General features: G+C 60.4%; 53 protein-coding genes and 1 pseudogene (1 of these 54 running past the window's edge). 24 read left to right on the top strand and 30 right to left on the bottom strand.

Annotated features, from left to right (window positions below; all coding sequences use genetic code 11):
* The 3 genes from AC1DYF_RS26560 to AC1DYF_RS26550 all read right to left on the bottom strand — a co-directional run.
* Nucleotides 1-693, bottom strand: partial view of an aldo/keto reductase gene (locus AC1DYF_RS26560; RefSeq protein WP_477880071.1) — the 5' portion only. 300 nt of this gene lie to the left of the window's left edge; 693 of the gene's 993 nt are visible here — the first part of the coding sequence; its start codon is at nucleotides 691-693; its stop codon lies beyond the left edge, outside the window.
* A 217-nt stretch (nucleotides 694-910) separates the two neighbouring features.
* A complete protein-coding gene (locus tag AC1DYF_RS26555) occupies nucleotides 911-1129 on the bottom strand; it encodes a hypothetical protein (RefSeq protein ID WP_477880069.1) in 219 nt (72 codons plus the stop codon).
* 228 nt (nucleotides 1130-1357) lie between these two features.
* On the bottom strand, nucleotides 1358-1762 hold the full coding sequence (locus AC1DYF_RS26550) for a hypothetical protein (protein WP_477880067.1): 405 nt from the start codon (nucleotides 1760-1762) through the stop codon (nucleotides 1358-1360).
* Nucleotides 1763-2046: 284 nt separating this feature from the next.
* Between AC1DYF_RS26550 and AC1DYF_RS26545 the strand changes: the two genes are divergently transcribed.
* The 6 genes from AC1DYF_RS26545 (at nucleotide 2047) to AC1DYF_RS26520 (ending at nucleotide 8905) form a co-directional block, all read left to right on the top strand.
* Complete coding sequence (locus AC1DYF_RS26545) at nucleotides 2047-3645, top strand: ABC transporter substrate-binding protein (protein ID WP_477880066.1); 1599 nt, start codon at nucleotides 2047-2049, stop codon at nucleotides 3643-3645.
* A 114-nt stretch (nucleotides 3646-3759) separates the two neighbouring features.
* Entirely contained in the window at nucleotides 3760-4764 is a 1005-nt protein-coding gene (locus tag AC1DYF_RS26540; protein ID WP_477880064.1) for an ABC transporter permease subunit, read from the top strand.
* A gap of 7 nt (nucleotides 4765-4771) precedes the next feature.
* Nucleotides 4772-5665 (top strand): ABC transporter permease subunit, encoded by an 894-nt coding sequence (locus AC1DYF_RS26535; RefSeq protein WP_477880062.1) that lies wholly within the window; start codon nucleotides 4772-4774, stop codon nucleotides 5663-5665.
* 2 nt (nucleotides 5666-5667) lie between these two features.
* On the top strand, nucleotides 5668-6669 hold the full coding sequence (locus tag AC1DYF_RS26530; RefSeq protein ID WP_477880117.1) for an ABC transporter ATP-binding protein: 1002 nt from the start codon (nucleotides 5668-5670) through the stop codon (nucleotides 6667-6669).
* Nucleotides 6666-7613, top strand: a complete 948-nt coding sequence (locus AC1DYF_RS26525) for a dipeptide ABC transporter ATP-binding protein (protein WP_477880060.1) — start codon at nucleotides 6666-6668, stop codon at nucleotides 7611-7613. The genes AC1DYF_RS26530 and AC1DYF_RS26525 overlap by 4 nt, the downstream gene beginning before the upstream one ends.
* Nucleotides 7614-7747: 134 nt before the next feature.
* Nucleotides 7748-8905 (top strand): cytochrome-c peroxidase, encoded by a 1158-nt coding sequence (locus tag AC1DYF_RS26520; protein WP_477880058.1) that lies wholly within the window; start codon nucleotides 7748-7750, stop codon nucleotides 8903-8905.
* A gap of 6 nt (nucleotides 8906-8911) precedes the next feature.
* On the opposite strand, the gene AC1DYF_RS26515 is transcribed toward AC1DYF_RS26520, so the two are convergent.
* Nucleotides 8912-9184 carry a helix-turn-helix domain-containing protein gene (locus AC1DYF_RS26515; protein ID WP_477880115.1) on the bottom strand — a complete coding sequence of 91 codons (273 nt, stop codon included), beginning with the start codon at nucleotides 9182-9184 and terminating at the stop codon, nucleotides 8912-8914.
* A gap of 47 nt (nucleotides 9185-9231) precedes the next feature.
* Complete coding sequence (locus AC1DYF_RS26510; protein WP_477880056.1) at nucleotides 9232-9582, bottom strand: type II toxin-antitoxin system RelE/ParE family toxin; 351 nt, start codon at nucleotides 9580-9582, stop codon at nucleotides 9232-9234.
* Nucleotides 9583-9784: 202 nt separating this feature from the next.
* Between AC1DYF_RS26510 and AC1DYF_RS26505 the strand changes: the two genes are divergently transcribed.
* The 5 genes from AC1DYF_RS26505 to AC1DYF_RS26485 all read left to right on the top strand — a co-directional run bounded on the left by AC1DYF_RS26505 (nucleotide 9785) and on the right by AC1DYF_RS26485 (nucleotide 13465).
* Nucleotides 9785-10561: an SDR family NAD(P)-dependent oxidoreductase gene (locus AC1DYF_RS26505; RefSeq protein WP_477880055.1), complete on the top strand. Its 777-nt coding sequence runs from the start codon at nucleotides 9785-9787 to the stop codon at nucleotides 10559-10561.
* Between the two features lie 270 nt (nucleotides 10562-10831).
* Nucleotides 10832-11122 carry a nucleotidyltransferase family protein gene (locus AC1DYF_RS26500; RefSeq protein ID WP_477880053.1) on the top strand — a complete coding sequence of 97 codons (291 nt, stop codon included), beginning with the start codon at nucleotides 10832-10834 and terminating at the stop codon, nucleotides 11120-11122.
* A complete protein-coding gene (locus AC1DYF_RS26495) occupies nucleotides 11119-11487 on the top strand; it encodes a HepT-like ribonuclease domain-containing protein (protein ID WP_477880051.1) in 369 nt (122 codons plus the stop codon). The genes AC1DYF_RS26500 and AC1DYF_RS26495 overlap by 4 nt, the downstream gene beginning before the upstream one ends.
* 83 nt (nucleotides 11488-11570) lie before the next feature.
* A complete protein-coding gene (locus AC1DYF_RS26490) occupies nucleotides 11571-12578 on the top strand; it encodes an asparaginase (RefSeq protein ID WP_477880049.1) in 1008 nt (335 codons plus the stop codon).
* A gap of 161 nt (nucleotides 12579-12739) precedes the next feature.
* On the top strand, nucleotides 12740-13465 hold the full coding sequence (locus tag AC1DYF_RS26485; RefSeq protein WP_477880047.1) for a hypothetical protein: 726 nt from the start codon (nucleotides 12740-12742) through the stop codon (nucleotides 13463-13465).
* A 61-nt stretch (nucleotides 13466-13526) separates the two neighbouring features.
* Here AC1DYF_RS26485 and rpsU read toward each other — a convergent pair whose 3' ends face one another.
* The 5 genes from rpsU to AC1DYF_RS26460 all read right to left on the bottom strand — a co-directional run bounded on the left by rpsU (nucleotide 13527) and on the right by AC1DYF_RS26460 (nucleotide 18067).
* Entirely contained in the window at nucleotides 13527-13769 is a 243-nt protein-coding gene (rpsU, locus tag AC1DYF_RS26480; protein ID WP_477880046.1) for a 30S ribosomal protein S21, read from the bottom strand.
* Between the two features lie 361 nt (nucleotides 13770-14130).
* Entirely contained in the window at nucleotides 14131-15171 is a 1041-nt protein-coding gene (locus AC1DYF_RS26475; RefSeq protein ID WP_477880044.1) for a sulfate/molybdate ABC transporter ATP-binding protein, read from the bottom strand.
* A 12-nt stretch (nucleotides 15172-15183) separates the two neighbouring features.
* Entirely contained in the window at nucleotides 15184-16053 is an 870-nt protein-coding gene (gene cysW / locus AC1DYF_RS26470) for a sulfate ABC transporter permease subunit CysW (protein WP_477880042.1), read from the bottom strand.
* The gene (cysT, locus tag AC1DYF_RS26465; RefSeq protein ID WP_477880040.1) at nucleotides 16040-16894 is read right to left on the bottom strand and encodes a sulfate ABC transporter permease subunit CysT; all 855 of its coding nucleotides are present in this window, start codon (nucleotides 16892-16894) and stop codon (nucleotides 16040-16042) included. The genes cysW and cysT overlap by 14 nt, the downstream gene beginning before the upstream one ends.
* A 144-nt stretch (nucleotides 16895-17038) precedes the next feature.
* Nucleotides 17039-18067 carry a sulfate ABC transporter substrate-binding protein gene (locus AC1DYF_RS26460; RefSeq protein ID WP_477880038.1) on the bottom strand — a complete coding sequence of 343 codons (1029 nt, stop codon included), beginning with the start codon at nucleotides 18065-18067 and terminating at the stop codon, nucleotides 17039-17041.
* A gap of 423 nt (nucleotides 18068-18490) precedes the next feature.
* Between AC1DYF_RS26460 and AC1DYF_RS26455 the strand changes: the two genes are divergently transcribed.
* The 4 genes from AC1DYF_RS26455 (at nucleotide 18491) to AC1DYF_RS26440 (ending at nucleotide 24275) form a co-directional block, all read left to right on the top strand.
* A complete protein-coding gene (locus AC1DYF_RS26455; protein WP_477880037.1) occupies nucleotides 18491-19240 on the top strand; it encodes a phosphoadenylyl-sulfate reductase in 750 nt (249 codons plus the stop codon).
* Nucleotides 19241-19401: 161 nt separating this feature from the next.
* On the top strand, nucleotides 19402-20355 hold the full coding sequence (gene cysD, locus AC1DYF_RS26450; RefSeq protein WP_477880035.1) for a sulfate adenylyltransferase subunit CysD: 954 nt from the start codon (nucleotides 19402-19404) through the stop codon (nucleotides 20353-20355).
* Nucleotide 20356: 1 nt separating this feature from the next.
* Complete coding sequence (gene cysN, locus AC1DYF_RS26445; protein WP_477880033.1) at nucleotides 20357-21832, top strand: sulfate adenylyltransferase subunit CysN; 1476 nt, start codon at nucleotides 20357-20359, stop codon at nucleotides 21830-21832.
* Between the two features lie 283 nt (nucleotides 21833-22115).
* Entirely contained in the window at nucleotides 22116-24275 is a 2160-nt protein-coding gene (locus AC1DYF_RS26440; protein WP_477880032.1) for a S8 family serine peptidase, read from the top strand.
* A gap of 99 nt (nucleotides 24276-24374) precedes the next feature.
* On the opposite strand, the gene AC1DYF_RS26435 is transcribed toward AC1DYF_RS26440, so the two are convergent.
* A complete protein-coding gene (locus AC1DYF_RS26435; protein WP_477880030.1) occupies nucleotides 24375-25724 on the bottom strand; it encodes an HlyD family type I secretion periplasmic adaptor subunit in 1350 nt (449 codons plus the stop codon).
* Complete coding sequence (locus AC1DYF_RS26430; RefSeq protein ID WP_477880028.1) at nucleotides 25721-27769, bottom strand: type I secretion system permease/ATPase; 2049 nt, start codon at nucleotides 27767-27769, stop codon at nucleotides 25721-25723. Before AC1DYF_RS26430 ends, AC1DYF_RS26435 begins: the two co-directional genes overlap by 4 nt.
* 528 nt (nucleotides 27770-28297) lie before the next feature.
* Here AC1DYF_RS26430 and AC1DYF_RS26425 point away from each other — a divergent pair.
* The 3 genes from AC1DYF_RS26425 (at nucleotide 28298) to AC1DYF_RS26415 (ending at nucleotide 29688) form a co-directional block, all read left to right on the top strand.
* Entirely contained in the window at nucleotides 28298-28588 is a 291-nt protein-coding gene (locus AC1DYF_RS26425) for a hypothetical protein (protein WP_477880026.1), read from the top strand.
* A gap of 24 nt (nucleotides 28589-28612) precedes the next feature.
* Nucleotides 28613-28861, top strand: coding sequence for a hypothetical protein (locus AC1DYF_RS26420; protein ID WP_477880024.1), 249 nt, complete (start codon nucleotides 28613-28615; stop codon nucleotides 28859-28861).
* 446 nt (nucleotides 28862-29307) lie between these two features.
* Nucleotides 29308-29688, top strand: coding sequence for a response regulator (locus AC1DYF_RS26415; protein ID WP_477880022.1), 381 nt, complete (start codon nucleotides 29308-29310; stop codon nucleotides 29686-29688).
* A gap of 5 nt (nucleotides 29689-29693) precedes the next feature.
* Here the strand turns inward: AC1DYF_RS26415 and AC1DYF_RS26410 are convergent, their stop codons facing one another.
* The 3 genes from AC1DYF_RS26410 to AC1DYF_RS26400 form a co-directional block, all read right to left on the bottom strand.
* Nucleotides 29694-31406 (bottom strand): sensor histidine kinase, encoded by a 1713-nt coding sequence (locus AC1DYF_RS26410; protein WP_477880020.1) that lies wholly within the window; start codon nucleotides 31404-31406, stop codon nucleotides 29694-29696.
* Between the two features lie 269 nt (nucleotides 31407-31675).
* Nucleotides 31676-32101, bottom strand: coding sequence for an HD domain-containing protein (locus AC1DYF_RS26405; protein ID WP_477880019.1), 426 nt, complete (start codon nucleotides 32099-32101; stop codon nucleotides 31676-31678).
* The gene (locus AC1DYF_RS26400; RefSeq protein WP_477880017.1) at nucleotides 32091-33380 is read right to left on the bottom strand and encodes a DUF763 domain-containing protein; all 1290 of its coding nucleotides are present in this window, start codon (nucleotides 33378-33380) and stop codon (nucleotides 32091-32093) included. The genes AC1DYF_RS26405 and AC1DYF_RS26400 overlap by 11 nt, the downstream gene beginning before the upstream one ends.
* Before the next feature lie 241 nt (nucleotides 33381-33621).
* On the opposite strand from AC1DYF_RS26400, the gene AC1DYF_RS26395 reads away from it, so the two are divergent.
* On the top strand, nucleotides 33622-33858 hold the full coding sequence (locus AC1DYF_RS26395) for a DUF6894 family protein (RefSeq protein WP_477880015.1): 237 nt from the start codon (nucleotides 33622-33624) through the stop codon (nucleotides 33856-33858).
* A gap of 25 nt (nucleotides 33859-33883) precedes the next feature.
* Here the strand turns inward: AC1DYF_RS26395 and AC1DYF_RS26390 are convergent, their stop codons facing one another.
* Nucleotides 33884-34588, bottom strand: coding sequence for a Crp/Fnr family transcriptional regulator (locus AC1DYF_RS26390; protein WP_477880013.1), 705 nt, complete (start codon nucleotides 34586-34588; stop codon nucleotides 33884-33886).
* Between the two features lie 186 nt (nucleotides 34589-34774).
* On the opposite strand from AC1DYF_RS26390, the gene AC1DYF_RS26385 reads away from it, so the two are divergent.
* From AC1DYF_RS26385 to fba, 3 genes and pseudogenes are all read left to right on the top strand, one after another.
* Complete coding sequence (locus AC1DYF_RS26385) at nucleotides 34775-35122, top strand: response regulator (RefSeq protein ID WP_477880012.1); 348 nt, start codon at nucleotides 34775-34777, stop codon at nucleotides 35120-35122.
* A 65-nt stretch (nucleotides 35123-35187) separates the two neighbouring features.
* Nucleotides 35188-36496 (top strand): annotated as a pseudogene (locus AC1DYF_RS26380) (Nramp family divalent metal transporter).
* A gap of 277 nt (nucleotides 36497-36773) precedes the next feature.
* Nucleotides 36774-37838 (top strand): class II fructose-bisphosphate aldolase, encoded by a 1065-nt coding sequence (gene fba, locus AC1DYF_RS26375; RefSeq protein WP_477880011.1) that lies wholly within the window; start codon nucleotides 36774-36776, stop codon nucleotides 37836-37838.
* 229 nt (nucleotides 37839-38067) lie between these two features.
* Here the strand turns inward: fba and AC1DYF_RS26370 are convergent, their stop codons facing one another.
* From AC1DYF_RS26370 to AC1DYF_RS26345, 6 genes are all read right to left on the bottom strand, one after another.
* Entirely contained in the window at nucleotides 38068-38256 is a 189-nt protein-coding gene (locus AC1DYF_RS26370; RefSeq protein ID WP_477880009.1) for a DUF3008 family protein, read from the bottom strand.
* Between the two features lie 17 nt (nucleotides 38257-38273).
* A complete protein-coding gene (locus AC1DYF_RS26365; protein ID WP_477880008.1) occupies nucleotides 38274-38738 on the bottom strand; it encodes a YbhB/YbcL family Raf kinase inhibitor-like protein in 465 nt (154 codons plus the stop codon).
* Nucleotides 38739-38862: 124 nt separating this feature from the next.
* A complete protein-coding gene (locus AC1DYF_RS26360; protein ID WP_477880006.1) occupies nucleotides 38863-39003 on the bottom strand; it encodes a hypothetical protein in 141 nt (46 codons plus the stop codon).
* Between the two features lie 49 nt (nucleotides 39004-39052).
* Nucleotides 39053-39739 carry a BON domain-containing protein gene (locus AC1DYF_RS26355; protein ID WP_477880004.1) on the bottom strand — a complete coding sequence of 229 codons (687 nt, stop codon included), beginning with the start codon at nucleotides 39737-39739 and terminating at the stop codon, nucleotides 39053-39055.
* A 96-nt stretch (nucleotides 39740-39835) separates the two neighbouring features.
* Nucleotides 39836-40717: an aldo/keto reductase gene (locus AC1DYF_RS26350; protein WP_477880002.1), complete on the bottom strand. Its 882-nt coding sequence runs from the start codon at nucleotides 40715-40717 to the stop codon at nucleotides 39836-39838.
* 253 nt (nucleotides 40718-40970) lie between these two features.
* Nucleotides 40971-41492: a hypothetical protein gene (locus tag AC1DYF_RS26345; protein ID WP_477880000.1), complete on the bottom strand. Its 522-nt coding sequence runs from the start codon at nucleotides 41490-41492 to the stop codon at nucleotides 40971-40973.
* Nucleotides 41493-41696: 204 nt separating this feature from the next.
* On the opposite strand from AC1DYF_RS26345, the gene AC1DYF_RS26340 reads away from it, so the two are divergent.
* Nucleotides 41697-43601, top strand: a complete 1905-nt coding sequence (locus tag AC1DYF_RS26340; RefSeq protein WP_477879998.1) for a potassium transporter Kup — start codon at nucleotides 41697-41699, stop codon at nucleotides 43599-43601.
* Between the two features lie 130 nt (nucleotides 43602-43731).
* Nucleotides 43732-44505 carry a pyrroline-5-carboxylate reductase gene (locus tag AC1DYF_RS26335; protein ID WP_477879996.1) on the top strand — a complete coding sequence of 258 codons (774 nt, stop codon included), beginning with the start codon at nucleotides 43732-43734 and terminating at the stop codon, nucleotides 44503-44505.
* On the opposite strand, the gene AC1DYF_RS26330 is transcribed toward AC1DYF_RS26335, so the two are convergent.
* The 8 genes from AC1DYF_RS26330 to bcsA all read right to left on the bottom strand — a co-directional run bounded on the left by AC1DYF_RS26330 (nucleotide 44502) and on the right by bcsA (nucleotide 55509).
* A complete protein-coding gene (locus AC1DYF_RS26330; RefSeq protein WP_477879994.1) occupies nucleotides 44502-45257 on the bottom strand; it encodes a phosphodiester glycosidase family protein in 756 nt (251 codons plus the stop codon). The genes AC1DYF_RS26335 and AC1DYF_RS26330 overlap by 4 nt on opposite strands.
* Nucleotides 45254-45652, bottom strand: coding sequence for a hypothetical protein (locus AC1DYF_RS26325; RefSeq protein ID WP_477879992.1), 399 nt, complete (start codon nucleotides 45650-45652; stop codon nucleotides 45254-45256). Before AC1DYF_RS26325 ends, AC1DYF_RS26330 begins: the two co-directional genes overlap by 4 nt.
* A gap of 153 nt (nucleotides 45653-45805) precedes the next feature.
* On the bottom strand, nucleotides 45806-46987 hold the full coding sequence (locus AC1DYF_RS26320) for a calcium-binding protein (protein ID WP_477879990.1): 1182 nt from the start codon (nucleotides 46985-46987) through the stop codon (nucleotides 45806-45808).
* Between the two features lie 41 nt (nucleotides 46988-47028).
* On the bottom strand, nucleotides 47029-47808 hold the full coding sequence (locus tag AC1DYF_RS26315) for a GH12 family glycosyl hydrolase domain-containing protein (protein ID WP_477879989.1): 780 nt from the start codon (nucleotides 47806-47808) through the stop codon (nucleotides 47029-47031).
* Between the two features lie 134 nt (nucleotides 47809-47942).
* Nucleotides 47943-49835: a hypothetical protein gene (locus AC1DYF_RS26310; protein WP_477879987.1), complete on the bottom strand. Its 1893-nt coding sequence runs from the start codon at nucleotides 49833-49835 to the stop codon at nucleotides 47943-47945.
* Complete coding sequence (locus AC1DYF_RS26305; protein WP_477879985.1) at nucleotides 49814-50908, bottom strand: family 8 glycosyl hydrolase; 1095 nt, start codon at nucleotides 50906-50908, stop codon at nucleotides 49814-49816. The genes AC1DYF_RS26310 and AC1DYF_RS26305 overlap by 22 nt, the downstream gene beginning before the upstream one ends.
* Entirely contained in the window at nucleotides 50901-53270 is a 2370-nt protein-coding gene (locus AC1DYF_RS26300; RefSeq protein ID WP_477879983.1) for a cellulose biosynthesis cyclic di-GMP-binding regulatory protein BcsB, read from the bottom strand. The genes AC1DYF_RS26305 and AC1DYF_RS26300 overlap by 8 nt, the downstream gene beginning before the upstream one ends.
* A gap of 28 nt (nucleotides 53271-53298) precedes the next feature.
* Nucleotides 53299-55509 carry a UDP-forming cellulose synthase catalytic subunit gene (gene bcsA / locus AC1DYF_RS26295; RefSeq protein WP_477879981.1) on the bottom strand — a complete coding sequence of 737 codons (2211 nt, stop codon included), beginning with the start codon at nucleotides 55507-55509 and terminating at the stop codon, nucleotides 53299-53301.
* Nucleotides 55510-56246: the final 737 nt, after the last annotated feature.

The raw sequence follows: 56246 nt of genomic DNA, 5'->3' as shown, positions 1-56246 counted from the left end.
ATCATTGCGGCGATAATCGCCTTCGGGATAGTCCTCCGCGCGCTGCACCGCACCGGTCAGGAAGCCGCGGCCAAGCGGGCTGAAAGGCACGAGCCCGATACCGAGTTCGCGCAGCACCGGGATCACGTCCGCTTCGAGATTGCGCTCCCATAGCGAATATTCGCTCTGCAGCGCCGAGACCGGCTGCACCGCATGCGCCCGGCGGATATTGGCGATGCCGGCCTCCGACAGGCCGAAATAGCGGGCCTTGCCCGCACGGATCAGATCGGCAACCGTACCGGCGACGTCTTCCATTGGCACGGCCGGATCGACGCGATGCTGATAAATCAGGTCGATGTGATCGGTCTGCAGCCGCTTGAGCGAGCCATCGACAGCCCGGCGGATGTTTTCCGGGCGGCTGTCGCGTTCGGCGAGCTTTTGCTTGCCGTTTTCGATCCTGAAGCCGAATTTTGTCGCGATCGTCACCTGGTCGCGGCGGCCCTTGAGCGCCCGCCCGAGCAAATCCTCGTTGGTGTGCGGCCCATAGACTTCTGCCGTATCAAGGAAAGTGCAGCCGAGTTCGATGGCGCGATGCAGCGTGGCGATCGATTCCGCCTCGTCTGCCGGACCATAGGACTGGCTCATGCCCATGCAGCCCAGGCCGATCGCCGATACTTCCAAGCCCTGTGTGCCAAGTTTGCGTTTGCCCAGCATGTTGAAGCCTCTTCGTCACTATTTGAAATCTGCGTGGCCGACCGCGTTCTCTCGCGACCGCCGCATGCGAAACCTAGCGCTGCCCGGCGCCGATCGAAATACCCGATACTTCGGATTTCTTGCGCAATCGTCCAAAACGCGCATGAGCGAAGAATTATTTAAACTTAAAGTATTGGAATATAAAAATCTTTCTACGAGGAAGTTGCGTTCCCCGGCCTCAGGCGGCCTTGTAGCTTTCCAGTGCCGCAACCATCTGATCGGGCTCCCGGACGCCGTGGCGATAGAGCTGAATCAGTGAGCGGGCCAGCTTGCGGGCTTCGGTGTCATCGCCATAGAGCGACAATTGCACGCTTAGGATAGTGAATGCGGTCTGCAGCGCTTCGAGATCGCGTGGACTGAAGACCCCGATATCCTGACTTTCCAGCAAATACCTCATGTATCCTCCCAGATACCGCCCGGCCTCTTCGGGCCAAGCCATGCCAGTCCTCAAATGCGGACCGTGCTTCCTGTGTACCACACAACGAAGCGCTTCGCAGCACTTTCATGTCGCAATCAAGATGAATTGAGAAGCTGGCTTTTCTAAGCCGCTTTCGAAGGGAGGGGCATTTGGTCGCGCCGGGCCCGCTCGGAAGCAGGCCACCGGCGCGTGCATTTTATCTGCTGCTTACTTTGCCGCGTCCAGCGTCTGCTGGCACCAACTGGGGCCGCCGTCGGGGCCGGGCTTGTCGACAGAGGCGTCGATCGACTTGATCATATAGTCGGAGCCGACGATGAGTTTGACCTGGCAGACGAGATAGTCGGTATGGGCCCGCGCGACCAGCTTGCGGTTCTTGCCTTCGCCCTTGTACTGCGCTGGCGTGCGGTGATGACTGTAGCCGCCGCGCCAGACATAGGTCGTCGTCGAGCCGCTCTCCTCGTCGGAAACCGGCGGACCATAGGCGGCGAAGAACTTGCCGGCATTGGTGCCGACCCAGCGCTTGGAGAGCGGATCGCCAGAAAGCGACGCGGTGGTGGTGCAGCCAGCGACGGTCATGGCCAGGCCGGCGATCAGGAGACTACGGAAATTCATGCCTTCAATATTCCTCAGGAGGGACCGGTTACGCCGGTTTCGACGCGGGTTTGGGAGAACGCTGAAAACCGCCATAGCCAACCTCTCAACAAAACGAAATGGGATTTTCCGCTATCCACGCGGATTTTGCGCGAGGTTGTCTTAATTGTTACAGACGGGGCTCCACTTTTGACCGGATGGAAAATAATTCCTCCAATTCCTATTGCTTTTTGGAATGAAATATCATCCATTCAGGCACAACCGGGCCGGTAAGAAGCCGGTGCGGAGGAAATAAGGGGAAATCCATGAAGAAGCTTTTTACCCTACTCGCAGCCACTGCCATCGTCTCGACCTTCGCCTTCGGCGCGTCCGCAAAAACGCTGGTTTTCTGCTCCGAAGGTTCACCCGAAGGGTTCGATCCCGGCCTCTACACATCGGGCACTACGTTCGATGCCTCCTCGAAGACGGTCTACAATCGCCTCGTCGAATTCAAGCGCGGCACGACTGAAGTCGTCCCCGGCCTTGCCGAGAAATGGGAAGTCTCCGACGACGGCCTGACCTACACGTTCCACCTGCGCAAGGGCGTCAAGTTCCAGGCCACCGATTTCTTCACGCCGACGCGTGACTTCAATGCCGACGACGTGATCTTCACTTTCGAGCGCCAGAGCGACAAGAAGAATCCCTTCTTCACCTATATCAGCGATGCCCAGTACGGCTACTTCAACGACATGTCGATGCCGTCGCTGACCAAGTCCTGGGAGAAGGTCGACGATTACACGGTGAAGCTCAATCTCACCGCCCCGAACGCGCCGATGATCGCCAACCTGGCGATGGATTTCGCCTCGATCGTGTCGAAGGAATATGCCGACAAGCTCCTGGCCGACAAGACGCCGGAAAAACTGAACCAGCAGCCGCTCGGCACCGGTCCCTTCGCTTTCGTCGCCTATCAGCAGGACGCGATGATCCGCTATAAGGCCAATCCGAACTATTGGGACGGCGGCAAGCCGGCGATCGACGATCTGGTCTTCGCCATCACGCCCGATCCGGCCGTGCGTCTGCAGCGCCTGAAAGCAGGCGAATGCCAGATCGCGCCCTATCCGAATCCGGCTGATATCCCGGCGATGAAGGCTGACAAGAGCCTGACCGTGATGGAGCAGCCCGGCCTCAATGTCGGCTATCTCGCCTACAACACGACCCAGCCGCCTTTCGACAAGGCTGAGGTGCGCAAGGCGCTCAACCAGGCGATCAACAAGCAGGCAATCCTCGACGCCGTCTATCCCGGCATCGGCCAGATCGCCAAGAACCCGATCCCGCCGACCATGTGGGCCTATAACCAGGACACGGTGGACGACAAGTATGATCCGGCTGCTGCCAAGGCGGCTCTGGACAAGGCGGGCGTCAAGGACCTTCACATGAAGGTTTGGGCGATGCCGGTTTCGCGTCCTTATAACCCGAACGCGCACCGCATGGCCGAACTGATCCAGGCCGATTTCGCCAAGGTGGGCGTCACGGTCGAGGTCGTCTCCTACGACTGGACGCAATACCTGAAGCTCGCGGGCGACCCGAAGCATGACGGTGCGGTGCTGGCCGGCTGGACCGGTGACAACGGCGACCCGGACAACTTCCTCGCAGTCCTGCTCGGCTGCGGCGCCGTCGGCTCCAACAACAAGGCGGCCTGGTGCGACAAGGACTTCGACGCCCTGACCAAGAAGGCTTCCGAGATCAGCGACCAGGCCGAGCGCAAGAAGCTCTACGTCCAGGCGCAGGACATCTTCAAGAAGGAAGCGCCCTGGGCCACGATAGCCCACTCGCTGGTGACCATGCCCATGTCGACCAAGGTCAAGGGCTATCTGATGGATCCGCTGGGATCGCATCGGTTTGATGGCGTCGACATCGCAGAATAGGACAAACCTTTCGCTTGCAGGCGCCGCCGTGATCCGTCACGGTGGCGCTTGTCTGCATTTCGCCACCGCGTCTGTTCCGACAGGCCCACGTGAGCGTCCAGCCAGGAAAGTCCTATGATTGGATTTCTGCTCAGACGAATTGTCGTGCTGATCCCGACCTTCATCGGAGTCACACTCGTCTCGTTTTTCTTCATCCGCTTGCTTCCCGGCGATCCGATCACTGCCATGGCGGGCGAACATGGCGTGTCGCCGGAGCGTTATGCGGTACTGGCCCACCAATTCGGCTTCGACCGGCCGATCTACATGCAATATCTCGACTATTTCTGGGCCATCGTACATGGGGATCTCGGCCATTCGATCGTCACCAAGCGGCAGGTGATGGACGAATTCCTGTCGCTGTTTCCTGCGACACTGGAACTGTCGCTCTGTGCCATCATCCTCTCTGTCTGTCTCGGCGTCCCGGTCGGCGTGATTGCTGCACTCAAACGCGGCAGCTGGCTTGACCAGACGCTGATGGGCGCCGCGCTGGTGGGCTATTCCATGCCGATCTTCTGGTGGGGCCTGCTGCTGATCATCTTCTTCTCGGGCTATCTCGGCTGGACTCCGGTGTCCGGCAGAATATCCTTCATGTATTTCTTCCCGTCGGTGACCGGCTTCATGCTCATCGACAGTTTGGTCTCCGGCCAATCTGGTGCCTTTGGCTCTGCCATAACCCACCTGATCCTGCCGACCATCGTGCTGGCAACCATTCCGCTTGCGGTCATTGCCCGTCAGACGCGCTCGGCCATGCTCGAAGTGCTGGGCGATGATTATGTCCGGACCGCCCGCGCCAAAGGCCTCTCGCCTTTCCGCGTCGTCGGCTTGCATGCGCTCAGAAACGCGATGATCCCTGTTGTCACCACGATCGGCCTGCAGATCGGTGTTTTGCTCACCGGCGCGATTTTGACCGAGACGATCTTCTCCTGGCCAGGCATCGGCAAATGGATGGTCGACGCGGTGTTCAAGCGCGACTATCCGGTGGTGCAGGGCGGTCTGGTGATGATCGCCGGCATTATCATGGTGGTGAACCTGATTGTCGACGTGCTCTATGGCTTTCTCAATCCTCGTATCGGAAGGTAGGCGAGCAATGGCAAATTCCGAGACCGTACGCTCCGCTCCGCCTTCGGCATTGGCGGAATTCTGGTTCTACTTTTCACGCAACAAGGGCTCTGTCATCGGCTTGGTCGTCTTCGTGTTGATCCTGCTGATGGCGATCTGCGCGCCGCTATTGGCGCCGCACGCGCCGCAGGATCAGAACCAGGGCCTGCTCCTGCTACCGCCGGTCTGGATGGAGGGGAGCCGTGACACTTTCCTGCTCGGTACCGACGCCGTCGGCCGGGACATCCTGTCACGGCTTATTTACGGTGCGCGCTTCTCACTGTTCATCGGCCTCGTGGTGGTGACGTTTTCGGTGCTTGTCGGCGTCCTCGTCGGTCTGATCTCCGGTTATTTCGGCGGCCGCGTCGACACTGCAATCATGCGTGTGATGGACGTGATCCTTGCCTTTCCGTCCCTGCTCCTGGCGCTGGTTCTCGTCGCCATCCTCGGCACCGGCCTGACCAACGCCATGATCGCGATCTCGCTCGTCAACCAGCCGCATTTCGTCCGGCTGACGCGCGCGGCGGTGTTGACCGAACGCGGCAAGGACTATGTCGTCGGCTCGCGCGTCGCCGGTGCGGGCATGTTCCGGCTGATGTTCATCACCATCCTGCCGAACTGTCTCGCCCCGCTGATCGTGCAGGCGACGCTCGCCTTCTCATCGGCGATCCTCGACGCGGCGGCACTCGGCTTTCTCGGCATGGGCGCCCAGCCGCCGACACCGGAATGGGGCACGATGCTTGCCGAAGCCCGCGAATTCATCCAGCGCGCCTGGTGGGTGGTGACGTTTCCGGGACTCGCGATCCTGATCACCGTGCTTGCCATTAACCTGATGGGCGACGGCCTGCGTGATGCGCTTGATCCGAAACTGAAGAGGTCGTGACCATGCCTCTGCTTGAAATCCGCAATCTCACCGTCGAGTTCGAAACCACGTCCGGCCTGTTCCGCGCCGTCGATGGCGTGTCGCTGACCTGCGACCAGGGCGAAATCCTCGCCATTGTCGGCGAGTCCGGTTCCGGCAAATCCGTCGCCATGCTGGCGTTGATGGGCCTCTTGCCCTGGACCGCCAGGATCACTGCCGATGTCATGCGCTTCGACGGCAAGGACCTGATGACGCTCTCCAGCAGTGCGCGCCGCAAGATCATCGGCAAGGACATGGCGATGATCTTCCAGGAGCCGATGACCTCGCTCAATCCCTGCTTCACTGTCGGCTATCAAATCGACGAGGCGCTGAAGACCCATCTTGGTCTCACTGCCGGGGAACGCAAGCGGCGCTCGATCGAACTGCTGCGCAAGGTCGGCATCCCGGCGCCCGAAAGCCGTCTCCGGAATTTTCCGCACCAGATGTCGGGCGGTATGAGCCAGCGCGTGATGATCGCCATGGCGCTCGCCTGCAATCCGAAGCTGCTGATCGCCGACGAGCCGACTACGGCGCTCGACGTCACCATCCAGGCACAGATCCTTGACCTGCTCATCCGCCTGCAGAAGGAAGAGGGCATGGCGTTGGTACTGATCACCCACGATATGGGCGTGGTTGCCGAAACGGCAGAGCGCGTTCAGGTGCAATATGCCGGCCAGAAGGTTGAGGAACAGGCGGTGATCCCGCTGTTCACCGACCCGCATCATCCGTACACGGCAGCTCTTCTGGCGGCTTTGCCGGAACGCGCCGTGGCGGGCGGCCGCCTGCCGTCCATCGCCGGCGTCGTGCCTGGCCATCACGACCGGCCGACCGGCTGCCTGTTTTCACCGCGCTGCCGTTTCGCCACCGATCTCTGTCGCCAGACTGTCGAGCGGCAGGGAGCGGAATTCGGCTCCGCGCTCTGCAACTACCCGCTATCGCATGGTCAGCCGACGGGCCATCCCAGCCGCGTAGGAGAATTGGCATGAATGAGATCATCCGCGGCAAGGACCTCAAACGCTTCTACGATGTCGGCGGCGGCGTGTTCTCCAAGCCTGCAACGGTCAAGGCTCTCAACGGCCTGAGCTTCTCGCTCGAAGCGGGCAAGACGCTGGCCGTCGTCGGCGAATCCGGCTGCGGCAAGTCGACCCTTGCCCGTCTCGTCACCATGATCGAATACCCCACCGAAGGCGAACTGACGATCGATGGCGTGGTCGCCAGTCCCGGCGTGCACGAACTGCGCGCCACGGTGCAGATCGTCTTCCAGAATCCTTACGGCTCGCTCAATCCGCGCCAGAAGATCGGCACGATCCTGGAAGAGCCGCTGAAGATCAATACCAAGCTCACCGCTGCCGAACGCCGTGAGCAGGCGCTCGATATGATGCGCAAGGTTGGCCTCCGCCCGGAACACTACGACCGCTACCCGCATATGTTCTCCGGTGGCCAGCGGCAGCGTATCGCCATTGCCCGCGCCTTGATGCTGAGGCCGAAAGTGCTGGTGCTCGACGAGCCGGTTTCGGCGCTCGACCTCTCCATCCAGGCGCAGGTGTTGAACCTGCTGATGGACCTGCAGAAGGAAATGGGCCTCGCCTATCTCTTCATCTCGCACGGGCTGTCGGTGGTGCGCCATATCGCCAATGACGTCCTGGTCATGTATCTCGGCAAGCCGGTGGAAACCGGACCAGTCGCAGATGTCTATGCCCATCCGCGACATCCCTACACGGCAGCCCTGCTATCGGCCACGCCGATCGCCGATCCGACGCACAAGAAGAACCGCATCGAGCTCAAGGGCGAACTGCCGTCGCCGCTCAATCCACCCTCCGGCTGTCCGTTCAACCCACGCTGCGCCTATGCCACCGACATCTGCCGGCAAAGCTTTCCCGAAGAGACGGCGGTGGGGGCGCATCGCTTCCATTGCTACCATCCGCTCTGAGCGGATGCGCATCGTTGTCGCAGGCACTAAAAAACTGGAGCGCAATACTCAGCTTCGTGTATAAGGCGCAAAACTGGACTGTGATGGACATGTTTCCATTGCGGCCGCCATTCACGCCCGAGTTCTGATCCACCATGCGTCCTGCTATTCTTGTTCCCGGCTTCCTGGCCCTGTCGCTCGCGCTGCTCGGCGGTGCGACGCTCGCGCAATCCGATAAGTTTGCGACCAAGGAGGCATTGGGCGAGGCGCTGTTCCATGACAAGAACCTGTCGAAGAACCGCACCGAAGCCTGTTCGACCTGCCACATGCCGGATATCGGTTTTTCCGATCACCACAACACTGCCGGCGATGCGGTGTCGCGCGGTGATGACGGCAAGTCTTTCGGCGACCGCAATGCGCCGACGGCGACCTATGCCGCTCTGAGCCCGCCTTTCCACAAGGACGCCAGCGGCATCTATCTCGGTGGCCAGTTCTGGGATGGCCGGGCTGCGACGTTGGAGGATCAGGCGGGCGGACCGCCGCTCAACCCGGTCGAGATGGGCATGCCGGACGAAAAGTCCGTCGCCGCGCGGATTGCCGAGAATGCGGATTATGTGAAGGCCTTCACGGCGCTGTTCGGTGCCGATGCGATGCAGGACCCAGAGAAGACATTCCGGTTCGCCACCGAGGCGATCGCCGCCTTCGAGCGCACCAAGTCGTTCTCGCCTTTCGATGCCAAATATGACCGCTATCTGCGCGGCGAGGCGAAGCTGACCGACCAGGAGGAACTCGGCCGGACGTTGTTCTTCTCCACCCAGTTCGCCAGCTGCAGCCTCTGCCACGATCTCAAGGGCAATGATGGCACCTACGAGACCTCGACCTTCACCTCGCACAAATATTTCAACATCGGCGTGCCCGCCAATCTCGACGCGCGCAGGATGAACGGCTCAAGACCCGGCTATGTCGACATCGGCCTCTCCGCCAATCCGATGGTGCATGGCGATCCGGCCGAGCGCGGCAAGTTCAAGGTGCCAAGCCTGCGGAATGTCGCGGTCACCGGCCCTTACATGCACAATGGCGTCTTCAAGGATCTGCGCACCGTGGTGCTTTTCTACAACAAATACAATTCGATCAAGAAGAGCCGCCAGATCAACCCCGAGACCGGCCAGCTCTGGGCTCCGCCTGAGATCGCCGACAATGTCGCGATGAAGGAACTGACCACCGGTCCCGGCCTGGACGACAAGCGCATCGACGCACTGGTGGCCTTCCTGAAGACGTTGACCGACAAGCGGTACGAGCCTTTGCTCAAATAGAGCCTGTTACGCCACGCTCAGCATCGGCTCGACATTCGTATCGACGTGCGGCTTGACGACGATTTCGACATCCTGTCCGAGTGCGACCAGGAAACGCATCAGCCGCTCGACCGAAAACTGCCGGAAGTCACCATGCAGCATTTTCGAGATATCGGGTTGCTTTACTCCGAATAGGGACGCCGCCTCAGCCTGCTTGAGGCCGCGCTGCTTCATCAGTTCATCGATCTTATAGACGAGCCTTGCCTTGATCAGATGGGTCTCGGCATCCGGCAGGCCAATGTCGGCAAAGACATTGCCGCTGCTTTCCTCATATTCGATTGCCTTGGTCACAACATCTTTTCCTTGTGCAACTGCTGGGCTTCCTTGAGACGCTGTTTGATGAGATTGAGATCTCCCTTTGGCGTTGCAATGCCTTGCTTCGACTTCTTCTGAAAGGCGTGCAACACATAGACAGCGGATTCGAAACGCACCGTATAGATCGTTCGGAAGGTATCACCGCGAAAGTCGTCGACGACTTCAACAATGCCTGCATCACCGGCACCCTTGAATATCTTGGCCTTGCGGTACCGTCCGCCCATTTGCGCTTGAAAGAGCGCATAGCCCATTTCCGACTTCACCTCGACCGGGAAACCGTTGAAGTCCTTCCGGCTTGATCCAACCCAAACAAGCGATTTCATCAGAGTCCTTCAGAATTAAAAGGAAAATAATAGTGATATCACTATATTGTCAAGGCGATTTGCAGTGGTTAAGAGCAGGCAATTCGCGCAAGAAACCTGCAAGTTTTCGGCCCGTGTCGGCAATCCACAACTGAAGCGCTGGACAGATGCGGCCCTGTCCTTTACCTCTTGGCAATGGTCATACAATTGACGGGAGGCTAACATGTCGAGTGCTTTGACGATTCCTGATCTTGCCGGCAAGGCGGTGCTGATTACCGGGGCCTCGACCGGCATCGGTGCGGCCCTTGCAAAAGCGTTTGCCGCGCAGGGGGCACAGGTCGGCCTGCACTACAATTCCAGCGCCGAAGCGGCGCATGCTGTTGCCAAGGAGATCGAGGACGCTGGTGGCAGCGTCGTTCTGCTGCGTGGCGATGCGACCAACTCCGCCGACATGGCGCGGATCATCGAGGAAACGGTCAGGACGTTCGGCAAGCTTGAAGGCCTGATTAACAATGCCGGCGGCATGGTCGCCCGCGTGCTCTATGAGGACCTCACCGACGAACACTATGACAAGGTGATGGACCTGAACGGTCGCTCGGTTCTAGCGGCGACCACGGCCGCCATTCCTCATTTGAAGAAACAGGGCGGCTTCATCATCAACACCACCTCGATTGCGGCCCGCACCGGCGGCACGGCCGGCTCCGGCATCTATGGTTCGTCGAAGGCCTTCATCGCCGCCGTCACCAAGGGGTTGGCGCTGGAGCTCGGCAAGTTCGGCATCCGCGTCAACTCCATCGCGCCGGGCTTCATCCAGACGCCGTTCCAGGACCGCTATTCGCTGCCGAACCAGGGCGAGAGTGTCGCCAAGTCGGTACCGCTCGGCCGCGTCGGCACGCCGGAGGATTGCGCCGGCGCCTATCTCTTCCTGGCTTCCGACATGCTGTCGGGCTACATCACCGGCCAGATGGTCGACATCAACGGCGGCCAGGCTATGCCCTGACCGACTGATCAGCCCGCAGTGGTGGTCGCGGGCGGCGCTCCAGTGCAAAGTGGTACATAAGATCGGCGATCACCATTGCCATGCCAATTCAGAATTGATGGAGAAGTCGGATGCATGGCAGGCTCAATTGATTAGGACTAGGTTTTGGTCGCTCGGCTGCGCCTTTTCAAGTGACATCCAGGGTACGAAAGGAGGGGGCGTGATGGTTTCGTCGAATCCCGTTGCCGACGAACCCGCATCCTGTAATGTTATCGCGTCAGGAGCCTGAAAATGAAGCCCTCAACTGCCCTTGAAGGACGCAATCAAGCCGTACGAGATATTGTCCGCTCGCATAGGGCCAATAATCCGCGCATCTTTGGATCCGCGCTACGAGGTGATGATCGGGACGATAGCGATCTCGATATCTTGGTCGACCCCACGCCAGATATGACGCTGCTGGATATCGGTGCCATACGACATGAATTACGGCAGTTGCTCGGCGTTCCCGTCGATGTCGTGACCCCCAAGGCTTTGCCCGCCAAATTCCGGGATCGTGTCCTCGCAGAGGCTTTGCCTGTATGAGCAGCTTGGACGGGCGGCTTTCCGACTACCTCACGCATATAGAACAAGCGATTGCTCGCATCGACATTTATGTCAACAGGGCCGCAAAAGAGGATTTTCTGCGAAATCAGCTTTTGCAGGACGCGGTCATCCGAAATCTTGAAATCGTTGGAGAGGCGAGCCGTAATATCCTGCGAAGCTATCCGGAGTTCGCGGAAGCAAATTCCGGCTTACCGCTTAAAAGCGCTTGCGAAATGCGTAATGTCCTTGCGCACGGCTACTTCGAGGTCGATCTGGATATCGTCTGGCAAACGATTGTCAGGGATTTGCCGATGCTCGCAGAACAAATACGCCTCATTCTAGGAAAATTGGGCTCAAATCCCTGAACATTTGACGGCAAAAAAGTTGATTTTCGCAGCACGTTCTGCAAATCCAAACCCCAAGAAAACCGATCCCGAAGGAAAACATCATGTCAAACCCGGTGCTGGTCGAAGTCCTGCGTGGCAACCGCGTCGAGAGCGCCCATCGCGGCATGGCGGTGGTTGTCGATGGTGCCGGCAAGACGGTGTTTGCGGTTGGCGATGTCGATCGGCCGGTGTTTCCGCGTTCGGCCTGCAAGGCCATGCAGGCCTTGCCGCTGGTCGAGAGCGGCGCCGCGGATGCCTATGGATTCGGCAATAAGGAATTGGCGCTCGCCTCCAGCTCGCATTCCGGCGAGCCGGAGCATGTTGCGCTCGCTGCCTCTATGCTCAAGGCTGTCGGCCGGGGTGAGGCCGATCTCGAATGCGGCGCCCACTGGTCGTCCGAGCAGAAGGTGTTGATCGAACAGGCGCGCACGCTCGACACGCCCAACCAGCTTCACAACAATTGCTCTGGAAAGCATTCCGGCTTCATCTGCGCCTGCTGCCACAGGGGCAACGATCCCAAGGGCTATGTGACTTATGAGCATCCGCTGCAGGTGGAAATCCGCGACGCGATGCGCGACCTGACCGGCACGCTACTCGATCGCGACAATTGCGGTATCGATGGCTGCTCGATCCCGACCTATGCCGTCCCGCTCCGTTCGCTCGCCCACGGCTTTGCCAAGATGGCAACAGGCGAGGGGATTGGCGCCGAGCGCGCCAAGGCATCGCGTCGGATCATCGAGGCCTGCATGGCCGAGCCCTTCTATGTCGCCGGCAGCGGCCGCGCCTGCACGAAACTCATGCAGGCCGCCCCCGGCCGGATCTTTGCCAAGACGGGCGCCGAAGGCGTGTTCTGCGCCGCAATCCCCGAGCTTGGCCTGGCAATTGCGCTCAAATGCGAGGATGGCGCCACGCGCGCCGCCGAAAGCATGGTGGCAGCGGTACTCGCGCGTTTTTTCCGCGACGACGAAGCGCTGCATGACCGGCTGATGGGTTTTGCGAAACACACGTTCCGCAACTGGAACGGCATCGAGGTCGGCGCAATTCGACCAAGCGACGTACTGCTTTCTTAAACTTGTGCCAGATTGGATCACGATTCATTATTGGCCTGTGAGGAGCCATAATCCGGAAACCAGAGACGAAGGTGTTTCCGGACAATTGCAAAAGAATTGCTAATATATTTCCTGAGATTGCCGCGAATGCGTGAGCGGAAAACTAAGGGAGATGCAATTTCATGTATGCCGGGCGCTATCTGTGGTGGAATGCAGTCGCCAGCATGGCCTATATATTCTTCTCGATATACTTTTATTACCTGACATGGCTCGCCGTGCGTATGTCCGGATGTGCCGCGGTGGTTGGCAGTTGCGGCGAGCTTGATACCTGGCTCAACGGCGTCATCCGGCCCTATGGCATGCTCGCCTGCGGCGTCGTGGTGCTGGCCACCGGCGTCATGCGCATCCGCTTTCTCAGGATGAACCTGCTCTGGGTGCTGGCGCTGTTTGTCTGGTTTGGCGCTTCGGCGGAATATTTCTTCAATTTCGGTGATCTCTGGTTCGCCAATGTCGACATGCAGACTATACTCGAGGGCATGCCGATCGAGACGCTTTTCCTCGGCGTTCTCGTCGCCTTCCTCTGCTTTCCCGTCGAACTCTACAAGAAATCGCCCTCCGGTGCGCTCCGGCTGGTCTATTATGTCGCGGGGTTCACCGCCTCCTATTCCTTCTCGTTCACGATCGCCAATTCACCGAAGTCAGTTGCCTACGTGCAATTGCTCACCGGCTCTGACGCGATGGTGCTTGAGTTCGAGCATTTTCAGCAAAGGCTCCGGCAGCTCGTTTCGCTTGGTCATGACGGCTGGATGCCGATCCTGGTTGCCTTCGCGCTGTTCCTGGCATCGCTGAGCTATCTGATCGTGATGCGCAAGGCGCCGGGTGGCGCTCCGGCTGCCGCTGCCGCTTGAACGCTCACGCTGCGCACTGACTATCCAACAAAAAAGCCGCGGTTTTTCCGCGGCTTACATACTATCTCGCTCGGCTCTGGACCGGCTTGCGACTGGAAGGGATCAGCCCCTCGCGCTGCGCCTTCTTCTTGGCCATCTTGCGCGCTCGGCGAATGCCTTCGGCCTTTTCCCGCGCGCGGCGCTCGGAGGGCTTCTCATAGGCTGAGCGTGCCCTCATTTCGCGGAACACGCCTTCGCGCTGCATCTTCTTCTTCAGCACGCGGAGGGCTTGTTCGATATTGTTGTCCCTGACGATGACCTGCAATGTCGTTCCTTTCTCGGCCGCGGGCGGCCGAATGCTTGTTGTTCCCGGACGATCGAAAACAAAAAAGGCCGGAGGGGTAAGCCGGCCTTTCCCGTCATCCGCGCGAGCGCTGCCAGTACATCCGTGGTCAGTGGGGCTGATGACAAATCCACACGGTCCGGCGGGGTGAACCCGGGGGACCGCAGATCGAATTGTGTGGAGGTCAGAAGGGCTTGGGGAAGCCCTGGTGCAATTTCGATAGCACCTATATGGCTTTGAAAAATGTCATTTCAAGGGAAGTCGAAATGTTTTTAGGTGGCGATCGAGCTATCCCTTTGTCCGACAAGGCAAAAGGATAGCTCCGAATGCTCAAGCGATTGCCTTATGCGTTCGTGAAAATCTTCCAGCGCGTCGGCCGGAAGCGCACCTCTGCCCCGCGTTCCGCCGAGGCATGCAGCGGAATTTCCACCTCGATCAGGATAGGCGCATCGTCTGTCCCGACATTGACCTCAACGATACGCGTGCCGGCCAGCCGCCGCGACGTGGTCACGCGCCCGGTAATGCCGGCATGATTATCGGCCACGGTCTCGACATCGCCTGGCCGGAAGAACATCTGGCCAGCGCCATCCTCCGTGTGCAGGAGACCGGTCTTGGCGCCGGCGAAAAGAATGTCGCCATGGCTCATCGTCACCGGCAGGGAAACGCTGTCGCCGATAAACGAGAAGACGAAAGGCGAATTCGGCCGGTCATAGACATCGTCTGAGGAGCCGACCTGCTCGATCTTGCCCTGGCTCATCACCACGACGCGGTCGGCGAGTTCCAGCGCCTCCTCCTGGTCATGGGTGACGAAAATGGTCGTGTGGCCGGTGCGGTCATGAAATTCCCTGAGCCACTTGCGCAATTCCTTGCGGACCTTGGCGTCCAACGCGCCGAACGGCTCGTCGAGCAAAAGCACGCGCGGCTCGATCGCCATGGCGCGGGCCAGCGCCACGCGCTGGCGCTGGCCGCCGGAGAGCTGGTTCGGATAGCGCTTGTCGAGGCCGGTCAGCTGCACCATGTCGAGCAGTTCCAGCGCCCGTTTGCGGATCTCGGCCTTGGGAGGACGTGTCGCGTGCGGCCGGACGGTCAAGCCGAAGGCGATGTTGTCGAGCACGGTCATGTGCCGGAACAGCGCATAGCTCTGGAAGACGAAGCCGACATTGCGGTCCTGCACCGGCTTGTTGGAGGCGTCCTCGGCGCCAAAGAAGACGCGGCCGGCCGTCGGCCGTTCGAGGCCTGCGACCAGGCGCAGCAGCGTCGTCTTGCCCGAGCCGGAAGGGCCTAGCAGCGCGATAAGTTCGCCGGAGCGGATATCGAGCGACACGTCGTGCAGTGCCGGGTATCGGTCGAATTCCTTGCGGATATTTTCAATGCGAATTTCCATGGTCTTGAGACCTCAATGTTTGTTCGAGCCGGCGATGCCGTGCGAAAACCAGATTTCGAGCACAGTGCGGAGGACCAGCGTCAGAATGGCAAGAAGGGCGAGCAGCGAGGCGACGGCAAAGGCGCCGACGAGATTGTACTCATTATAGAGAATCTCGATATGCAGCGGCATCGTCGTCGTCAACCCGCGGATATGCCCGGAGACGACCGAGACGGCGCCGAATTCACCCATGGCACGGGCATTGCAGAGCAGCACGCCGTAGAGCAGGCCCCATCTGATGTTCGGCAGCGTCACGCGCGAAAATGTCTGCCAGCCATTGGCGCCGAGCGTGATCGCCGCCTCTTCCTCCGCCGTTCCCTGTTCCTGCATCAGCGGGATGAGTTCGCGGGCGACGAAGGGGAAGGTGACGAAGACCGTGGCGAGCACGATGCCGGGCACCGCGAAGAGCACCTCGACCCCGTGCGCCTTGAGCCAAGGCCCGAGCGCGCTGTTGGCGCCGAACAGCAGAACATAGACCAGGCCGGAAATCACCGGCGAGATCGAGAACGGCAGGTCGATCAGGGTGATCAGGAAGGTCTTGCCCTTGAAATCGAACTTGGCGATCGCCCAGGAGGCGGCGAGCCCGAACAGCAGATTGAGCGGCACCGCAATAGCGGCGACGAGCAGCGTCAGGCGGATCGCCGCCTGTGCGTCCGGATCGCTCAATGCCTCCATATAGGTGCCAAAGCCATGCCGAAAGGCTTCGACCAGGACAATGGCCAAAGGCAGGATGATGATGAGCACCAGATAGAGGCCGGCCGCCCCCATCAGTGCGATCTTGGCGCCGGGCGGTTCGGTGGTCGGCGAGCGCCATTTTTGAGCGTGGATGTCAGACACTCGCATATCTCCTCGTCCAGGCCTGCATCAGGTTGATGACCAGGAGCATCAGGAAGGCAACGACGAGCATGATCGTGCCGATGGCGGTCGCTCCGGCATAATTATACTCTTCGAGCTTGATGGTGATCAGCAGCGGCGCGATTTCGGAGACGTAGGGAATATTGCCGGCGATGAAGATCACCGAACCATATTCGCCCGCGGCGCGCGCGAAGGCGAGCGCAAAGCCGGTGAGCACGGCGGGCGTCAGGCTCGGCAGAATGACGCGCCGGATCGTGGCGAAGCGGGTGGCTCCGAGTGTCGCGGCGGCTTCCTCGACCTCGCGGTCGATCTCCTCGATCACCGGCTGCACCGTGCGCACCACGAACGGCAGGCCGATGAAGATCAGCGCCACGACGATACCGGCCGGTGTATAGGCGATCTTGATGCCGGCGAGCGCGAAGATCGAGCCGATCCAGCCGTTCTTGGCGTAAAGCGCGGCAAGCGCAATACCGGCAACAGCCGTCGGCAGCGCGAAGGGCAGATCGACGATCGCATCCACCAGCCGCTTGCCCGGAAACTGGTAGCGCACCAGTACCCAGGCGACGGGCACGCCGAAAACGACGTTAACGGCTGCGCCGATCAGGGCGCAGCCGAACGAGATTTCCAGCGCATGCAGCGTACGACGGTCAGAGAGCAATTGCTCATAGCCTGATATGCCGAGGCCGGCGGAGCGCACCACCATAGCGGCGAGCGGGATCAGGATGATCAGCGTCAGCCAGGTGACAGTAACGCCGAAACTGAGCCCGAAGCCCGGTATGACGCTATGCCTCCTGAAACCGATACGCTCGGTCAGAGGTTTGTTTGACATGGTATTCCCCGTTGAATTTGAGGCGGGAGAGCGGTGGCCCCATCTCTCCGAAATGCTTTTTTGTTTTTTCATTCAAAAGGGGCCGCGGCCGTTTTCGCACGCCGCAACCCCTTCATGCCGTCTCAATTCGAGATGGATATTAGCTTAGTTGGCCGGCTTGTAAATCTGGTCAAAGACGCCGCCGTCAGCGAAGTGCTCCTTCTGGACCTTCTTCCAGCCGCCGAATTGCGCATCGTCGACGGTGACGAGATTGATCTTCGGCGGTTGCCACGACCCTTCCACCGGCTTCAGCGGACGGTAGTGGTTGTCGGCGATGATCTTTTGGGCCTCTGGCGTATAGAGGAAGTTCAGGTAAGCTTCCGCCACTTTGCGGGTGCCCTTGGTGTCAACGACGGAATCGACGACCGCGACATTCGGCTGCGCCAGGATCGACAGGCTCGGCACGACGATCTCAAAACCGTCATCCTTGAATTCGGCCTGCGCCAGATAGGCGTCATTTTCCCAGGAGAGCAGCACGTCGCCGATCTGACGCTCGGCAAAGCTGGTCGTTGCGCCACGTGCGCCGCTGTCGAGCACCGGAGCGCGCTTGTAGAGCTCGGTAATATAGGCCTTCACCTTGCCCTGGTCGCCGTTATATTCCTTGTTGGCCCAGGCCCAGGCGGCGAGATAGTTCCAGCGCGCGCCGCCGGATGTCTTGGGGTTCGGCGTCACGATCTGAACGTCGCCCTTGACCAAGTCGCCCCAGTCCTTGATGCCCTTTGGATTGCCCTTGCGGACGAGGAAGACAATGGTCGAGGTATAGGGTGCCGAATCGTTCGGCAGTCGGCTCTTCCAGTCGGCCTTGATCTTGCCGGCCTTGGCGATGGCGTTGATATCGGCTTCCAGCGCCAGCGTCACGACATCAGCTTCAAGGCCGTCGATGACCGACCGCGCCTGCTTGCCCGAGCCGCCATGCGACTGCTGGATGGCAAGATCCTCGCCGGTCTTGGCCTTCCAATCCTTGATGAAGGCAGCGTTGATCGCCTTGTAGAGCTCGCGTGTCGGGTCATAAGAGACATTGAGCAGCGTTGTCGCCGAATAGGCCGGCAGGACAGACGTGACGGCGAGTGCGGCGCCGAGCACGGCGGCGCCGATGCTTTTGACGACGGCACGCCGATTGAATGCAGAAACCATTGGGTCACCCTCCTAATTGGTTAATGCCTAAACTCTATCTTCTAGGTAGACTATGTCAATAACATCGATTTAAAAGAAAAATCTGCGCCACGAAACTGCGCGGTTGTGGAATGTAGGGCGGCGATTTCAGGCTTGTTGCGCAACAGAAAGCGCCTGAAAGACGCATAGGACGAAAGAAAATTTCTCTGTCTTGTGGATGAACTCTATCAATTTTATAGATTTTTGACGACCATATCCAGCCAGCGTCGACATCTTCGCGGGGCGCGCTATCATGAATTATTGCACATATCATGCACCTTTTTCACACAATCTGGAAGCCTGAGAGATATTTGCTCTTCAATCACGCTGCCGGGAAATCCGTTTCCTGTCCTCCTATGGCCGAACCTGCGATATTGCCGGCCATCAGGACACAGGACATTCGCAATGAACATGATCAATCTTTCCGCCGAGGCCGAGTCGCTCAATGAGCGTATGGCGAGCCTTTCTTTGGCGGAGCGGCTGGCGCTGGCTGCCAATCTCGGTGGGCGCGTGGTGTTCACCACCAGCCTCGGCATCGAGGATCAGGTGATCACCCATTTCATCGGCCAGAACCGTTTCGACATCGATGTCGTGACGCTGGAGACCGGCCGGCTGTTCGCCGAGACGGTGCAGCTGATCGCCGACACCGAAGAGCGTTACGGCATGACGATCAAGCGCTATTTTCCGGAACAGGCCGATATCGACACCTATGCCGCGCAATATGGCATGAACGGTTTCTATGACAGCGTTGAGGCCCGGCATGCCTGTTGCGGTGTCCGCAAGGTCAAGCCGCTGGCCCGCGCACTGTCTGGCGCTTCGGTCTGGGTGACCGGCCTGCGCCGCGGCCAGTCCGGCAACCGCGCCGACACGCCCTTCGTCGAGTTCGATGCCGAGCGTGGCATGCTCAAGGTCAATCCGCTTGCCGACTGGTCGATCGAAAAGATCAATGCCCTGGTCGAGAGCGACGCCGTGCCGATCAATCCGCTGCATGCGCGCGGTTATCCGTCGATCGGTTGCGAACCCTGCACCCGCGCCATCAAGCCCGGCGAACCCGAACGCGCCGGCCGTTGGTGGTGGGAAAACGACGAGAAGCGCGAATGCGGCCTGCATGTGCCGGAAGCCGCACTTCCCTCGCTCGATTCCAGCTCGCTTTAACTTTCCATAGTTGCCCTCACCCTAACCCTCTCCCCGCAGGCGGGGAGAGGGAACTTGCTCCGAATTTGCCTCCCCTTACATGTGCGGTTTGGGATGTCGGACGAGGGCAGGGCACAACGGAACAAAGGAACACTCCGGCCGACCCGGAAGTCAGGAATAAAATGTCTCCCCAGTCTGAATTCGATGCTCATATCAAGGACGCTGCCCAGCGCCCGCCGCTCGATCCGCATCTGAAGGCGCTCGAAAACGAAGCCATCCACATCTTCCGCGAAGTGGCTGGCGAATTCGAGCGTCCGGTCATGCTCTATTCGATCGGCAAGGATTCTTCCGTCCTTCTGCATCTGGCGCGCAAGGCCTTCTATCCCGGTCGCGTGCCGTTCCCGCTGCTGCACATCGACACCGGCTGGAAGTTCAAGGAAATGATCGCCTTCCGCGACAAGATGGTGGCCGATTACGATCTCGACCTCGTCGCCTATACCAATCCGCGCGGCAAGACCGAGAACGTCACGCCCTTCACCCATGGCTCGGCGCTCTATACCGACATCATGAAGACCGAGGCTCTGCGTCAGGCGCTCGACATGGGCAAGTATGACGCGGCCTTCGGCGGCGCCCGCCGCGACGAGGAAGCGTCGCGTGCCAAGGAACGTATCTATTCCTTCCGTACCTCGGATCATCGCTGGGATCCGCGCAACCAGCGCCCGGAACTCTGGAACGTCTATAACGGCCTGATCCGCAAGGGCGAGAGCGTTCGCGCCTTCCCGCTATCGAATTGGACCGAAGTCGACATCTGGCGCTACATCCAGGCAGAAAACATCCCGATCGTGCCACTCTACTACGCCGCCAAGCGCCCGATCGTCGAGCGCGACGGCATGATGATCCTCGCCGAGGACGAGCGGCTGGAACTGCTGCCAGGCGAGGTCAAGCGCGAGGAAATGGTGCGTTTCCGCACGCTCGGCTGCTTCCCGCTCACCGGCGCAATCCGCTCGAATGCCACGACGATGGACGACATGATCGCCGAACTCGAAACCGCCACCGTCTCCGAACGCCAGGGTCGCGCCATTGACCGCGACCAGGCCGGCTCGATGGAAAAGAAGAAGCGCGAAGGATATTTCTGAGATGACCACTGCTACCAATCTCGCCGAGCAGCAACTGCTGGCTTCGGACGCCCAGAAAGTCACGCGCGATTCCCGCCCGCTACGCCTCATAACCTGCGGCTCTGTCGACGACGGCAAGTCGACCCTGATCGGCCGCCTGCTTTGGGACACCAAGGCGGTCAAGGAAGACCAGGCCGCGGCACTGAACCGCGATTCCGGCAAGCAGAACGATCTCGGCCTGCCCGATTTCGCGCTACTGCTCGATGGACTGCAGGCTGAGCGCGAGCAAGGCATCACCATCGATGTCGCCTACCGCTATTTCGCCACCGACAAGCGCTCCTTCATTGTTGCCGACACGCCCGGCCATGAGCAGTACACCCGCAACATGGCCACCGGCGCCTCGACCGCCGATCTTGCCGTTCTGCTCGTCGATGCCCGTGCCGGCATCCTTGAACAGACCCGTCGGCACGCGACCATTGCCACGTTGATGGGCATCAAGCAGTTCGTGCTTGCCGTCAACAAGATCGACCTCGTCGGCTATTCGAAGGAGCGTTTTGACGAACTCTCCCACGAATTCCGCGAGATCGCGCTGTCGCTCGGCGTACGCCAGGTGACCGCCATTCCCGTTTCCGCGCTGAAGGGCGAGAATGTCGTCTATGACGGCCGCGCCTCCATGCCCTGGTATGACGGCCCGACCATTGTCGAGACGCTGGAAAAGGCAACGGTTCGCTCGGCCCAGGCCACCGGCTTCCGCATGAGCGTCCAGCGTGTCTCGCGCCCCGGCGAAAGCTTTCGCGGTTATCAGGGCACGGTGTCGGGCGGCGCGGTCAAGCCGGGCGATTCGATCATCGTGCTGCCCTCGGGCATGATCGCCAATGTTGCCAAGATCGTCACTTTCGACCTCGTCCGCAATGCTGCCGTAGCCGGTGATGCGGTGACGCTGGTGCTCGACCGGCAGGTTGACATTGCCCGCGGCGACCTGATCGTCTCGATCGACGCCCAGCCGATGCAGGGCCTCGCCTTCGAAGCCCAGCTCGTGGCGTTGCAGCCCGACGGCATCGAGCCGGGCAAGCGCTACTGGCTGAAATCCGGTTCGCGCCGCCAGCGCGTGCTGGTCGAGCCGGCGCAGCAGCTCGATCTGAAATCCGGCAAGTGGAACCCGGCCGAGCGTCTGCCGATGAACGGCATCGGCAAGGTGCGCCTCTCCTTCGAGGAGCAGGCGGTGTTCGACACCTATGAGCAGAACCGCTCGACCGGCGCCTTCATCCTGATCGATCCCGACACCAACAATACGGTGGCCGGCGGCATGATCACCGGCAAGCGCAACACGCTTTCCTCGATCCATGGCGACGATGCCCGCGTGGTCCTGTCGCTCCCGGCCGACCTCGCCGATCAACTGATGAGCGGCGAACTCTTCGCCGCCCGCCGCGATGAGGTGGACATCCGCCGCGTTTCTGCCGGCAAGGCGCGCGAAATCATCGACGGCATAGACGAATGATCGTTGTGCGGGAGAGGGGATATATTCTCTCTCCCACACTGCTCTCCACGCATCCATATCAGTCGCGATGACAACCTGTGCGATGTTGTCTCGGCGTTGCTGCCCAAAGATAACCAATTGTAAATTGCGAAACACTGATAAATTTCTATAGAAATCGGAAATTTAAAGTATTTTTCATAATTTAGACTGTCACGCTGTTCTAAATCTTCGTTCTTGCTAATATCCCTCCAGTTTAATTTCACGATAGGGTGCCCTGTGGCGAGCCGCATGGCGGGAGGGCATGATGGCGGTTTCGCTTCCTACGGATGACTTGTTCAGCCAGCAATGGTACCTGCATAACACTGTGACCGGCCAGTGCGACCTCGATGTCGTCAGCGTCTGGAATGACTACACCGGCAAGGGTGTCAAGGTCATGGTCATGGACAACGGCTTCGATCACGAGCACGTCGATCTCAAGCCGAATTACGATTTCACCGACAGCTACGACTACGGTGCTGGCGACACCGACGCGGCACCGGACGACAACGACTATGCCGCAGAAGGCGTAACCGACGATCATGGCACCGCCGTGATGGGCATTATCGGTGCCGCGCGCAACGGCGTCGGCGTCGTTGGCGCCGCCTATGAGGCCACTTTGGTCGGCGCCAGCATCCGATATGAGGATACCCCCGACGATTGGGCTTCCAAATATGACCACGCGCTCAGCGATGCCGTCTCGGAAGGGGTGGGTGTCATCAACATGAGCTTTGGCGGCGCATCGGATTACGATAACTATGACGGGCAGACGAACATCGCCAGCGAAATGGCGGCGGTGCAGGATGCGGTAGACCACGGTCGCGACGGTCTGGGGATCGCGCTCGTCAAATCCGCGGGCAACAGCCGCTCGTACGATATCGACGTCAATCACAATCAGGACGATAACAACACGAACCAGATCATCGTTGCCGCGGTGAACAATGACGGCTTCGTGTCGAACTACAGCAGCTATGGAACGCCGATCCTGATTTCCGCCTTCGGCTCTCCATCAGGCAGCCTTGGCGGAGGCGCTTCCATTGTGACGACCGATCGCACGGGGACGGCCGGCTACAGCGCCGGCGACTATGACACAGCCTTTAACGGCACGTCTGCTGCGGCGCCGCAGGTCAGCGGCATCGTTGCCTTGATGTTGCAGGCCAATCCGGGCCTCGGCTGGCGTGATATTCAGACGATCCTGGCGGATACCGCTCGTCATGTCGGATCGGTGGTCGATGGAACGACCATTGCTTATGATGGGGTGACACGTTTTGAGAAGCATGCCTGGAACTGGAATGACGCCACCAATTGGAACGGCGGCGGCATGCATTACAACGAGGATTACGGCTACGGTCTCGTCGATGCGCGGGCGGCCGTCAGGCTGGCTGAAAACTGGAACGCCGTTTCCACTTCCGATAATCAGAAGTCGGCCAGCGTAACGCTCCTCGACACCGCCACGCCAGTGCCTGACGATAATACGGATGGCCTCGTCTTGACCCCTGCCGCGATGACGAAATCGATCAATGTCGAGCGCGTCACCGTGTCGATGGATATCGACAGCCAGTGGGTTCCGGACCTCGCCGTCTATCTTACCGGCCCGGATGGGCACAAATATGCGCTCTCAGTCAATCAGAGCTCTGGTGACGGTGCCTATACCGGCACATTCACCTATCACAGCCAGGCCTACCGCGGCATGCTCAGCACAGCGGGGGACTGGACTGTTCAGTTAGTTGACAACGCCAACCTGAACTACACGACGACGATATCGAATGTAACGGTCACCGCCTATGGATCGGCTGTCTCCAAAGCCAACACTTATGTCTATACCGACGAGTTTTCTGACTCCGTTGCCGATGGTTCGCATTCGCATTCGGCAAATCTCAAAGACACCAATGGCGGTGTCGACACCCTGAATGCCGCGGCGGTCGCCACCGGCTCGACCGTTGACCTCTCCAAGGGCACCGGCATGATCGACGGCGTGGCGATGAAGATTTCCGGCATCGAAAATGTCGATGGCGGCGATGGCAAGGATCAACTTACCGGCAGCAAGGGCGCCAATATCCTCAGCGGCGGCCGTGGTGCAGATGCACTGGCCGGTAGTGGTGGCAGCGACGAATTCCTCTACCATACCGTCGCGGACTCCCTTGATGGCAAGGGTCATGACACGATCAGCGATTTCATCAAGGGCGACATTATCGACCTTTCCGACATCGACACCAAATCAAAGGACGGCGACCAGGCATTCAGCTTCATCGGCGGCAAGGCCTTTTCCGGCAAGGCCGCCCAGCTCGACGTTGACCTGGTCGACAAAAAGGGCACGGTCCATGACGTCACCCTCGTCTATGCCGATCTCGATGGAGACAAGGCGCCCGATTTCGAGATCCAGCTCAATGGCCTGCACACGCTGACGAAGGGTGATTTTATCCTCTGAGAGCTGCGGCTTGAGGCACCAAAGCAAAGGCGCGCCCTTGAAGGAGCGCGCCAAAATCAACTTCTTTGTTTCGTGGGCGTGCTGGCGTTACGCCCAGCCTCACCGTTCCAGCATCGACTTGCCGAAATAGCTCGTCAGCGGCCGGATCAGGTAGTCGAACGGAGTGCGCTCGGTCGTCTTGATGAAGGCTTCCACCGGCATGCCCGGAATGATCTCCGCATTGGTGCCTAGGTATTTCTCCTCACCCGGCAGGATGCTGATCGACACCTGGTAGAAACTCTGGCCGGTGCGCTCATTGGTGATGATGTCGGCCGAGACGCGTTTGACCACCCCCTTGAGATCGGGCGTATGGCGATGGTCGAAGCTGTTGAAGCGGATGATCACCGGCGTGTTGAGATGCACCTGATCGATCTGCGACGGCGGCACCTGGACGCTGACGACGAGCTTCACATTGTCGGGCACGATCTCCATCATCGGCTCGGCGGCGCGGATGACCTGACGGACCGCATGCACCTGCATGTTGAAGACATGTCCCTCCATCGGTGCCGTGACCAAGACACGCGATAGCGTCGCGAGCGTGGAAATGCGGCGCTCCCTGAGTTCCGCGGCCTTGGCATCGGTATCGGCAAGTTCCTTGATCGCATCTTCGCGCATCTGGGCGCTGACATTGATGATCGCCGATTCCATTTCGGCGATGCGCGCCTTGGCTTCGGCGATAGAGGATTCCGATTCGCTGATATTGCCTTCAGCTTGTGCCGCGTCACGCTGCAGCGAGATCACCCGGCTCTTCTGCGTCAGGCCCTGTTGCAGCAGGGCTTGCTGGCCGCTGAGGTCGGAATTGATCAGCGTCAGCTGGTTCTTGAGCGCACCGATACGAGCATCGAGACCGTCGATCTGCTTCTGGATCTGCGCCTTGCGCTCCTGCAACTGGGCGATCTGCTTGTCGCGGGTCATGCGACGGGCGAGCAAGAGATCGGCTTGGCCGCGCATGATTTCAGCCGCGGTAGGGTCGGTCTTCGCCCGCGCAACGAGTTCGGGATCGAAGCTCGCCTGTGGTGTTTCATCCTGCTCGGCGATCAGCCGTGCGCGCGTCCCGAGAAGCGGGAAAAGCTGGCTTTCGATGACGGCGAGCTCGGCCTTGTCGAATGTGTCGTCGAACACGACCAGCGTCTGGCCAGCCTTGACCGGGTCGCCTTCCTTGACCAGAATCTGGCCGACGACGCCGCCGACGGCATGTTGCACGACCTGGCGCTTGGTTTCGACTTCGATGACGCCGCTGCCGACCACTGCGCCGGCCATCTCGGTAAAGACCGACCACGAGCCAAGTCCGAGCACCAGCAAGGCGAGGGTGACGAACCCCATGATCAGATAGCGCCGCGAGCTCAACACCTTGATCTGCTGCTTTTTGGGCGCAGGCAAGGCGCCATAGGTCGGTTGGGTGAGTGTCATTGGCCACTCCCTTCTTTCAACTGTGGTTCGGGACCATCAGCGGCGGTCGCATCGCTGCTGTCATCCGTCTTCGTCTCGCCCTCATGCTGACTTTGATCCGTCAGCTTTTTGGGCGGCGCGCCGAGGCCGCGCGGGGCGCCGCCGGCGAGCAGGCCGGTGCCGAGCAGGCCCGGTAGCGGCGAAGCGCCACCGGTCGGTGCATTGCCAGGCGTTGGCGCAGGACCTGCCGGTCGCGGGGGATGCGGTGTCGGCGCCTGCGGGCCGGAGCCCTGCGGCGGCTGGGCCGGACCCGAGGGGCCGGCAACCTGTGGCGGCTGCTGTGGCTGTCCGCCGGTCGTGCCAATCGCCTGGTAATTTTTGAGATGCTGCTTCAGCACTTCGTCGCGCGGTCCGAAAGCAACGCGATTGCCGCCTTCGAGGATGAGGATCAGGTCGCATTCCTCGATCGCGGCTGGCCGATGCGCCATGATGACGACCGACCGGCCGTCCTTCTTGGCGTTGCGGATGGCGACATTGAGCGCTGCCGAGCCTTCGGCGTCGAGATTGGCGTTCGGTTCGTCGAGCACCAGGATGACCGGGTCGCCATAGAGCGCGCGGGCGAGGCCGATGCGCTGTTTCTGGCCGCCGGACAGCCGCTGGCCTTGCGCCGGCAGCTTCGTGTCGTAGCCGTTACCGAGCCTGAGCACCAGGTCGTGGGCCGCCGCCTTCTGGGCGGCGGATACGACCTTTTCGGAATCCGGTTCAAGCGACAGGCGGGAAATGTTCTCGGCGATCGTGCCTTCGAACAGGGCCACTTCCTGCGGCAGGTAGCCGACATAGTTGGCGAGGTCGTCAACGCTATACTGTTCGATCGATGCGCCGTCGAGCCTGACACGTCCGGCCTGGATCGGCCAGACGCCGGTCAGCACGCGTGCCAATGTCGATTTGCCGGAACCCGATTGGCCGATGACGCCGAGCGCCTGGCCGGGAGGCAGTTCGAAAGAAAGATTGCGCAGCGTCGGAATCCGTTCGCCCGGCGGTACGACGGAAATGTTCTGCACTTCCAGGATGGCGCGCGGCCGGGGCAGGGTGGTGCGGGGCGCTTCCGGCGGCACCTTGCTGAGCACGTCCGAAAGGCCTTTCCAGCCCTGCCGGCCGCGCTGGATCATCGACCACTGGGCGATCATGGTCTCGATCGGCGACAATGCGCGACCGATGATGATCGAGCTCGCCAGCATCGCGCCCGAACTGATGTGGCCCTGGATAGCCAGCCAGGCGCCCATGCCGAGAATGGCGGACTGCAGGAAAATGCGGAACGTCTTCGATGTGATCGAATAGAAGCCGTTATTGTCGCTGTAATGGAGGTTGGCGACCAGCGTGTCCTCGCGCAGCGATTTCCAGCGGATGGCGGTGGCGCCGCGCATGCCCAGCGCACGCACAGTGTCGGCCTCGCGCTGCAGCGTCGAGGTCATTTCTTCCGAAAGGCGCGTGGTGTTCATCGCCCTTTCCTGATCGCCCTTGGTGCCGTTCTGGTTGAGCCAGGTGAGGCAGATCAGGATCGCACCGCCGGCGACGCCGAGAATGCCCATATAGGTGTGGAAAATGAAGATGATGAGGACGAAAACCGGCGTCCAGGGAATGTCGAACACGGCAAAGGCGGCCGGTGACGAGATGACGCGCTGAACCGAATCGAGGTCGCGCATGGCAGTCGCGGTATTAACGCCTTGCGCCGCCAGCATGGTCCGGTCGGTGACGATGCGGAAGACGCGCGTTTCAAGGGATGCCTGGAAACGTGAGCCGATCCGCGCCGCAAGCCGGCCGCGGGCATGATCCAGTACGCCCATGATCGCATACATCATCACTAGCAGGATGGTCAGCACCACCAGTGTCGGCTCGGACCGGCTGGTGAGCACGCGGTCATAGACCTGCAAGCTGTAGAGCGATCCGGTCAGCACGAGCAAGTTCACGAAGAACGAGAATATGCCGATGGAGATAAAAGCGAAGCGGCTTTCTGACAGAGCGGCGCGCAGTTCTTCCACACCGTTTTTTTTCGGAGCAGGGTTCACCTCAGCCTCTTATTTTGTTCATGAGTAGATTTTCGCAATTGCCTATCGCCAGTTCATCCTGCCTTTTGCCGGTGCAGAAAGCCTGAAAACGATGCATGCTATGTTTATACGGCAATACTCTTGATTACGACAGACAATCAATAGGAAAACCGCCACGCGTCTTTACAAACAGCCAACAGGTCAGCTTCGCGCCATCCTTGCGCCGTCGTCATTTGAAGGCCGTCCGGGCCTGGCCCATCCTGGCATTCGCCGGCAAATCGCAACGAGCGTTAACCTTATCGCGGCTGTCGCGCGATGCGACAAATTGCCTGATCGGGTTTCCTAATCCCTCGCTGTCGGCAACAGAGCCATCGATGCCGCATCGATGCGGGTGAGTGCTCCTGCCGGACAGCCACGCTACCCCAAAAACTAAGGGGGAAAATCTACCCCTTTTCAACGGCTCGGTTTTGAATACTTATGGAGAGGCGGGGTCCACGGGGCGTGAACCAGCGCGGACCGACGCATTCGACAGGCTGAGGGAAACGAACGATGTCTGTTCACACATCGGCTCATAGTCCGGGCGTGTTCCTTCCGGAGGAACTCGGCATGCTGCGGGCGCTCATGGACGAGATGCGCGAAGAAGATGGTTTTCCGCGTGCGCCAGCCGACGAAGAGCGCCTTGCCGCTTTTCTGCTGAAGACTTACGATCGCGGCGTGACATGCAGGGCAAAGCTGAAAGCCTATTGTAGTGTTGCGCTCAAGCTCTATTTTCGCGAAGGCTCCGGCATCGATACGGAAATCGCACCGCTCAGGGAACCACGGCGGCGCAGTGACGGTTGATCCGGCAAAACCTGGAGCCGGACAATGAGCAACCGCAGGACAGCAAAATCGCAAGACGATCCCATTGGATGCGAGCAGCCCGCGCAATCCGGTCTTCCCGACATCCATGGTGACCCCGGTGTGGGTGGTCTGCTCGCCGACCCGCAAGTGCCTGCCGCTCCACGCACACAGCGCCCGGCCGCCGCTGGCTCCGCCTCTCCCGACCCGGAACCGCCAAAGGCGCATGGCGACTGGCTGCCGACCCACAAATCGCTTGGCCGCCCCGCCCGCTGAGCACGAGCTTGACGGGCCTCTTGTTTCGACCTTCCGGCGGTCCGTGGCCTAATTTGCCCGTTCTTGCGCGCTTTCTCCACGCCCATGAGCCCCGAGGCTGTGGAAAGCCCTCAGCCTTGCATGAATTTCCATTATCGACACCTCGATTCATTCCATCTGCAAAAAAATGGGGATAGTATAAATTTGATAATTCTCAATTCAAAACACCTCTTGGCGGGAGCAGTGTATGCCGGCATCGTATGGGGGACTGGCCGAGAGCGCGGGTGGGGCGATCTGGCCTTCACCGCGCCACCGGAAGAAATGTGTTGTGAATAGAGCAGGGCTTGCATCCGCCGGCATGCGCGTGTCGTGTTTCCACCGGGTGTCGGCATGCTGCGCCGAACGCCTGTTCAACACTGAAGACCCACTTCTCCGCGACAGCAATGGCCTCGCGAGAGAGGTGTCGCATGCGTGATGCCCCAGCGCGTGTCCTGATCGTAGAAGACGAGGCGTTCGTCGTCATGCTGATCGAGGACATGCTTGCCGAACTGGGCTTCGAGATCGCCGGCATTGCCTCGCGCGTGGCAGCCGCGCTGCCGCTGGTTGCGACGCTGGATTTCGACCTGGCAATTCTCGACGTCAATCTCAACGGCGAAATGTCGTTCCCTGTGGCTGATGCGATCGCCGGAAAGGGCGTGCCCTATCTGTTCGCCACCGGCTATGGCAGACCCGCGATCGCTACCGAGCATGCGCATCGGCCGGTCATCAAGAAGCCGTTCTCGATCCAGGACCTCGGTTCAGCCATCAAGGCGGCGCTTTCGGGCGGCTCGGCAATGCAGGAAGCGTGAGGGGTCTAGGCGGCGCCTGTTGTCTGCGCCAGGCGAACACGTGCCATCGGCGTCGTCAGCGTAAAGATCACGCCACTCTCGGCATACGAAGTCTCGACCTCCGCCTCCAATTCGTAACCGAGCACCCGCTCGATCATCTTCGACCCGAAGCCGAGCTTGTCGGGCGAAGTCACCGGCGGTCCTCCGGTTTCGGTCCAGACCAGCCGCAACATTTCGTTGTCCGCTTCCCCTTCATTGTCGATCGACCATTCGACCGTGATCTTTCCGGTCGACGTTCGGAGCGCTCCGTATTTCACGGCGTTGGTGCAGAGTTCGTGCAACGCCATGCTGATCGACAACACGCCCTTGGCCTTGACCTGGAAATTCGGGCCGCGCACCGTAAACTGCGTCGCCTTGTCGCCGGCAAACGGGCGGATCGCCGACTCCACCATGTCGCGCATTCCAGCGGACTGGCCGTCATCCCGCATCAGAAGGCCATGCGCCTCGCTGAGTGCATTCAGTCGTTTGGTGAATACTTTCACGGTCTCGTCGCCCGTGCCTTCGGATCTGAGCGTCTGCCGGGCCACCGACTGAACGGTTGCCAGGAGGTTCTTGATGCGATGGTCCAATTCATGGACGAGAAGTTCGCGCCGCTCTTCGGCCGCCGCCGCCGCGAGCCGTGCGGCGACCAGTTCGGACAGGAAACCGTCGATGGCTTTGCCGACGATGCCAAGTTCGCCGCTTGTCTCGCTCATCCCCGTGCGCGCCGCGCCGTTACCGGCCCGCCAGGCCGCGATCGTGCTGGTCAGCGTCCGAACCGGCCGGCGGATCAGTTCGGTGCTCGTGACCCACGCCAGAACGAAGGAGAGCAGCAAGCTGGCGACGATGATGGCAAGGCCGATCGAGCCGGCTTCGTGGATTGTGGCATAGGCTTCCTCGGTGGATATGCCGGCAGTAACGAAGAGGCCAGGTGCCAGGTTTGGCGCTGCTGGATAATAGGAGTAGATGCGCTCGATGCCGTCCCGTCCCGTCGTCGTCATCGTTCCGGGTTCCCCGGCGGCGAGAAGCGCCCGAAACTGGGCAGAGACCTCACGGCCGACATAGCCGGGGGCTTCGGGCACGCGCGCGATGACGATGCCGGTGCTGTCGACGATGGCAAGCGTGCGGTTCTTGGCGAAACCACGCTCGCCCATGCGCCGCCTGAGCCAGTTGAGGCTCAGCCCGCCGACGACCATACCCGATATCTGCGCATCGTCGCCGCGGATCGGCAGTGCCATCGGCAACATCGGCTCCTTCGTCAGACGGCCGACCATGTAGCCGCCGAGGGTGAAACCACCTTTCTCCACGGCCTCCTTGAAATAGGGCCGGTTGCCGATCGAAGTGCCGAGACTCTCTTCACGCAGCGAACAGGTGATCATGCCCCGCCTGTCCGTCACCGCGAGGCTGGAAAATTGTGGCAGGCGCGCGCCGGCGGCACGAAGATAGCTGAGACAGGCGGCGCTGTCTGGCCCCCGCACCACCGGAGCAACCGAAAGCGCGATGAGCACGTTTTCTGCACCGCCGACGATCCGCTCCAATTCGAGTGCAGTCAACTGCGCCGTCTGCTGTGCTGCGGAATGAATCTCGCCGTCCCGGGCGGACTGGATCGCATAAAAGTTGTAGAACAGCGCCATCGTCGCCGGCAGTAGCGCCACCAGCGTCAATAGAAACAACCGTCTGGAAAGCTTGCCTAATCCCACTGCGATCCCCGATGTCGGCGCGGAATGTGACACCAGCGGATCGTAAAATCAACGGCAAGTCGCAGCTCTATCGATCACAAAAGATCGACCAAACTCATGAGCGCGCGCTCTTGAAGTTGTTGAGCGAAGAAGTTCGCTCGCGCCTGAGATTGCGGGAGGCGTTGCCCGTCTGCACTCGCTATTGAAGTCCGTTGGCCTTCACGAAGGACCGCATGCTCTAAACCCGTTTTTCTTTCCGCCTTCCCCAACTCCGCTCCGTCGGAGATGGCTTAACTGGCTGTCGCTTGCTCCTCCAGGATCGATAGCCCCATGCGGTATTTGCTGCCATCGGCGCCACTGCGTTCCGTCTGCTGCAAATTGTCCTTGAGGTCGGCGCGCTTCACCGGCCGCGCCAGTGGGTCGGCGACCGCCCGGCGCACGAAATCGGCATAATCCTCGCCGTTGCGCTTCGTCATGGCATCGACGGCCTCGACCACGGCCGGAGGAAAGCCCTCTTTGGCGAGCCGATCCAGGCTCCAGCCATCTGCCTTCTCAACGACATCGTGCAAATAAGCGACCATCTTCTGGTCGCGGCCGCCGACCTGTTCGGCGACCCGCCGCAAATGGTCGCTGAACGGATGGCCTGTCTTGTCCAGCTGACCGCGATGGGCCGCCACCGCGATCTCTTCGGCTTTCCTCAGAAGGTCATTGTGCATCGCTCTTCGCCTCGCCGATCTTCGTCTCCGCAGGATCGAAACGTGCTTCGCTCCAATCCGGTTCCCAGCCGAAGACGCTTCGGCCGCCGAAGGATGCCGATCGCTCGAACTCACCGGCGACGAATTCCTTGAGGTCAGGGCCGGTCACATAGTGTTCGATCTGTCGCGACTGATCGTCCAGCCGCTTCAGGGCCTGCAACTCCTCATCGCGGCCCAACCGTCCCTTTCGGACGGCCGATCGCATGGTGCGGATCGTCTCGTCATAGACCTTGATCGGCACGGGAAACGGATGTCTGTCCTTGCCGCCATGGGCAAGTGAGAAGCGCGCCGGATCGGAAAAGCGGCAAGGCGCTCCGTGTATCACCTCGGCGACCATGGCGAGCGCTTTGACCGTGCGTGCGCCGACGCCAGGCACCAGCAGCAGTTCCTCGAAATCGGCCGGCCCGCGATCGGCCGCGGCGGCCAGGTTGCCGCGCAGGCGGCGCATGTTGACATCTTCCTGCCTGACATCGTGATGTGCAGGCATGATCAGATGCGGCAGAAAACCCTGTTGCGGCGGCGCGACCGGTTTGCCTTCCACCGTAGCCAGTTCCCGGACAATGCCGTCAGGGCCGAGGCTGGCCAGCAGGTCCAGCTGGCCCGTCCGGGAAGGTGCTGCGCGGCGGTCTGTGAGATTGACGATCTCACCCTGCTGGTGGCCCTCGATGGCTGCATGTGGGGAGTCGACGAAGCTTTTCAGCCCTTCCGACAGCCAGTGATAGCGCCGCGCCTGCCTGAGATCCTCGTTCATGCCCTGCTGGACCACCACCCACTTGCCGTCATCGGCGACGATGAAGCCGTGCAGGTAGAGTTCGAAACCATCCTGCACCGCGGCGCTGTCAACCTTTGCGACCAGGCGGCTGGTGCGGGCCAACGCAGTCCCATCGACGCCCGTGCGCTCACCGACACCGACCAGCTCGTCCGGCGTCTTGCGCGACTGCGCCCCGCGGCCGCCGCAGACATAAAGGCCAAGCTCTCGCGACAGCGGCGGCAGGCCGCGTTTCAGCGCCCCGAGCACGCTTGTCGTGATGCCGGAGGAATGCCAGTCCATGCCCATCACTGCGCCGAAGGACTGGAACCAGAAGGGATGCGCCAGCCGCCGCAGGAATTCGTCGCGGCCGTAGTCCTGCACGATCGCTTCGGCGATCAGCACGCCGAGGCGTGTCATCCGATCCCCGAGCCAGCGCGGCACGCGACCGCCATGCAAGGGAAGATCGGCGCTGCCTGTCCTTTGTGTCATGTTCTCAATTTGTTCTTTTGTTGAGAAAAGTCAAGTATTATCGCGCCTTGGAGCGGAACGGATTGGGCATAAGCCCGTTAACCGGACAAATCTGAGGACGCCATGCAAACCAGTCGCGTTGAAGCGGCGGCATGGATTGTCCGCGCGACGGAACAACCGGTCTGGCGGAGGGAGGAGCCGGACGGTACCGCCCACTACCGCGGCCGAGACCATTTCCGCATATCCGCAGCCCGAGTGCCTCATGCCCAGATTCTATCTCCATATAGTCGACGGCGCGACGATCATCGAGGATCCTGACGGCAGCGAACTGCCCGATCTTGATGCAGCGATCGCCGAAGCGCTGCAATCCGCGCGCCACCTGCTTGCCGACAGGGTGAGGGCGGGGGACGTCGTCGACGGCCAGAAATTCGAGATTCGAGACGGTCACGGCGCACTGCTGGCAACCGTTGCCTTCCGAGATGCAATCCGGTTTTCCTGAGCATGGTGCAGAGTCTGCCGCGCGATCAAAGCGGACCGATCAGTCGGCTATATTCCAATTCGGGAATGCCGTAGGCGTCTCCGGCGAAATCCTCCAGAGCCTTGCGGTCACGGATGGTGATCAGGCTGCGCTCCGAATAGATCAGATGGTTGCCCTCGAGCATATGCAAGGCGTTGGTGACGCTGGAACGCCGCACCGAGAGCATGACCGCCAGGAACTCATGCGTCAGCGAGAACTGATCGCTACGAGTGCGGTCGTGGCACATCAGAAGCCAGCGGGCGAGCCGGACGTCGATGTGATGGATGGAATTGGAAAGCCCGGTATAGGCGGTCTGGATCGACAGCACATAGGCATAGCGCAATAAGAGCCGTCTCAACGCAGTATCGGTCTGGGCTGCGGCAAACAGCGTCTCGTTGGCAATACGGTACCCTGCGCCAGGCACCTGCATGAAAATCGAATAGGGCGTCATCGCCGTTTCGAGCACGAGATAGGCCGGCGACATGCCCTCGCGGCCGAAAATCCCGACTTCCGACTGCTGACCCTCCGGCGAGATCGCCACGATCGAGCCGATCCCGGTTTCGGGGAAATAGGCGTATTTGCTGTCCTTCTGCGGTTCGGAGAAGACATAGGCGCGGGGCAGTTCTACCGCTTCGAATGCATCCCCGATTGCGGCGAACGAATCTGTGGGAAGCAGCCTGAGAATGCGGTTCTGAAGAGCGGATTGCTGCACGTGGAGACCCCTCGGACGCTCTGAGACGAGGCCCGGCTGACCGGCACGATTATCTGTCGCCGAAATGTAAGACAAGACGGTCGCTGCCTCCGGTGCGGTAGCGTACAAAACGCATATTTTCCTGGGACTTCACTATGCTCAGCCGGCTTGCTTCGAATGTGGGGTCGCATGAAGGACCGTTTGGGTATGACCGTCCTCCTCCTGGAGGATCAGCCGTTGATTGCGATCGACACCGAAGCCATGTTGCGCCGGGTAGGCTTCGTCAACATCGTGCATCTTGCCTCCGTGACCCAGGCGCATGCCTGGTTTTCTGGGGCTCGGCCCGACCTGGCCGTCATGGAGGTCAGCCTGCAGAGCGAGCCTTCGGTTACGGTGGCGGAACACCTGACTCGGGAAAATGTTCCGTTCCTCGTCTATTCCGGCGCCAATCGCAGTTTCGTCGGCGACCGGATCCTGCACGATGCCAGATGGCTCTCGAAGCCCAGCGAGCCTGAGCTTCTCGACACCGAAATCATGCATCTGCTCGACCGTTGACGGCCGCTGGAACTTCGGTCGCCCATCGGGATTAACAGGAGGCGTTTGGAAAGGCCCCTTCGTTCATGAGCACGACTGCCGAGTCTTCCTCCCCGGCCACCGCAACCGAAAAAGTCATCCCGCAGCTCAAGCGCTGGCGCCGCGCCGCTCTCCTCGAACAACTCGGTCCCGGCCTGATCACCGGCGCGGCCGACGACGATCCGAGCGGGATCGCCACTTATTCGCAGGCTGGCGCGCAATTCGGCTTCAACATGCTCTGGACGATGATCCTCACCTATCCGCTGATGACGGCGGTGCAATTGGTGAGCGCCCAGATCGGCCGCGTTACCGGCTGCGGGCTTGCCAAGAATATCGGCGGCTCCTGCCTCAGCCCCTCGTGCTCGGCACCGTCTTCATGCTGTTTGCAGCCAACACCATCAATATCGGCGCCAATCTCGCTGCCATGGGTGCTGCCGCGGCACTTGCGACCGGCGGCCCGAGCATTGTCTTTACGGTCGCGCTTGCGGCGATCTCGCTGGCGCTGCAAATGTTCGTCACGTATGAGACCTATGCGCGCTATCTCAAATGGCTGACGCTTGTACTGCTCTCCTATGTAGCCGTACTGTTTGTGGTCAAGATCGACTGGTTCGCAGTACTCAAGGGCTTCGTCTGGCCAGGCTTTGCAGCGAACGGCGATAGCTTCACCCTCATTGTCGCCGTGCTTGGCACGACGATCAGCCCATATCTATTCTTCTGGCAGAGTTCGCAGGAGGTGGAAGAGATCGAGCCGGCGCCGAGCCCCTGAAAAAGAAGCCGCAGCAGGCGCCGCGCGAGCTGCGGCGTATCACGATCGACACGACGGTGGGCATGGCGGTCTCCAATCTCGTGGCGATCGCGATCATGATCAGCACGGCGGCGACGCTCCACGCGCACGGCAAGACCGAAATCGGCAGCGCCGCCGACGTCGCCGAGGCGCTGAAGCCGATTGCCGGCAATTTCGCCTTCGCGCTCTTCAGCCTCGGCATCATTGGCACCGGGCTTTTGTCGCTGCCGGTGCTTGCAGGTTCAGCGGCCTATGCCTTCGGCGAGGCGCGAGGCTGGAAATGTGGGATCGAGAACAAGCCCTGGGAGGCGATCGGCTTCTATGGCGTCATCACTGCCGCAACCCTTCTCGGCCTCGTCATCGAATTCTCGCCGATCGATCCAATCCGGGCGCTGTTCTGGAGCGCGGTGATCAACGGCTTCGTCGCAGTGCCGATCATGGCGGCGATGATGGTCGTCGCCCACAGGCGCGACCAGATGGGCCGCTTCACCGTCTCGACGCCGGTGATGGTCTTTGGCTGGGGGGCGACGCTGGTGATGGCGCTGGCCTCAATCGCCATGCTGATTTTTTGAGCCGGTTAATTCTCGTTCCTTTTCAATGATGACGCATATTCGCGTCATACAATCGATTTAACTTATATGTGCTGCCCCGGACATTCTGCCGCAGGCAATAATCATATGATTTTGCATCGAAATCGCTGGAAAATCGCCACTTGACTTTCGCGGTCGCACACGGCACCTGAAACGACAGGCAAAATTTTAAAGGCGGTTTAAGCCGTTTGAAATGCCGGGTCGAAAAGCCTGGTCAGAGGCAGACCGGCGAAACGTTCGCAACCAAGGGGAAATATTCGTGGCACGCATTACGCTGAGACAGCTTCTCGATCATGCCGCCGAGCACACTTACGGCGTGCCGGCCTTCAATATCAACAACATGGAGCAGGGGCTGGCGATCATGGAGGCGGCTGAAGCAACCCGCTCGCCGGTGATCCTGCAGATGAGCCGCGGCGCCCGCGCCTATGCCAATGACGTCGTGCTCTCCAAGCTGATCGATGCGCTGGTCGAATTGCATCCGGATATCCCGATCGTCATGCATCTCGACCACGGCAACAACGAAGCCACCTGTGCCACGGCCATCCAGCATGGCTTCACCTCCGTGATGATGGACGGCTCGCTCAAGGAAGACGGCAAGACCGCAGCCGACTACCCGTACAATTCCGGCATTACCCGCCGCGTCACGGATATGGCGCATTGGGCCGGCGTATCGGTGGAAGGCGAGATCGGCGTTCTCRGTTCGCTCGAAACCGGCGGCGGCGAGCAGGAGGATGGCCACGGCCTCGAAGGCACTGTCAGTCACGACCAATTGCTCACCGATCCGGAGCAGGCGGCCGAGTTTGTCCGGGACACCCAGGTCGATGCGCTGGCGGTGGCCATGGGCACCAGCCATGGCGCCTATAAATTTTCCCGCAAGCCGGACGGCGCAGTGCTGGCCATGGATGTGATCGAGAAGATCCACCAGAAACTGCCCAACACGCATCTGGTCATGCACGGATCGTCTTCGGTGCCGGAGGACCTGCAGGAGATGATCAATAAATTCGGTGGCCAGATGAAGCCCACCTGGGGCGTGCCGGTCGAGGAAATCCAGCGCGGCATCAAGCACGGCGTGCGCAAGGTCAATATCGACACCGACAATCGCATGGCGATGACGGCTGCGATCCGCAAGGTGTTTTCTGAAAACCCATCGGAATTCGATCCGCGCAAATACCTGACGCCGGCGATGGCGGCGATGACCAAGCTCTGCAAGGAACGTTTCGAGCAATTCGGCACCGCCGGCAATGCCGACAAGATCAAGCCGCTGTCGCTTTCCGAAATGGCCAAGCGCTACAAGTCCGGCAGCCTCGCACCGAAATTCGGCTGAGGATCCTTCGGGTCGCCCTCCGGCGGCGACCTATGTTCTGCCGGCAACCATCATCAGGATGCCGGCGGGGACCAGTGCCGTGCCGAGGGCGCTGATCGTCTCACCAAGATGGGACGCCTGGCAGGAGCTAAGCAGGTTCCGGAAGAGTGTCCCACGGTTTTCCGGCAAGGGCCTGCGAGAAAACAAAAGACTAAGCGGATGAATCGTTGGCTTGCCAACGAAAGTCTGCTTAGTCTTTCGACTTGTGCTCCGGCTTGTCCTTGCGGGGCGTGTGCGCCATCTTTTCCAGCTCTTTCTCGCTCATCGAACTGGCCATGCTCTTCGACGCGCCGCGAAGCTTGCTTTTCGGCGTGTCGCCGCGCTTGGCCGACAGTGCAGCGCCGGCGGCCTTCTGCTGTGCTGCGGATTTTGCGGGCATGAGGGTTCTCCTTTCGCTCAGTGGACCTCGAACGTGCCGACCAGTTCGGCCTGCGAGAGCGTGTGCTTCTTGACCTCACGCCACATCGCCTCGACCCCGGCCGAGGCCGGCACGGTGAGATTGGGAATGTCGAGTGCGGCAAGCTTGAAATGGTAGTGATGAACGCCGTGGCCCCTGGGCGGTTGCGGCCCGTCATAGCGGATATTGCCGAAATCGTTCTCCGCAAAGCGCGGGCCGCCATCGGGTCTCGTATCGACGCTTTGTGGCAGGCCATCCCATTCCGCCGGAATGTTGAAGATGCCGCAATGCCTGAACGTGCCGCTCGGCGCGTCCGGATCCTCGACCACCAGAGCATAGCTCTGCACGTGCGGCGGCGCGCCGTTCCATCTTAGCGGCGGGCAAAGGTTCTCGCCGAAGCGCGAGAATTTTTCGGGGATGGGCGCGCCTTCGCCGAAGGCCGTACTGATCAGAACCAGTGACATGATTACCTCCCGTAAAAAGGCCGCGGCCTCATGCCCGGCCAGTTCGCTTATGATGCGCGCTTTCCTGCGGGTTGCCAAGCGTCATGCCGTCGTCGTCCTCACTCGCGCGACGGCCTTTGAGGTCCTAGCCCCTGCGCATCGCCTCCTCGGCAGCGTCGGGCCGCTTGAGGTCGGCCTCGATGCCCAGGTCTTCGTTGCCACCGGCCGTGCTGTCGCGCTTCTCGACGATGCGCATCTGTTGGTCGTGAGTCTTTCTGGATTGCATGACCGCAATCCTTGCATAGGCGGGGGAGGCACCGCCTCCCCCCGGTAAATTAGCTGCCAATGCTGGCCGCGGTGGTGGTGCTGGTTGTCTTGACCCGCAGATTGTTCTGCAGATGGTTCACGCCGGACACCGCTTCGGTCAGATCTTCCGCGCGGCGTTTGTCCTGACGCGCATTGACCGTGCCGTTGAGCGTCACTTCACCGCTCGCGACGCTGACCTCGATATCGGATGCGTCGAGCATTGGGTCGTCGCTCAGCTTGTCGTTGACATCTTCGCGAATGCGTTCGTCGGTGCGGATATAGCCCTTCGGCCCCTTGCCGCGGAACTGGTCCATATTGCGGCGGCGCTCGGCATCCTCGTCGCCGAACCAGGATGCAACTTCGTCGCTCGCCCGGTCGATGAAATCGCGGCGGCGCCCATAACGGTTGTCATCATGGCCCTGATAGCCGTAGCCGCGGGCAAAGCCGCGCTCATGATCGTCATAATAGTCGCGGTCGGTCCGGCGATAGCCGCCATCATTGTAGCCGAAATCGCCATAGCCGAGATCATCGGTCTGCCACGCCTCGCGGTCACCGGCGGGATAGCCGCTGCGACCGGGATCACGTGAGGTACCGTAACGATCCCATTCTGGAAAATCTCCGCGGTTGCGGCGGAAGTCGCGGTCGCGGCCATAGGGTCCCTCGAAGCGCTCGCGCCCCGGATTGTTGAAACGTTCATTGCGATTGAAATTCGCCATGGTTTCCTCCTTGTCGGATGCATTGTTTTGCTGGACAAGGAGGAAACCCATGGAATCTGCAACAGTTCCCGTATCAGGAATATTTAATATTCAGCCTCAGGCCGCCTTGAATTGCCGGCGGCCTTCGGCGTCAAGCGCTGCGAAATCGGCATCGGACAAGGCGATGTCGACGGCCGCCACGTTCTCTTCCAGATGCCGCACCTTGGAGGTGCCGGGGATCGGCAGCATGACCGGGCTGCGCTTCAGCACCCAGGCGAGCGCCACCTGGCTGGGCGCGGCATTGTGCTTATGCGCGATCGTGTCGAGCAGAGAACCAGGACGGGCAAGGTCGCCCGCGGCAAGCGGGAACCACGGAATGAAACCGATGCCGTGCTCCGCGCAATAATCCAGCACATCTTCGCTGGTCCGATCGACCAGGTTGTAGCGGTTCTGCACCGTGGCGACCTTGAAATGCTTCGATGCCGCCCTGATTTCATCGACCGAGACTTCCGACAGGCCGGCATGCTTGACGAGCCCCTGGTCGATGAACGACTTGATGACGTCGAACTGTTCCGCCGCCGGCACCTTGCTGTCGATGCGGTGCAATTGCCATAGGTCGATCTGCTCGACGCCGAGATTCCTCAGGCTTTTGTGTAATTGCTGCTCGAGATATTCGGGACGGCCCACGGGCAGCCACTGGTTCGGACCCTGCCGGGTCAGTCCGCCCTTGGTGGCGATCACCACTCTGCCATTGTAGGGATGCAGCGCCTCCTTGATCAGCTGTTCGGAAACGTCTGGGCCATAGGAATCGGCTGTGTCGATAAAATCGACTCCGAGTTCGGGAAGTCGCTTGAGGGTGCGGATCGACTGGTCATGGTCGGCCGGTTCGCCCCAGATGCCGGAGCCGGTGACACGCATGGCGCCGAAGCCGAGGCGATTGACCTTGAGCGTGCCGCCAATGTGGAAAGTGCCGGATTTGCTCGCGTTGAGATCGGACATGGTAATGCCTTTCGAATGTCTTGATTGAAATCTCGATGGAAGTCTTGGGAGGATGCAGGCGTCGAAATCGGTGGAGGCCGACATGTCCTTCCAGGCCTCGAATTCCCTGTGAGCGTATCGAGTTTCTGGCCGAAGAAGGCGCATCGCATCGGTACCGAGAAGCAGATGGGCAGGCGGATCGTCGTTTTCAACCGATCCCGGCATAACCCGCGCTGCCTTCTTGGGGGCCACGCTGGTTGCCGCTAACCGGCCCTCACTTGCCGAGATTGTCCTTGATATCCTTGAAGCAATCGTCGGTGACGCCGACCTTGCGGCTCGACAGGACCTTTGACTTGCCTTCGTCCCATTCGAGGAATTCGAGATTGCAGATGTTCTTCGCATCCGCCCATTGGGCGACCATCAACCGGCTGTCCTTCTGGTACTGAAGCATGAGATACATGTTGGCTTCGCCGCCGCGGGGTGCGTCATAGACACGGCCGGTGCGATCGTCGACGATGAAACCGGTCACACAGCCGGCGCCGCAGCCGAACTGGACAACAGTGTAATGGCCGGCGAAATTTACCCCGTCCGCAAGGCCGTCACGAATCTGAGTGCGGAACTGCCGGTAGGCCTTATCACGACCTTTGAATTGCGGCATCTTCGGCTTGCCGGTGAAGACCTGTCCCGCCTTGTACTCATCGGCCAACGGATTCGCGGCGAAACCGTATGCCGGTGCTGCAAGCAAAACTGCCGTCGCAAAGGCGATCCTGACGGTGTGGCACATCATCTTCTGCATGGCTTGAAAAACGCCTCCGGCATGCTCGACACAGCATCCTTATCGTCCGGGATTGTTTCGCAAAAATGGCGTCGCAGGTTTCGATTTTCCAATCTTTATGGTTTCCTTATGTGGTTCGGTCATAATCCCGATCGAAACCTTATGCGAAGCATCAATACAGCCACTACATCTGGCCCCCTGTCATAACCCCGGAAAAAGCTGTTCATGACCGATCTCGCCGGCCATCATCCGCCCAAACAGATGTCGCTCAGGAAGCTCGTGGCCCTGTCGATCGGTTCGATCGGCGTGGTTTACGGCGATATCGGTACGAGCCCCCTCTATGCTTTCCGCGAAGCACTGCGGCCGGTCGCGGGCGATGGAATTTCATCATCAGAGGTAATCGGCGTCGTCTCGTTGATGCTCTGGACGCTGACGATCATCGTCACCATAAAATATGTGTCCTTCCTGCTCGTCGCCGACAACGAGGGCGAGGGCGGAACGCTGGCGCTGCTGGCACTGCTTGCCAAGAAGCTCGCACACACCCCTCGCAACATCCTGCTTGCCATGGGCCTGATCGGCGCGGCACTCTTCCTCGGCGACGCGATGATCACGCCGGCGCTGTCGGTGCTGTCGGCGGTCGAGGGGCTCAAGCTCGTGGCGCCCGAACTGTCCCGCTTCGTGCTGGTGATTTCGGTGGTGATCCTCGTAGGGCTTTTCGCAGTGCAGGCGCGTGGCACCGGTTCGGTCGCCGCCTTCTTCGGGCCGATCATGCTGGTCTGGTTCGCAGCCCTGGCTCTCGGCGGGCTCGCCCATATCCTCGATGCGCCCTCGGTCTTCCTCTCCGTCAACCCGTGGTACGCAGTTTCTTTTCTCTTCCAGCACGGCTTTACCGGGTTCGTGGTGCTCGGCTCCGTCTTCCTGACGGTGACGGGGGCGGAGGCGCTCTATGCCGACCTCGGCCATTTCAGCCGTCGGCCGATCCAATGGGCCTGGTTCGCCGTGGTTTTTCCGTCGCTGGCGCTCAATTATCTCGGTCAGGGCGCGTCGGTGCTGAACAACCCTGCCAATGCGTCCGATCCATTCTTCCTGATGTTCCCGCATTGGGCGCTGCTGCCGATAGTTCTTCTGGCCACGGCGGCGACCATCATCGCCAGTCAGGCGGTGATCACCGGCGCCTTCTCGCTCACCCAGCAGGCCATGCATCTCGGCTTCCTGCCGCGCATGGAGGTGCTGATCACCTCGGTCTCCCAGACCGGCCAGGTCTATCTGCCGGGCATCAACACCGTGCTGCTGTTCGGTGTCATGATGCTGGTGCTGCTGTTTCAGACGTCCGACGCGCTGGCCACGGCCTACGGTATCTCTGTCACCGGCGCGATGGTGGTCACCACGGTGATGTTTTATTTCTTCCTGCGCGTGCAATGGAAATGGAGCCCGCCGGCCGTGCTCGCCATCGTGGCGCCGCTCTTCCTGCTGGAACTGGTCTTTCTGTCTGCCAATCTGCTCAAGGTGCTCGACGGCGGCTATGTGCCGATCATGATCGCCAGCCTGGTCATCGTCGTGATGTGGACCTGGCGGCGGGGTGCTGCGATCATCGCCGAGAAGGCGCAGCGCACCAATATCCCGCTCGCCGATTTCATCCGCTCGATTGAGCGCAAGAGCGATCACGGTCCCTATCCGGTGCCGGGCACGGCGATCTTCCTGACCTCGCAGCCGGAATTCACGCCGCCGGCTTTGCTCCATAACATCAAGCACAATCACGTTCTGCACGAACAGATCATCATCCTGACGATCCGCACCGAAGGGACGCCGAGCATACCGATTGACCAGCGCGGCAGCGTCGAAAAGATTTCGGATCGCTTCTCGGTGCTGCGATTGCGCTTCGGCTTCATGGATCAGCCCAACGTCACCCAGGCTCTCGCACATATGCGCAAGAGCGGGCTCAAGTTCGACATCATGACCACCTCTTTCTATGTCGGCCGCCGCAACATCATCTCCGACCCGACCTCGGGCATGCCTGGCTGGCAGGACAAGCTGTTCATCTCGCTCGCGGCCGCGGCTGCCGACCCGTCGGACTATTTCCGCTTGCCCGCCAACCGCGTCGTGGAACTGGGTACCCAGGTTTCGGTGTAATGATCCGCTGAAGTTCGTCTTCTGCGGCATATTGTACTGGCGTCTCAAGGCGGCGAAATCGCTCTGATCAACTCTTGCGCAACTTTCCGCTCACCGCTATCAAACCCGCGGGATTGGACGGGATTGGCACATGAGAATAGGCTTTGTCGGCACGGGTGAGATCACCCAGGCGATCGTTACCGGAATTTCGCAGACCGATCTGGCGGCCACGCCGATCCATGTCTCGCCGCGCAACGAAGCGGTCGCCGGACGTCTCGCCGAACGCTGCGCCAATGTTACTGTCGCCCAGGACAATCAGGACGTCGTCGACAATGCCGACCTGGTCTTCCTGGCGATCCGGCCGCAGATCGCGGAGGAAGTGGTCCGGGCGCTGACATTCCGCCCGGAGCATCACGTCGTCAGCCTGGTGGCCGCCACGCCTCTCGATCGCTTGACCACCTGGATCAACGCGCCGGTGCGGTTGACACAGGCGATTCCGCTGCCCTTCGTGGCGACGCTCAGCGGCGCCACCGCAATCCATCCGCCGGATGCGGATGTCGCGGCAATCTTCTCGAAGCTCGGCACCGCGATCGAAGTCGCCAGCAAGACCGAATACGATCTCCTGGGTGCTGCAAGCGCGCTCATGGGCACTTATTACGGCATTCTCGAAGCCGGCACGAAATGGCTGGAGAGCAAGGGGCTCGCTTATGACAGCGGCCGCGCCTATCTCAACCAGATGTTCGGCGCTCTCTCCGCCTCCGCCGCCGAGCACCCGGAAAAGTCCTTCGAGGAGCTGAAGTCGGAATTCTCCACCAAGGGCGGGTTGAACGAGCAGGCCTATACCAATTTCGCTGCCGATGGCGGCATCCGCGCACTGTCAGATGCACTCGACAGCGTCTTCAACCGCATCCGCCACGCAAACTAATTTGGCGGGATGGTGATCTCGACGGTCAGGATCGGCCCGAGCGGATAGGCGGCATCGCTGCGCTGCCATTCCGGAACATGGAGCGCCGAGATTGTACCGTCGAGAAACAGCGCATTGTCGCAGCCGAGCGCATCGCGAAACAGCGTCGCGAAATCATAAAAACGCACATCGCCCTCCGAAATCGCCCAGATCATCCGTCCCAACCGGTCGACGCCGATGCCATTGCGTTTCTTCAGGCTGGTGCTCGCCGGATCGAACTTCGGGTGGATCTTGCCGTTGATCACCAGCATCGGCCCGGATTGCGTGGCGAAGGCCGGCTTGATCCCTGTCGCTGCAAAGGCCTTGGCTTCCATCACGCCGGCGCTGCCGGGCAGGAGATAGAAGACGCCATTCGGCAGCAAATGGAAATTGCCGTATCCCGGATTGGTGTTGATTGCCTGTTTCTCGACGCCATTTTCGACATAAAGCCCGACCGGCGAGAAATCGGGCTGGTACATGCCGCCATTCATGGCAATGCGCATGAAAATGCCGTCGGACCAGAGTTTTGCCCGCAGCGCATCGAAGCTCTTGTAAGGCTGGCGCCTGGGATCGAGGTCGTGCAGCCGGATCGTGCTTTTACGCGGGTCGACAGCGCAGACGGTGTAAATGTTGCCCTGATAGGCGAGCTTTCGGCAATAGCCATCCGCCAGTGCCGGAAATGCCGCGGCGGTGAGCCAGACGAGCAGCAGCAGGCGCAGCGCTGGCCGTGTCAACTGGTCGGCTCCTGGCAGCGCTCGCCCATCCAGATATGGTCCGGCACCGGTGCATTCGTGCCCCAGTAGCCGTCGAAGCTTTCGAAATCGCGATTGAACGTGACCGTCAACTGGCCTTGACCGTACCTGTCATGCCATACCAACAAATGCGTCCGCTCCGCCGTTCTATCCGCCTCCTCGAGCCATCCATCCGTCACGACATTGCCGTCGCGGAATTCATAATGGCCGCTGATGCTGCCTCCTTGGCCGAATTCGAACGTGGTCTCGGCTGCAACGATCTCGCCGGCAGAAAACAGCTTCCCGCAATAGCGGCCTTCAGGTGTGGCCGACGACGCGTTGGCGAGGCCTGGCAGGATGACAAGCACAGTGATGAATGGTAGCGACCTGAAACGCATGAAACCTCCTCATGACGATGCCAGTGTCGCGGGAAAACCGCCGACAGTGTGGCGCAGGCAGGAATTGCCGTATGAAGACGGTTTTAGGGCGCCTACTATTCTGCCTTGGGGTCGCAACAGTGGGTGGAGGGACCCGTGACCGCGCTTCGTTCGTTATGAAAAGTGAAAATCGCCCGCAGAAAGGTGCTGCGGCGCGACATCCTTCAGCGTGATGGTATCCATGGCCGAAAGCGTGATCACCGTATCCTGGCCCTGCTTGGCGATATCCAGATCGTTGAAGTCGTTGACACCGGCATAGCCGCTCAGGTCGACGTGGTCGTGACCATGGCCGAAATCGGCGATCATGTCGTGACCGGAGCCGGATGTGAAGACGAACGTGTCGCCTCCCTTGCCGCCCTTCAGCACATCGTCGCCGCCGAGGCCGCTCAGGACGTTGCGTTTGCCGTTGCCGATCAGGGTGTCGGCGTCGTCATTGCCGGTGCCGTTGAGCTTATGGTTGCCTGTCAGAACCAACCGCTCGAAATTGTCGCCCAGTGTCCAGTTGATCGAGGCCTTGACCGTATCGATATCCGAGAAATCGTCCTCGTGCAGGCTTAGCCCCTTGTGGTGGATGATATAGGTGTCGGCGCCGACACCGGCATTGATCACACCATCGACGCTACCGCCCTCATCGACATAGATGTCGTTGCCGTTGTTGAGCAGGATGTTGCCGATCACATGCCCGTAATTGACGACGCGGTCATTGCCGGTCCCAAGGCCGATGGCGCCCTGGAAGTTGCCCTTGATCGTACCGTCATTGACGACGGTAACATCGTTTTCCACCGATGTGATACCATAGCCGTACTGGCCGCCAGTGATGATGCCACTATGCTTGTTGATGACGGTGAGATCGTCGGAATTGCTATAGATGCCGTTCTGTTCGCTCGCAGTGATCTTGCCGAAATTGACGATCTCAGCCGCCCGCCGGCGACCCGACACCGGCGACGCGCCGGTCACGCTGACGCCGCTGAAATCGCTGGTGATCGTRCCATGATTTTCCAGATGCCCACTATAGGCTGTCGTTTCGAAGGCGATGCCGTAGCCATGCGCCGTCTTGATCAAGCCTGAACTCGCAATCAGGATCGACGCATTATGGCCGTAGATGTCGAGGCCTTCCCCATCGAGCGCGGTGATGTGCCCGTCGACTTCGAACCGGTTGTCGTGCAGGGATGTGCTGTCGGAAATCCCGTCGCCATTATAGACTTGGAAGTCGGCTCCCTTGCGGACAATCCAGTCGTCGCCGCTGGCTGTGGCGTACCATGTCGTGGTCCCGGCGGGGTTCAGATAATGCTTCACACTCATTCTCCGGAGGATGATGGCGGCGACTGGCTGGAAGATCAGAACAAAAACGCATCGGCATGGTGCGCATGTCCCGCCACGTCGGCAGCCTGCGCTAATCCGGTCGAGAAATCGTGCTCGATGTCATGGATCGTCAGGCTGCCCTTGCCGCCGAGAAGCTGGGCGCCGAACTCGTAGCCGTTGAAATAGGCGCTCGACTTGACGAGCTTCATCTCGACGAGCGTGTCGAACAGATGGTCCATGTCCAGTGTGCCGGATGTCATGTCCTTCTTCGCCACCACGGTGATATAGTCCCAGGACTGGTTGGCGCCCGGATGGCTGTAATGCTTTTCCTCGTAGATATTGGCCTTGAAGGCGCCGTCCTGATAGACGCCGACTTTCTTCCCGTCCACGTCGATATTGCCATGATGGGTCCAGACCGAGACCTCCGTGGTGATATTGCCGCTGTCGGAGCCAGGCAGCTTCGTCAGCCACATGTCGAAACCGACATTGTAGAGAGAGGTGGCGCCGCTCATGTCATAGTCGAACGTCGCATCGAATGCCGAAATCTGCGACAACTTCGCTGTCAGCGCGTTGCTGCCGTTTTGGGACCAGGGCTTGTAGCCCGCCTCGATTTCCGGAAAGGCGAGAATGTGGCTGGTGCTCGGCCAGTTCCAGGTAAAGGTCAGTTCGTGGTTTATGTCCGTCTTATCGAAGCTGATCGTCTGGGTGTAGTCATCGCCGTTGACCAGGCTTCCCTTGTTCCAGACATTGTTCTCGATGGTGAAATCGCCCTGGGTGAATGTGGCCCAATCCGCCTTGAGGGTTTTCTTTGCCATTGGAGTTTTCTCGCTTTTAATGACGCGCCGCACCGTTCCGGTCGTTAGCGGCCGGATGCGACAGACACCTTGAATGATCTTCTATTTCGCCTGTCCCGCCGGCCGTGTAGGCGGGACATTCACCGGGCCAGGCATCAACCCGGCGCCTGGAACTGCCAGTTGTGCTTCTTCCTTGGAGCCAGGTTGTCGGCATCGCGATAGGTGGAGCGCTTGAACTTCTTGGCTTTGTAGAACTTCTTGGCGGTGTAGGTCTTGAAGTCGTCGAGCGAGGCGTAGTCCTTGCCATATTCGCTCTTGATCGCGGTGAGCACCTTGTAGTCCTTGTCGCGCGATGCGAGCACAGCTAGGCCGACGACGCCGCCTTCGGTCGGCTTCCAGTCGACGGATTGGGTGAACCAATCCTGCGCCTTGTCCTTGTCGCCGTCGTTGAGATATTTCCAGCCGAGCGCCTGGGCGCCGAGCGGCGATTTGTTGACGGTGACGATCTTCTCGAAGTCGTCGAGCTCTTTTTCCTTCAGCGTCACGGTCGGCGTCTTGCTTGTCAGCGACTCCGAGATGATCTCGATATATTGCTGGGCGACCTCAGGCGACGCCTTGAGATAGCGGCGCGCGACCTTCAGCGCGTCGTCGCCCTTCTCCATGTTGCGCAGCGTCAGGATGACGCCTTCGATGTTCTTCGGCGTGCGCTGGTATTGGGCCGCCTGGATGAACCAGGAATTCGCCAGCTGCCAGTCCTGCTGGGTATAGAAGAACCAGCCCATCATTTCGGCATCATTGACTGAGCTAGTCCGCTGGACGAAATCCACGAAGCGCTTCAGATCCTCATCCGTGGGGGCGGCAGCCATGTCGTCCTCCTTGATATACTCGCCGATCTGCCGGCGCACGCCATCGAAGCCGATATTCTCGAATTCCTGGCTGCCGTCGGGCATGACCTTGCCGAGTGCGATCAGCGACGTCGTGCCCTTGGCCGGCAGCACCAGCGAGGCCTTCTGCACCGTCGCCATGCGCAGTGCCGGATCGTCGCAATTGGTCAGGATATATTTGTAGAGATCGAAGGACTGCGCATAATCCTTGATCTGCGCGAAGGATTCGCCGACATTCCACAGCACCTGCATGTCGGTGCAGACCAGGATCGGCGGATAGGACTGCGCCACCGAGATCACCGCGTTCCAACGCTTCTGCGCATAGGCGCGGTAGATCATCGAGCGGGTCTCGCCGAGCTGCAGCTTGTAAAGCAGATCGTCGGAAGGCTGCCAACGCGGATTGGTGCTCTGCATCTGGGCGATCTGCGCCCGGACGGCGGCATAGTTGCCGGTCTTGTAGATTTCCCAGAGCGGCTGCTCGCTGAGGCTTGCAACCGGCGAGAACAGGTCCCTCGGCGGCTGCCAATCCGGATAAAGCGTCTTGAGGCGGCGCATCTCGGCACCCAGACGCTTGAGGTCTTTGGTCGTGGCATAATAGCGTAGCGCGCTGTCATCGACCTTGGGCTTGGCCTTCGACGCGTCGACGGGGAGGGTGATCTTCTGCTGCTGACCAGCAGGCTGGAATGGGTTGGCGACCGTGTTGGCCGGCATATTCTGCTGCCCACCCTTGATCGTAAAGGCGCCAGGCTGTGTCGCGAGCTTGGAGCCCGGATTGGCGACCGGGTTGAGGCTGGGATCGGTCACCGCATTGAGCTGTCGGTTGGTGACCGGAGTCGTTGTCTGGCCATTGGTCCCAAACGGGTTTTCGCCCGGGGCGACGTCTCTGGTCTCGTTGGCCGCCGGCTGGACATTGTTGGGCGAAAGGCCGGTGAAATCGCGCGGCGTCAGCACACCACCATTGTTGGAAAGCGTACTGTCCACGGCCGCGGTATTTGCGGTGTTGGTCAGTGCCTTCAGGCCGTCGGCCGCGCTCGGATCAAGGGTCAGTTCCTCGGCTGCAAGGTGGTCTTCGACATGCAGGAGGCGGGACAGGACATTCGGATTGAACGTGAAGATCGCCGTCGTGGCGCAGAGCACAATCGTCAATTTTGCTTTGGGAGACATTGCGGGTACCTTTCCGAAACAGCGACAAGACTGACGAGATGCAGTGTCGAGGGATAATAATCGGTCGGCTGGAAGTCGCCGATCGCGTTGAGGCCGGTGGTCTTTCCGAGGCTGCAGGACAGGAGGTCGCTGACGGCCTGGTAACCGGGGTCGGGCATGGCGACCAGCGGCGCGGCGGTGGCGAGTTCAACCACTTGCACGGCGTTCACCCCGCCGATCTTCCACCGGTCGTAGACCTGGTCGAGCAGGCGCGCCTGCTCTGGGCCGTACCAGGCGGCGTAAAGGGGAATGCGCACGGCGTCATAGCCAAAGTTCTTGGCGAATTTCTGCGCCGGCTCAGGTCGTTCGTCCTTGAGCGAGATCCAGTCCGACGGCAACTGGCTCGAACCGAACCGTGCCGTCTTGATCAGTATCGTGCCGGACTGGATCAGCGCCGCCGCGGGAAAATCCTTGTCGAGCGTGCCAAGGTCGCGGATCGCAGGAAAAATCCAGTAGGAGAGGTTGACGACCGGGCCGTCCGGCTGTTCGCCGGCGGCAAAACCGTGGCTGGCCGGCAGCAGGACCTTGCCGTTGGCACCGGCATCGATCACCGCTTCACGGCCAATGGCGCCGGCGATAGCGCGCGCCATATCCGTATATTTCGGCTCGTTCCACGTCTTGCCGGCCCGCATCAACGCCCAGGCGATCAGCAGATCGCCGTCGGTGGCGTTGTTCTGGTCGCTGACGTGCGGATTGGCGTCGGGGTCCCATTTCCAGGCGGCGAGATTGTCGCCGCGGAGATAGAGTTCCCTGTGCGTCCAGCTCCAGATCGCCTCGAAACTCTCCCGGTCGTCGGCAGCCACGGAAAGCAGCATCCCGTAACCCTGGCCTTCGCTGTGGCTGATATTGCCGTTACCGCGATCGATGATCCGGCCGTCGGCGAGAAATTCCGACTTGTAGAGCCACCATGCACCGACCACGTAGTCCTGCGGAACAAACCGGGTCTGTTCGGCGGGCTGGGCTGCTTGGGCCGGCGCGACCGGCAGAACCACCAGCGCGCAGGCCATCAGGAAGTTTGTGATACGCTTAGCCATGGTTGCGGCGTCCCGTGATCAGGACCATGAAGGTGCCGATGCCGAGCAGGATCGCAGCCACCAGCAGCGCGCCGATATAGATCTCGGCATTGTTGGCGAGCCAGCCCGCGGCCACCAGGCGGGCATTGGCGAAGGTCAGCGGCTCGGTCTGGAAAAGATGCTCGCTCGAACTGCTCTTCTGATCGAGGATCTCGCCTGTGTCGCCAAAGCTTTGGACCGCGCCGTTGAGCTTGTTCCAGACACTATAGTCTGTCAGCACGTCGGTGCGGGCCTGCAGCATGTCGGCGCTGCGTGCAGCAACCACGGTCCACACGCCGCCATGGTCGGAGCCGCTCTGCGCCACCACGAGTGCGGCTGTCGACAGCGGCGAATAGCTTTCGTTGCGGCCCGGATCGAGAAGCGACGAGAGATATTTCAGATTGAGCTTACGCATCTCCGAAAGCGACTTCGCCTTGATGCCGTCGAAGACCCTGCCGGATAATTCGGCCGGATTGGCGACGAAGTCGTCGGCTATGTCGGAGAGTTTCCCAAAGGACGACAGCGGCTGGATCGGCCGTTGCAGGTCGTCGGCGCTCTCCACCGGCAGCGCCACGCCGTCGAGGCTGGCGACCTCGAAGGGGGCTTGCTTCGCCACTTCGGTGGCGCGGATGTTGACGAAGTCGAGCTTCAGCCGGGACGTCAGTTCCGAGGGCAGCGTGTCATAGGCGCCGAAGGCGATGACATTGGACGTGTCGAGATCGGGAAGCGTCGAGGTGAATTCGACCGGCTTCACCTTGCCGGACGAGAATGCCATCTTGGCAAGGAAGGTTGCCGCGGCGTTGAGCGCCTGCTTGTCGTAACCCGGCACGAAGACATGGGTCAGCGGATCCGGCGCGCCGGAAAGTTTTGGCGTCAGGCCGGAGGCCAGGCCGGCAATGTCGGGATAGCGGCCGATGCGCGCATAGTCCGGCACATCGAGATAGGAATTCTCGCTGATCGAAATACGCACGGACGTCGAGGCATTGTCGACATTGTCGCAGGCGGCGTCGAGCCGCGAGGGCACCCGCGCCTCGATCGACAGCGTGTTCTGGCCGGGGCGCAGCACGCTGAACGGGATCGGCAGGCGCTGGTCGCGGATTTCGCCTTCGCGCGTCGAACTCAACTGGATATTGGCGACTTCCTTGTCATTTGCCTTGACCACCAGCACGGCGTCGGGCGCCAGGCCGCCGATATAGCGTGCGCTCAGGTGGAAATTGATGCTGGAATAGTCGCCCGGATAGAAGTCGGACGGCATGGCGAAATTCAGCCGCGACACTTCGAAGCGGCCGGAGAACGGCCGTCCGGAATAGCCGAGTTCCCTCAGCGAGACCTTGTCGCCGGGCATCAGCGTCCGGCCCTTGAGGTTGGTCAGCGCGTTGAGACCTTCCCGCGTGCCGACCGGACGGTCGTTGAGCGCGAAGGCGGCGAATTCCTTGACGCGCTGGTCGACATCGAGCGTATCCATGCCGGTCAGGATCAGCCGCTTGCGTTCCGCGCCGCTGCTGTCGGCATCGACGATCGCATGTTCGCTCGACGCCAGCACCTTGCTGTTGTCGCCGAGCAGCAGGGTGAGCTCGGACTTGGTGCCGACGAACAGGTCGATACCCGGGCCGGTGCCGGGCGTGCTGGCGAATTCCACGGCCGGATGGTTGAAATTGCCGAATATGGTCAGCGCCTGGACGGCGCGCATGGCACGGTCATAGGCGGCCATGTCGGCGCCTGCCGGGATCACCACACGGATCGGGGTGCGGCCATCCTTCGCGCCTGCGAGCGGCAGCAGGTCAACAAGCGACAGGCTCGGCTTGGCGACGCCGGAATAGATGAAGCCGCTCTTGGCCGGATCGACCTTCGTCCACAGTTCATAGGTGGCACTGACGCTGCAATCGACGCGGTGGCGCTGGCTGGCTTCGATCGACACGGCGTTATAGCCGGGATGGATGAGGCCGGCCGGCACGGCGAACTCGATGCGGCGCGGATCGCCGGCGACCAGGCCGGTGGCGCCCACCGGCGTGCCGTTGATGGCGATCTTCATCTCGGAATCTTCCGGCGCCACGGAAATCGCCGTCTGCATCGTCAGCACCAGCCTGGCCGATGTCGAGGCTTCGTCGGGCAGCGCGAAGAAGGGCAGGCTGCGGCTTTGGTATTCACCGTCGAAGAACAGGTCGGAACGGTCGCCGGCGATCTTGCGCAGCGTGTCGCCGGTCGTCGTCGGTGTCGTGGTGATCTGTGCGGCGGGCTTGTCGAACTGGAAGGGGGCCGGCTCGGCAGCCCCTGCCTGGGAGGTTCCCACGACAACCGTCACTGCCGAAGCGAGCCAAAAGGCGAGAAGTCGGTTCTTGAACATTGTCTTTTCTCTCGATCCGGAAGTGGTGTTAGACGTTGGTCGTGGCAGCTTTGGCTTTCGCCAGTTCGCTGCGGCGGCGGCCGACACGGCCGGTTTGCGAGCGGGCCGACAGGCCGGTCGCGATGGCAAGCAGCGGGCAGACGATCGCCCATCTCACCAGCGTCACCAGCGCGACGAAATACATGCGGCGATGCTGGCGACGCTCGCGCAGGCGGCGCGGCAGATCGAGATCGTGCATCATCAGGTGGGCGATGGCGCCATAATGCTGCGCCTCGGCGTCAAGCTCGATGGCGAAGCTGCGCTGGTCGACCGTCGTCGGCTTGCCGACGAAGGCGGGGATCTGCGAGACCGCGAGGTCGGCGGGCGCATTGACCAGGGCGAGCTGGGCATATTCGCCCTTGCGCAGGTTGGCAACGACGCCGCGGCGCACCTCGATCTCGGCCTTTTCCGGCGACATGCGGCGGATGGTCACCGGCACGGTGCGGTCGGTCAGGCGCAGTTCGGCTGCCTGGCTGAGCGGCAGGCTGATGCCGTCCTGATCGATCGGCTGCTCGGTGACGATACCAAGGGCGGCGCCGGCAATGATCAGGTTGAGCAGGTTCCAGGCGCCGGTGATCAGGATCAGGTCGCCGAGGGCCGGTTCAGTCTCGTAGCGATGGATCCCCATATAGAGCACGAAAGCGAGGCCGGCGAAGATGGCGAAGAACGGCCAGGCCAGGTTCGACAGCTGCCGCTGGGTCAGCGACACACCCTTGTCGGTGACGTTGAAGGTCGGCTTGCGCGGGTTGAGGATGACGCTGATGATGGCGCGAACCAGGAAGATCGACTGGGCATATTCATAGACTTCGGAAATCCATGGCCAGCGGTAGTGCCCGTAGAGGTAGTTGCGCAGGATTTCCGACGCGACCAGATATGTGATCGTATAGGACAGGAATTCGTCAGCCGAAGCGTTGAAGATCTTCAGGTTGAAGATGATGAACAGGATCGGCGCCAGCAGGAACGACAGGCGCACCAGCGGAAACAGCCAATAGAAGCAACTGGACATGTAGCTGATGCGCTGCGGCAGCGTCAGGCCCTGCTTGAACAGCGGGTTCTTGAGCAACAGGATCTGGATCATGCCGCGGCACCAGCGCGAGCGCTGTCCGATGAAGCTGGAAAAGGTCTCCGGCTGCAGCCCGGTGACCAGCGGCTTGTCGACATAGACGCTGTTCCAGCCACGCGAATGCAGTTCGAGCGCGGTTTCGCAATCCTCGGTGATGGTGATGCCGGAGAAGCCGCCGACTTCTTCCAGCGCCTCGCGGCGCAGCACGGCGGCCGAACCGCAGAAGAAAGCCGCGTTCCAGCGGTCGAGACCCTTCTGGATCATCGTGTAGAACATCTCGTTCTCGGCGGGCATCCGGGTATAGGTGCCGAGATTGCGTTCGACCGGATCGGGATTGGCGAAGAAGTGCGGCGTCTGCACCAGGAACAGGTCCTGGTCGTCGGCGAAGTAACCGACGGTCGCCTTCAGGAAGCCCGCTTCCGGCGCATGGTCCGCATCGAAGACGGCGACCAGTTCGCTCCTGGAATTGTCCAGGCCTGAATTGAGGTTGCCTGCCTTGGCGTGGACGTTTTCGGCGCGGGTCAGATAGTTGACGCCGAGATCGGTGCAGAGCTGCTTGAGCTGTCGGGCGCGCTCATTGGCGGCCTCGGCAATTTCGGGATCGGAATTGTTGCGCTTCTGGTCCGTGCCGCCGTCATCCAGCAGATAGACGTGAAGCTTGTCCTTGGGATAGTCCATTGCCGCAGCTGCGGAAAGCGTCAGTGACAGGATTTCCTTGCTCTCGTTATAGGAAGGCACGAAAACGTCGACGTTCGGCAGGTCCTTGTCGTCCTGCTCGCGCGGCGGTTTGCGCGTGATCGGATCGGAAACGACGAAGACGCTGACGAAGAACATGAAAATGCAGAACATTTCCGCAATATAGAGAATGATGCCGGGGATGAAGGAGACCGGATCATCGATCGGCGGCAAAGTACTTGTCGTGCGCCAGTAAACATAGCGTAGCACAATGATGCTGGTGGTCGCCAAAGCGATATATCGCCACGGACCTCTACTGCTGATGCGGGTGATGACATAGAGAAAGATGATGGTTAGCGTCGAGACAATCAGCTGAACGTCCGAGCCTACCGGCTGGAATGCCAGAATGGAAATAATCGCGGCGGCGGCCAGCCATAAAACCAGAGACAGTGTACGCAACATTGGGGATACTCGTACGTTGTTTACTTTTCGGTAATTATTTTGAATAAACAAACGAAGTCAATGCGGGTAATATAGTTGGCAACGAAGCAAATTAGAGACGAATATAAATATATCTGTACGATTTCGGCACAGGTAATGGTTAATCGCCGATTTATTAATCGATGTTTACATAATTGCGACGTCGGGTGACCAAAATTGCAGCATTTTCTTCCCAAAACGAGATTCTAGTAGAGTAGATTTTTTGTAAAACTACTGTTCAATCGTAATCTAGGGTTAATTCGAAGGTCTTGAAGATTATCTTGCGTGTTAATTAGAAAAGCAGTGGCTGCAGGAGAACTCAAAGTAGGCCTAGAGCGGGTAACGCCCTGATGTAGCGGAGTTTTCCGTCCTATTGCTAAGGCCTTGCGTGGCTCTTCGGTATTGTCGTGGGACGCAACTTGGCTTGAGTGGCGCCACATCTCGATCCGGCGGTGGTTCCACGTCTGCAGAGCGCCTGACGTGGCGTGGTTGGAACGGTAAGGGCGGACGCGACCCAGGACGGGGCGTCGAACCGTTGCCGACAGATGGCGCAATCGGTTCTGTCAGGCGGACTAGGCCGTAAACTCATAAACGGGCTTCCCCTTTGGGTTTGACGGTGATTCAAGGCTGCCATTGATTTGGGAGCCTAATGATGACCCGTCGCCGCCATGAGCTGACTGATTTGGAATGGAATATTATCGCGCCTTTGTTGCCGAATA

Source organism: Rhizobium sp. P2_G9, assembly GCF_056403475.1.
Note: the sequence above shows the minus strand (reverse complement) of the source record. Positions and strands in the feature narration are given on the sequence as shown.

Excerpts from the sequence above, each read along its gene's own strand:
- AC1DYF_RS26405 (WP_477880019.1), bottom strand. The coding sequence starts at position 32,101 with ATGCACAATGACCTTCTGAGGAAAGCCGAAGAGATCGCGGTGGCGGCC.
- AC1DYF_RS26310 (WP_477879987.1), bottom strand. The coding sequence starts at position 49,835 with ATGTCTCCCAAAGCAAAATTGACGATTGTGCTCTGCGCCACGACGGCG.
- AC1DYF_RS26475 (WP_477880044.1), bottom strand. The coding sequence starts at position 15,171 with ATGGAAATTCGCATTGAAAATATCCGCAAGGAATTCGACCGATACCCG.
- AC1DYF_RS26490 (WP_477880049.1), top strand. The coding sequence starts at position 11,571 with ATGTCAAACCCGGTGCTGGTCGAAGTCCTGCGTGGCAACCGCGTCGAG.
- AC1DYF_RS26520 (WP_477880058.1), top strand. The coding sequence starts at position 7,748 with ATGCGTCCTGCTATTCTTGTTCCCGGCTTCCTGGCCCTGTCGCTCGCG.
- AC1DYF_RS26505 (WP_477880055.1), top strand. The coding sequence starts at position 9,785 with ATGTCGAGTGCTTTGACGATTCCTGATCTTGCCGGCAAGGCGGTGCTG.
- AC1DYF_RS26400 (WP_477880017.1), bottom strand. The coding sequence starts at position 33,380 with ATGACACAAAGGACAGGCAGCGCCGATCTTCCCTTGCATGGCGGTCGC.
- AC1DYF_RS26440 (WP_477880032.1), top strand. The coding sequence starts at position 22,116 with ATGGCGGTTTCGCTTCCTACGGATGACTTGTTCAGCCAGCAATGGTAC.
- AC1DYF_RS26460 (WP_477880038.1), bottom strand. The coding sequence starts at position 18,067 with ATGGTTTCTGCATTCAATCGGCGTGCCGTCGTCAAAAGCATCGGCGCC.
- AC1DYF_RS26340 (WP_477879998.1), top strand. The coding sequence starts at position 41,697 with ATGACCGATCTCGCCGGCCATCATCCGCCCAAACAGATGTCGCTCAGG.
- AC1DYF_RS26385 (WP_477880012.1), top strand. The coding sequence starts at position 34,775 with ATGACCGTCCTCCTCCTGGAGGATCAGCCGTTGATTGCGATCGACACC.
- AC1DYF_RS26305 (WP_477879985.1), bottom strand. The coding sequence starts at position 50,908 with ATGGCTAAGCGTATCACAAACTTCCTGATGGCCTGCGCGCTGGTGGTT.
- AC1DYF_RS26335 (WP_477879996.1), top strand. The coding sequence starts at position 43,732 with ATGAGAATAGGCTTTGTCGGCACGGGTGAGATCACCCAGGCGATCGTT.
- AC1DYF_RS26545 (WP_477880066.1), top strand. The coding sequence starts at position 2,047 with ATGAAGAAGCTTTTTACCCTACTCGCAGCCACTGCCATCGTCTCGACC.
- cysT (WP_477880040.1), bottom strand. The coding sequence starts at position 16,894 with ATGTCAAACAAACCTCTGACCGAGCGTATCGGTTTCAGGAGGCATAGC.
- AC1DYF_RS26345 (WP_477880000.1), bottom strand. The coding sequence starts at position 41,492 with ATGCAGAAGATGATGTGCCACACCGTCAGGATCGCCTTTGCGACGGCA.
- AC1DYF_RS26355 (WP_477880004.1), bottom strand. The coding sequence starts at position 39,739 with ATGGCGAATTTCAATCGCAATGAACGTTTCAACAATCCGGGGCGCGAG.
- AC1DYF_RS26360 (WP_477880006.1), bottom strand. The coding sequence starts at position 39,003 with ATGCAATCCAGAAAGACTCACGACCAACAGATGCGCATCGTCGAGAAG.
- bcsA (WP_477879981.1), bottom strand. The coding sequence starts at position 55,509 with ATGTTGCGTACACTGTCTCTGGTTTTATGGCTGGCCGCCGCCGCGATT.
- AC1DYF_RS26555 (WP_477880069.1), bottom strand. The coding sequence starts at position 1,129 with ATGAGGTATTTGCTGGAAAGTCAGGATATCGGGGTCTTCAGTCCACGC.
- AC1DYF_RS26485 (WP_477880047.1), top strand. The coding sequence starts at position 12,740 with ATGTATGCCGGGCGCTATCTGTGGTGGAATGCAGTCGCCAGCATGGCC.
- AC1DYF_RS26500 (WP_477880053.1), top strand. The coding sequence starts at position 10,832 with ATGAAGCCCTCAACTGCCCTTGAAGGACGCAATCAAGCCGTACGAGAT.
- AC1DYF_RS26495 (WP_477880051.1), top strand. The coding sequence starts at position 11,119 with ATGAGCAGCTTGGACGGGCGGCTTTCCGACTACCTCACGCATATAGAA.
- AC1DYF_RS26540 (WP_477880064.1), top strand. The coding sequence starts at position 3,760 with ATGATTGGATTTCTGCTCAGACGAATTGTCGTGCTGATCCCGACCTTC.
- AC1DYF_RS26525 (WP_477880060.1), top strand. The coding sequence starts at position 6,666 with ATGAATGAGATCATCCGCGGCAAGGACCTCAAACGCTTCTACGATGTC.
- AC1DYF_RS26535 (WP_477880062.1), top strand. The coding sequence starts at position 4,772 with ATGGCAAATTCCGAGACCGTACGCTCCGCTCCGCCTTCGGCATTGGCG.
- AC1DYF_RS26395 (WP_477880015.1), top strand. The coding sequence starts at position 33,622 with ATGCCCAGATTCTATCTCCATATAGTCGACGGCGCGACGATCATCGAG.
- AC1DYF_RS26455 (WP_477880037.1), top strand. The coding sequence starts at position 18,491 with ATGAACATGATCAATCTTTCCGCCGAGGCCGAGTCGCTCAATGAGCGT.
- AC1DYF_RS26300 (WP_477879983.1), bottom strand. The coding sequence starts at position 53,270 with ATGTTCAAGAACCGACTTCTCGCCTTTTGGCTCGCTTCGGCAGTGACG.
- cysD (WP_477880035.1), top strand. The coding sequence starts at position 19,402 with ATGTCTCCCCAGTCTGAATTCGATGCTCATATCAAGGACGCTGCCCAG.
- AC1DYF_RS26325 (WP_477879992.1), bottom strand. The coding sequence starts at position 45,652 with ATGCGTTTCAGGTCGCTACCATTCATCACTGTGCTTGTCATCCTGCCA.
- AC1DYF_RS26510 (WP_477880056.1), bottom strand. The coding sequence starts at position 9,582 with ATGAAATCGCTTGTTTGGGTTGGATCAAGCCGGAAGGACTTCAACGGT.
- AC1DYF_RS26365 (WP_477880008.1), bottom strand. The coding sequence starts at position 38,738 with ATGTCACTGGTTCTGATCAGTACGGCCTTCGGCGAAGGCGCGCCCATC.
- AC1DYF_RS26435 (WP_477880030.1), bottom strand. The coding sequence starts at position 25,724 with ATGACACTCACCCAACCGACCTATGGCGCCTTGCCTGCGCCCAAAAAG.
- AC1DYF_RS26350 (WP_477880002.1), bottom strand. The coding sequence starts at position 40,717 with ATGTCCGATCTCAACGCGAGCAAATCCGGCACTTTCCACATTGGCGGC.
- cysW (WP_477880042.1), bottom strand. The coding sequence starts at position 16,053 with ATGCGAGTGTCTGACATCCACGCTCAAAAATGGCGCTCGCCGACCACC.
- AC1DYF_RS26425 (WP_477880026.1), top strand. The coding sequence starts at position 28,298 with ATGTCTGTTCACACATCGGCTCATAGTCCGGGCGTGTTCCTTCCGGAG.
- AC1DYF_RS26420 (WP_477880024.1), top strand. The coding sequence starts at position 28,613 with ATGAGCAACCGCAGGACAGCAAAATCGCAAGACGATCCCATTGGATGC.
- AC1DYF_RS26550 (WP_477880067.1), bottom strand. The coding sequence starts at position 1,762 with ATGAATTTCCGTAGTCTCCTGATCGCCGGCCTGGCCATGACCGTCGCT.
- cysN (WP_477880033.1), top strand. The coding sequence starts at position 20,357 with ATGACCACTGCTACCAATCTCGCCGAGCAGCAACTGCTGGCTTCGGAC.
- AC1DYF_RS26530 (WP_477880117.1), top strand. The coding sequence starts at position 5,668 with ATGCCTCTGCTTGAAATCCGCAATCTCACCGTCGAGTTCGAAACCACG.
- AC1DYF_RS26415 (WP_477880022.1), top strand. The coding sequence starts at position 29,308 with ATGCGTGATGCCCCAGCGCGTGTCCTGATCGTAGAAGACGAGGCGTTC.
- AC1DYF_RS26315 (WP_477879989.1), bottom strand. The coding sequence starts at position 47,808 with ATGGCAAAGAAAACCCTCAAGGCGGATTGGGCCACATTCACCCAGGGC.
- AC1DYF_RS26370 (WP_477880009.1), bottom strand. The coding sequence starts at position 38,256 with ATGCCCGCAAAATCCGCAGCACAGCAGAAGGCCGCCGGCGCTGCACTG.